We start from the raw sequence: 57,671 nt of genomic DNA, 5'->3' as shown, positions 1-57,671 counted from the left end.
AAAACCCATACTAGCACAAATAGCTTTAAGTAAAGAAGCTTTAGTCATAGCTGTTGTAAAGGCATTTAAAGCATCAACAGGTTTTAAAGAAATTAAACAAAGAACAAAACCAACGCCAATTAAAACAGTTTTTGTTTCTACCTTTTTAATAAGTAAAATAATAGCTACTATTGTCCCTAAGATTGAGGCAAAAAGATAAAATGTTTGCATTTTAATCCTTAAAAATTATATTCTTGATTGAGTTCTAAAATTGTGCTTTTCATAGGATAGCTTAATTTAAGCACAGGATTATAGCCTATAATTTTTATTTTATTCCCTTGCACTCTTAAAGCTGAACCTTCAGGAATAGCATAAATTTCATCTTTAGGATTTGCTATTAAAAATTCTTCTAATCTCTCTTCTCTACTCTCTCCATTATGACCTTGAATTTTACCACTTATAAAATGAGGATTTATTTGATATGGAAAAACATTTAAGGCATCAAAACTTTTTGGCATAATTATTGGCATGTCATTAGTTGTTTTAATGCTTTTTCCAGCTATATTAGATCCTGCACTCCATCCTATATAACAAGCGCCATCTTGGATACGTTTTTTTAAAATTTCAAGTAAATCATATTCATAAAGCTTAGATAAAAGCATAAAAGTATTTCCACCACCCACTAAAAAAACTTTAGCCTTTAAGATTGCTTCTTTTAAATTTGCAAAATGATGTATTGAGACAATATTGTTTTTATTTAAACTTTCTTTTACTTTTATTTCATATTCTTCATTACTTCTTCTCACTCCTGCATAAGGAATAAAAAGTATAGATTCATCCTTAATATCACATTCTTGTAAAAAATCTTCTATAAAAGATTTTGCATGTGTTAAATAGCCTGTATCCTTATAGCTAGAACTACTTAAAAGCAAAAGATTTAACATAAAAAAATCCTTTAAAAATTTATAAAAAGCAATTATAGCAAAATGGCTTATCAAAAAAGGATTAAATCTATAAATAATTTTTTAATAGATGAAATTTATTCTTTCCATCCATATTTTTTAAAAATTTCTTTTGCTTCTTTAGAACTTAAAAAAGCGATAAAATCTTTTACTTCTTGATTTGAATTTTCTCTTGCAACAACATTAAAAGTTCTATATATAACTAAATCTTTTTCTATTTGCACTGCAGTTCCTATGTCTGGATTGCTTTTTGACCAATCAATCCAAGTTATCCAAGCATCTGCTTTATTTTCTGCAAAAAGTTTTTTAGCGCTTCCACTATTTGGAACAAAAGCTACAATATTTTTTCTAAAATCTTGTATCATTTTGATATTTTTAGTTCTTCCTATCATATCTTCCCAAACACCTGTTCCTGAAGTATTACTTTTACCCGCTCCTTCTGGAACAACAATTCTTACTTCTTTTTTAGCTAAATCTTTTAAACCTTTGATGTGTAGAGGATTTCCTTTTTGAGTTAAGATAATAGCTTCTCTAAAATATAGAGGTTTAATATCCTTTATATTAAATTCTTTATCAAAATCACTTGCTATAGCTAAAGCAGATTGATCTGAGGCTCCAAATAAAATATCAGCATCATTTTTTGCTTTTTCAAGCCAAGTTGCTTGAGGACCGAAATTAACATTTACTTTAATACCTGTTTTTTCTGTATATTTAGCTCCAACATCTTTTAAAGCTGTATGAGGACCTCCTGGACCATAAAGATTAATATCCGCATTAGCAACACTTAAAGCCAAAGCAATGGCACCAAATAAACTAATAATTTTTTTCATTCATTTCCTTTATAATTTTTGTATAGATTTTAATTGTAATAATAAAGTAATAACAAAAAGTAATTTAATTACAAAAAAAGAGAGTTTTTATAAACTTAATGTTAAAATTAATCTTAAAAAATTTTTAAAGGTAAATTATTTTTATGAAAAGAATTTTAATTACCAATGATGATGGTTATGAAAGCAAAGGTTTAAAAAAACTTATAAAAATGCTTAAAAAAGAATTTAAAGCTAAAATTACTATAGTTGCTCCTTCTTGCGAAAAATCTGCTTGTGCTCATTCTATCACCCTTACAAAACCTCTTCGCTTTATTAAAATTAAAAAAAGATTTTACAAACTTGATGATGGCACTCCTGCTGATTGTATTTATTTAGCACTTCATACTTTATACAAAAAAAAATTACCTGATCTTGTAATTAGCGGGATAAATAAAGGAGCTAATGTAGGAGAAGATATTACTTATTCTGGAACTTGTGCAGGAGCTATGGAAGCAGTATTGCAAGGAATTCCGGCTATAGCACTTTCTCAATTTTATCAAAAAAACGAAGAACCTGACTATAAAAATGCCTTAAAAATAACCAAAAAACTTATAAAAAATATTTTTGATAAAGGTTTTCCATTAAGTAAAAAAGAATTTTTAAATATTAATTTTCCATCTTCAAAAATTTCATATAAAGGTTTAAAAATTTGTAAAGCAGGAAAAAGAGTTTATACCTATAAAGCTCATTCTAATACAAACCCTAGAGGAGTAAAATACTTTTGGCTTGCAAGCACAAATTTAAAACATGAAAAAGAAAAAAATAGTGATATAGTTCTTTTAAAACAAGGTTATGCAACCATTACTCCTATTATGCTTGATTTAACAGCATATAAAAAATTAAAAAACACCAAAAAATGGCTTAAAGGAAAAAAATGAATGATAGATTTACACGCATAAAATGGCTTTTAGGAGAAGAGAAATTCGAGCAATTTTCTAAAACAAAAATTTTAGTTTGTGGACTTGGTGGTGTAGGTGGTATATGTGTCGATACTCTTTTTCGAACAGGTTTTACAAATCTTACTTTAATTGATGCTGATCAATTTGAAATTACAAATCAAAACCGCCAACTTCATAGTGAATTTCTCAATGAACAAAAAGCAAAAGTATTTGAAAGAATTTACAATGCTAAAGGCATAATAACAAAAATTGATGATACGTTTTTAAAAAATTTTGATTTAAGTGAATTTGATCTTATTATTGATGCTATTGATGATATACCTGCTAAAGTCGCTTTAGCTAATGCTATAAATTTTAAAAATCAAATATTTGTTTCTTCTACAGGTGGAGCTAGAAAACTTGATCCAACGCGTATTAAAACAGCAAGTATCTTTAAAACATATGGTGATGCTTTAGCAAAAAAATTTCGTTATGAACTAAGAAAATCAGAATTTAAAGGAGATTTTGAAGTGGTTTTCTCAGATGAAAATCCTAATTGCAAAAATCTTGGATCTTTTATGGGAGTTACAGCTTCATTTGGTTTAGCTTTAGCTTCTTTAGCTTTAAGGAAAATTCTTGATAAGAAAAGCTAGTATTAAAGATTTAAATACCTGTATAATACTTTTTAAACAAAGTGTAAAAACACTTTGTTTAAAAGACTATACACAAAAACAAATTAAAATGTGGATTAAAATTGATAAAGAAAAATGGGAAGAAAAATTTAAAAACAATGATGTTTTTATTTATGAAAAAGAAGGTAAAATTGCAAGTTTTATAAGTATAATAAATTGTCAAAAAATGCTTGATTTACTTTTTACTCATCCTAATTTTACCAAACAAGGTTTAGCACAGAATTTACTTGATTTTACTTTAAAAAATTATTTATATAAAGAAATTTATACTTTTGCATCTTTGAGTGCTAAAGATTTTTTCTTAAAAAATAACTTTAAAATTGTAAGAGAAAATGAAGTTAAAAGAAATGATCAAATTTTAAAAAATTTTTTAATGAAAAAGGAAATTTAATGCAAAAAATTTGGCTTATGTTTTTATTTATTGTTTTTTTAAAAGCAGAAAATTTACCTGATTTTTTTAAAGAACAAAATACAAGCGGAGTTTTTATAATTTATGATGGCAAAAACTTTTTAAGCAATGATTTTAAAAGAGCCAATAAAGCTTTTTCTCCTGCTTCAACTTTTAAAATTTTTAATGCTTTAATTGCTTTAAATTTAAAAATAGTTAAAAACACAGAAGAAATTTTTTATCACTATAAAGGAGAAAAAGTTTTTTTAAAATCTTGGGCAAATGATGCAAATTTAAGCTCTGCTATGAAACGTTCTCAAGTAACAGCTTTTAAAGAACTTGCTAGAAAAATAGGCATTAAAAGAATGCAAGAAAATTTAAATTTATTAAATTATGGTAATAAAAAAATTTCTAAAATTGATAATTTTTGGCTAGACAATTCCTTAAAAATTAGTGCAAAAGAACAAGCTGTTTTACTTTTTAAACTAGCTAATTTAAAACTTGCTTATCCAAAAGCAATACAAGAAGAATTAATCAATATAATAAAATTAAAAGAAAATGACAATTTTATTCTTTATGGAAAAACAGGTTTTAATGATAAACAAAATATAGCTTGGATAGTAGGTTTTATAAAAACAAAAAAACAAATTTACTCTTTTGCCTTAAATGTTGATATAAAAGATTTTAACACACTTTTTAAAAGAGAGGTTTTCCTTAATCAGTATCTAGAATTTTTGGAAATAAAATAATTCTAACATTTAAAGACTTTTATTAAGGATTAAGCTGTTATAATGGCTAATTTTAAGAATCTAAAGTAAATTTATTGATGAAATAAAAATAATAAAAATTAATATTTATTTTTATTTTTAAACTCTTTTTTTAATCTAGATAAATCCATAAATAAAAATCTTATATATCCGCCTTTATACCAAGTTTTACTTGCTTTTATAAAAGCAGCTCCCAGCTTATAAGTAAAACATTCTTTTTCTTTTAAAATAATCTCATTATTAAGATCATTTTTTAATTCTTTTAAAAAATGATTTATTTTATTTTGCTCTTTATGCATTAAAACAACAATCATTAAAATAAAAGGCATTTTAATGTATCCTAGTAAGCTTTTTGAATTCTTAATCATAATGTAACCTAATTTATAAGAAAGATGATTATGAATTTTTATTTTAGCTAGATTATGATTTAAATTAGTAATTTGTTTTAAAAAAGGAGTTAATTTTTTATTATCCATTAAACAACAGTACTCATCTACAATTTCTTTATAAAATTTTATAGGAGGAATTAAATAACTAAAATCATAATCTTTTGATATTATTATATTTTCGTTTCCTAGAGCCTGAAAATCAATTGTTTCCGTATGATAATTTCCCTTAGGAGAAGCCAAGAAAAAAGCAATAATTCCGATTTCATCAATAATATTATTCCTATTGTCCCATACTGCTGCAGTATGGTGAAATTCTTTTCTTGGAATATTTTTATCACAATATCTTACACAAGTGTTTTTTGTAATTTTAAAATTTACATTTTGTATTTCTTGAACTGAATTCAAACAACCACAATCCTTAATAATATGTTCTATACCATTATCAATCATAATCCCAGATGTTCTAAAAAAACATTCATACCAGTCTTTGCCGGAAATATCATTATTCCAAAAATGTATGGCTATAATTTTAAAATCAAAATAATCTTTAAATTTAAGCATAGTTCCATGTTTTTTTAAAATAAATGTTTCTTCTTTAAATAAGGAGTTTTCAAAAGTTTTCTTAGTTATATTTTTAGATAAGATTATTTGCATTTGATTGGGAGTTATAATTTCAAAAGTAGGGTTGTCGTTTACAAAAGTATTAGTTTTTCCCAATTTAAAACTAGAAATATTTTCGATTATGCTTTCTCCTAATTTTTTCATATACGAAGATAAAGGATGCAAATGATCAGGCTCAAAATCTTTTAAATTATTTATTTCATAGTAATTTGCCATATCAATCACATTAAAATTGTATTTTTGACATAATAATCTATGTAAATTATTAATTCTATTATTAAAAGTTGGAAAAATAATAATTAAAACTTTTTTATTTAAAACATATAATTCTTTATAAAGCCATTGTACATTTCTATACAAAACATTAAGGGGTAAAGATTCTTTTTCTGATATAGCTGAAGCCACTATATCGTTGACACTTGATTCACATATAATTAAATTAGCATTTTTTATGATAGTTTTATTTCTTATTAACTCATATAAACGTTGAATACTTGAAGTTCCACCCAAAGCAAAATTATAAAACTCTAATTCCCCCCCCCCGTAGAAGCATTAAGTTTTTCTATACCTTCTTTCAAGCCTTTTGATAAACCATTTACCATAACAGAATTACTTCCACCTAGTAAGATAATATTTTTACTCATAAAATTTCCTTTTAATGCTATTTTAAAGGCTGATTTTATCAAAAAAAAAAAAAAATAAAATTATTAAATGCCTTAAATTTTTCCAACTATAATAGGATTAAAAGCTTTTATAGAAAGTATCAATGTATCACCTATTTTAATATCTTTATAATCTTTTAAAAATTCTTCCTCACTTAGAGTAATTTTTATAAGATCTTTATTAAGCAAAAGTGTTAAAATAACCAAAATATCACTTTTTTTAATATCAAGTAAGATAGCACTTAAACGCAATTTTGCACTAATATTTGAATGAGTAAAAAAATCTTTTGTGCTTATATCTTTTACTATCTTGCCTTCTTTTAATTCTAAAATTTGATCACTTAACTTATAAATTTCAGCCAAATTATGACTTACTAATAAAGTAGTAATTTTAAAATGATTTAAAATTTTACAAAGCTCATCTTGTAAAAAAGCTCTCATTTTAAAATCTAATGCACTCAAAGGCTCATCTAAAAGTAAAATTTTAGGATTCATTGCTAAAGCTCTTGCTAAAGCTACTCTTTGAGCTTGTCCTCCTGAAAGTTCTTTTGGATAAGATTTTTCAAACTCTTTTAAATTCATAAGTTCTAAAAGTTCATTTACTCTTGCTTTATCTTTAGTGGCAAAACAAAGATTTTCTTTAACATTCATATTGGGAAATAAAGCATAATCTTGAAACATAAAACCGATTTTTCTTTTTTGTATAGCTAAGTTAATATTTTTAGTACTATCAAAATAAATTTCATCATCTACTTTTAAATAACCAAAATCAGGCTTTATAAGCCCTGATATAATTTTTAATAAAGTTGTTTTTCCAGCTCCACTTTCTCCAAAAATAGCACTTATAGATCCTTTTTTAATATCAGCTTTAAATTCCAAATGAATATCTTTTTTGGAAGTTTTAATTGTATGCTTAATATTAATTTTTATCATAAATTAACCTGTGATATAAATTTTTTATTAATAAAATAAAGACTTAAAAGTATTAAAAAAGAAAAAATAAAAAGGGTAAAAGCGTATTGATGAGCCAAAGAATAATTTAATGCTTCAAGTTCATCATAAATAGCTATACTTGCAACTAAAGTTTCTCCTTTCTTATGCCCTCCTATCATCATTACAACACCAAATTCTCCTATAGTATGTGCAAAAGCCATAATAAAACCTGTAAAAATTCCCAATTTTGAATTAGGTAAAATCACCCTTAAAAAAGTAATAAATTTACTTTTTCCTAAAGTATAAGAAGCAAGGATTAAATTAGAATTTATAGAAGAAAAAGAACTTTGCAAAGGATTCACCATAAAAGGTAAAGAAAAAATCACAGAAGCCAAAACAAGACCTTCAAAGCTAAAAACTAAAGAGATATTAAAATATTCTTTTAAAAAATTTCCTAAAAAACTATTAGGTGAAAAAGTGATTAAAAGATAAAAGCCCAAAACACTAGGAGGTAAAATTAAAGGCATTGAAACCAAAACTTGAAAAATACTTTTAAATTTAAAATTTACAAAAGCAAAAAGATAAGCTAAAGCTATACCTATAAAAAATAAAATAAAACTTGTAATAAAAGCTAACTTAAAAGTAAGCCATAAAGTTTGTAAAAAATCATTATCAAACATTTAAGTTCTCAAAATTATATCGTTTGCTTTTACAAAACAAAGCTTTTCTTCATTTTCATTTAAATTCAACTCCTGTGCTTTTTTAGCACTAATAATAGAACTAATCAAAAAACCTTTAAAATCAAAAAATATATGCCAAAGAATTGCACCTTTTTTAATTCTTATAAGTTTTGCTTTAAAGACATTTTCTATACTGATTTTGGTATTTAACTCTCCAAAACTAAGCTCATGCTCTTTAAAAAGTAATTCTACACAAGAATTAGGTTTTAAATGATCTAAAGAATTAAAATCAAGCATTAAAACGTTAAAAATTTCATCTTTAACATCGAGTTTTATCATTGCAATATCATCTTTATAAAAGATATCAAGTACTTTTGCTTTTAAAATATTCATAAAGTATTAAAACCATATTTTTTAATAATTGTTTTTCCTTCATCACTTAAAACAAAATCACTAAATTTAAAAGCAAGATCCTTATCTTTTGCATATTTTGTAATTACAAATGATTGTTTTAAAGGAGTGTAAAGCTTACTATCTATAAAGGCAACTTTCCCTTTTGGATCTTTAGAAACCAAAGAGTAAGCAACCAAAGCAACATCTGCTACGCCACTATCAACGTGCATTACAGGTTGAGAAATATTATCACCTAATATAATTTTATCTTTAAGAGCTTCATAAAGATTAAGATTTTTAAGAATTTCAATTGAAGCTACACCATAAGGAGCTAATTTTGGATTAGCTATACTTAAGTGTTTGATTTCTTTTTTATCTAAATTTTTAATTCCATCTTTTAATAAATCTTCATTTAAAGAATAAAGCACAACAACACCTAATGCATAGATTTTTGGCGGTGTTAAAGCATTATTATCTTTTTGTATCTCTAATGCATATTTTTCATCGGCTGAAAAAAATAAATCAAATTCTCTACCCTGTTTTAAAAGTTGATAATACTTACCAGAAGCTCCAAAAACAAGATCTACTTCATTATTTGGATATTTTTTCAAAAACTCTTCTCTAATTTCACCCATTGCTTTAGAGGCACTTGATGCTACAAATACACTAATTTTTTCTGCATTTAAATTTAAAACACAAAAGAAAATAGCCAAAAAAATTATTCTTACCATTAATTCCCTTTTTTAAAAATTTAAAACATTATAACATAAAATTTTTATTTTATGTATTTTTTGCATAAAATAAAAATTGGGTGATAAGTTAAACAATTATGAAATTTTTGTTCAAATTCTTTTAAAAAATCTTTCCCTAAAAAATAATATCCCAAAGAATTTACTCCGCTAAGTTTTAAATGTTTAAAAACTTCTAAAGGAGTTTTAAATTCTAAAGTTTTAAACTCTTCTTTAATTTCAACATTTAAAAAATATTGTTTAAAAATTTGCTCTAATTCTAATACACTATAATACTTTAAAGAAAAACCCGTACTTTGAGTAATTTGCTCTAAATTTCTTTCTCCAAAAGTTGAAAGTAGTAAAATACCTTTTTCATCTAACATTTTACTAAGAATTGGCAAAATATGTTTTAAATCAAGCCATTGTAAAGTTGCATTGGAAATTATAAGATCAAATTTCTGCTCGCTTAAAGGATGAGAAGCAATTTCATTCATATCAAAAATTTCTACCTTAAAATCAACTCCATAATCTAAAATATCATTTTTAATATATTCATCAAAAGAAATAATTTTTTCAAGTTTTTGACTAAGTTCTGCCCTAGCACAGCCAAATTCAAATACTCTACGAAAATAATTTCTTTTTAAATTCAAAAGTTTTAAACAAAGCTTGTTAGCCATAAATTCTTGAACTTTAGCTTGTTCTTTATAAACAACTTTAGGTTTTAAAAAATTCAAAATTCATCCCAAGATTTAAAATGAAAAAAAGAAAAATGAGGTTCATCTAAAAAAATCAAGGCTTTAAAACTATTTTTTAAAGCATTTTGTGGAAAAATTTCATCTTTTTCGCTTGAATAAATTTTATCCCAAACAAAATTATCTTCTTTGTTTTTTAGAGCAAATTCTAAAAGTTCTTTAAGTTCATTTTTTAAAGAATTTTCTTCTTTAAAGATAAAATCTTTAGCTAAATTTATTTTTTCTTTAAATAAAGATTGTTTAAAATTTTCTAAATTAAATTTTTTAATATTTTTATTAAAGATAATAGGATGAATACCTTTTATCTCATCTATGCCTAAATTAGTGCCATTAATAGCAATTTTTTTATCAAACTTATAATTTTTTAAAAATTTTGAAGCTGCACAAACCCCCATAGAAAAAGCTATAAGAGTAATTTTATCAAAAACATTCAAATCAAATTTAAAACTTAAATCCTCATAATCAAAACACATTAAAACATTTTTACTTGATTTTAAATGCGAAAAATGACTAGGATGAGAAGCAAAACCTCCAAAAAATAAAATCAACTCATTTGAATGTGAATTTTGATGTAAAAATTCATATTTCATAAAATATTTATTATCCTTTCAATATCATCCAATCTTAAGCCCGCGTGTAAAGAAAAACGAATTCTAGCAGTATTTTTTGGCACAGTAGGCTCTTTAATAGCAGGAGCAAAAAAACCTTGATTTTCTAAAATTTGAGCAATATTTAAAGCCTTAAGATTATCACCTAAAACTAAAGAAATAATATACACATCCCCTAAAATTTCATATTTTTTTTGTGCAAATTTTTCTTTGAAAAGAAAAGCTAAATTATGTAAATTTTCTCTTTTTTCTTTAAATTCTTTCATTTTTTTAAAAATAAAAAGAGTAAAAGCCACATTAATAGGTGCTAAAGCTGTAGAATAAATAAAAGCTCTAGCTTTATTGATAAAAAAATCCTTAAATTCTTTATGTGTTATAATACAAGCCCCCATTGAAGCTACAGCTTTGCCAAAAGTAAAAACTAAGAAATCTATCTCTTTATCAAATCCTAAATGTTTAACTAATCCCAAACCATTATCATTAAAACAACCTACACTATGAGCTTCATCTATATAAAGTTTGATTTTTTTATAACGTTGTTTTAAAGCACATAGAGCTTTCAAATCGCTAAAATCTCCATCCATACTAAATAAAGCTTCACTTAAAATAATAATATTGTCATATTTATCATAATGAATTTGTATTAAATTTTCTAAAGCTTTTATATCTTTATGTTTAAATCTAAAAAAATGTGCTTTTCCAAGTAAAAGACCATCTACCATACTTGCGTGGATAAATTTATCTGCTAAAAAAAGTGTTTTAGGCACACTTGCAAGAGCAGCTATGCAAGATAAATTCAAATGATAGCCACTATTAAAATGCAAAACTTCAAATCCTTGAAATTGCATTTTTAGATATTCTTCAAATTCTTCATAAATTTCAAAATTTCCACTTAAACTTCTTGAGCTTGAACTAGAAAAATACTTATGTTTTTCTTTTAAATTATCTAAAAATTCTTCTATTAAATTTTTATCATAAGATAAAGCCAAATAATCATTTGACGCTAAATTTAAGAGTTTTTTTCCTTCTTTATAAACAAAACAATTATCGTGTTTTAAATAAGGTAAAACTCTAAAATTATGATTTTGTTTAAGAGTGGTAAAAATATCATCAAGCATTTTGTTCCCTAAAATCTAAAAATTAAATTATATCTTATTTAACTCTTAAAAAGAGTGAATATTATTAATTTCCCACAAAGGCAAAAATATACCCAAGGCTAATAAAAGCACTAAACAAGCTACAAATAAAGTCATAAAAGGCTCTATCAAACTTAATATTTTTTCCATTATGTTTTCTTGTTTAGTTTCATAAAATAAAGCAATTTGCTCACTTAAAATATCAAGTTTAGAACTTTTCATAGCAATATTTAACATAGAAATAACCAAAGGATCAAAAATTTTAACCCTTCTAAAAGCTTCGCTTAATTCTAAACCTTGATCGAGTAAAGATAAAATTTGAGTTAATTTATTTTTTAAAAATTCATTTTTTACTCCAAAAATAGCAAATTCTAAAGCTTTATTTAAAGAAATTCCACTTTTTAAAAGTAAAGAAAAAACACTAAAAAAATGATAATTTTGATAATATAAAATAAGTTTGGAAATAATTGGAATTTTAAGAAAAAAATAATCACTCATTAAAGTAAAAAAATAAAATTTTTTATAAAAAATCACAAATAAATACATAAATATAAAAACTAAAACTAAAATAAGAAAAAAATAAGAATGTAAAAAATCATAAGTTTGAAGTAAAATTTGCGTGATTAAAGGAAGTTTTATATTAAAATTATCAAATAAATCTTTAAATTGCGGAATAACAAATAAAATTAAAAAGATAAAAGAAATAAAAATAGATATTAACACTATTAAAGGATATCTAATTGACTTGGTAAAAGATTTTTTTGCTTTTGTGATTTTTTGTCTTATTAAAACAATTTGATTGAAAATATAAGAAAGTTTTCCAGTATTTTCAGCTAATTTTATAAGAGCTAATTCACTATGACTTAAGTTAAAATGAGAATTTTTAAAAGCCTCACTTAAGCTTTGTCCTAAATTTAAATTTTCATCTATAGTTTTTATTGTTTTTTTAAGTTCTTTTTTAAAAGAACTTTTTTCAAGCTCTGCTAAAGCCTCTAAAACACTCAAACCTGCTTCAAGTAAAAAAGAAAATTCTTTAAAAAATAAAATAAAATCTTGGTTTGAAATTTTAAAAAAACTAAAACTTTCTTTTTTGAGTTCTGTTAGCTCTAAGATATTTAAATTTTGTTTTAAGGCTAAAGATTGAGCTGTATTAAGATTTTTAGCTTTAATTATTTTTTTAGCTTTTACTCCATTTTTCAAAAAGCTAAGCTCATAAATTTTCATCCTAAAACTCTTATAATCTCATTTAAACTTATAAGACCTTCTTTAGCCTTTTCTAGAGCATTTTCAAACATATTTTTAAAGCCATTATTTCTTGCACATTCTAAAATTTGTTTTTCTCCTTTATTCATTCTAATAAGTTCTTTTATATCATCATTTATATCTAAAACCTCAACAACCATTTGTCTTCCAAAAAAACCACTATAATTACAATATTCACAACCCTTGCTTTCATAGAAAATACCATCAAATTCTTTATATTTTTTATCACTTTGTCTTTTGCAATAAGGACAAAGTTTTCTAAGTAGTCTTTGAGCAATAATTAAATTTAAACTAGAGGCTAAAAGATAAGGTTTTACATTCATATCTATTAAACGCGTAAGAGTTGAAATAGCATTATTTGTATGCAAAGTGCTTAAAATTAAATGTCCAGTTAAAGCTGATTTAATAGCTATGTCAAGACTTTGCTCATCTCTAATCTCACCTATCATAATAATATCAGGATCTTGTCTTAAAATAGACCTTAAAGCATTATGAAAATCAAGTCCTGCTTTAGGATTTAATAAAATTTGCTGGATTAGAGACATTTTGTATTCGATAGGATCTTCAATAGTAATGATCTTTTTTTCTATGGACTTAATTTCATTTAAACAAGCATATAAAGTAGTGCTTTTTCCACTCCCAGTAGGACCAGTTAATAAAATCATACCATGTGGAAAATTAATATTTTTATGAAGTAGTGCTAATTCTAATTTATTAAAACCCAAATTATTAAGATCTAATAAATTTAAATCGTGTTTTAAAACTCTTATAACAACACTTTCTCCATACATTAAAGGAAGAGTTGAAATTCTAAAATCATAATGCTCTTTATCAATTTCAAACTCAAAATTTCCATCTTGAGCTTTTCTAAATTCTGCTACATTTAAATTAGCTAAAAATTTGATATAAAAAACTAAAGCCTGATAAATCTCTTTATCTAAAATACAAAAATAATTAAGCATTCCATCAATACGAAATCTTATTAAAGCATCTTTTTCCCTTGCTTCTATATGTATATCACTGGCACAAAATTTAATAGATTCATAAATTAAAAAATCAAAAATCTGATTAATAGAACTTTTATCATCTTTTTTTAGATTATTGGCTAACTCTTCTTTTAATTTTAAGCTTAATTCTTGAAGGCGTGCTAAAACTTTAAGTTTTTGCAATTTAGCTTTTAATTCAATGTGATTAACTAAAATATTTTTTACAAATTTATCTTTAAAAAATCTCTGAATTTTTTCTAAAACTTCTAGAGAACAAGGTTTAAAAGAAGCTATATAAATAAATTTATCATCTATTTTAAAAGGTAAAATTTGATAATTTAATAAAATTTCATAAGAAAGCGGTACTTTAAGCTTATCATCAAATTCTTTCCATTCAAAAAAATCAAGATTATAAAAATTAGCCAAAGATTTTAAAAAATCATTATAATCTATATTCAAATTTAAACAAAGCTCATCAATGCTAATTTCATCTTTTACATAAGAATTAAATAAAAATTCTTTAAATTTAATATTTTCAAAATCCAAATTCTCTTCTTTAAAACCCAATAGTTTTAATTTTTCTAAAAATTCTTTTTCCAAATATAAGTCCTAAAATTTATCAACTTCTATTTCATAATAAAATTTATAAGTTTCTAAAGCTCTTTTTGCCTCATCATTTTCACCTAAAGCTTCCTTAGCCTTAATAAATAAAAACCAAGGTTCTTTATGATTTTTATCTATCTCATTTGCCTTTAAAGACCAAAAAATAGATTTTTTATAATCTTTATTTTGATAATACATTTTTGATAAAAGTAAAGCTTTGTCAAAACTAGGAGATTTGTAAAATTCATTTTTTAAAACTGATAAATTGTAAATCATAGATGAAATTTCAAATTGCAATTCTTGTTTCATTTCAAATTGATTTAAATTTGTTTCTCGAAGTTTTTCTTTAATAATTTTATTTTTTTCTTCTTGTATTTTAGCTTTTTGAAGTTTTGATACTAAATCTTGTTTTTCTTTTAATACTTGTTTTAATAAAACTTCTTTTTTTTGAATTTCATTAAAAATAAAATAAGAACAAAATATTAAAGATAAACAAAATATTAAAGATAAAAAATACTTCAAATATTTTTTAATTAAGAATTTTTTATATTCTAATTCAAGTTTTTTTACACGCTCTTGCATTTTAACCTAACAAATTATTTTCAAACAGGCTAAGCTTTAAAAGATAATTTTCTTTTTTACTATTTTTAAAGAAATTTTTAAATTCTTTAAAACTTTTAATTACTTTATCAATATTTCTTAAATTAGCACTATAATATTTTTTTATCAGTTTAAGATCGCTTTTGCACAAGCTAATATTAAATTTATCACTAATATAAGCTCTAAGTTCATCTAAGTTTAATTCTTTAAGATAAAACTCAAAATGAATACGGCTTTTAAAATGCTCTTTTTTAAAAATTAAAGGCTTTTTGTATGAGCTTAAAACAAAACTTATATTTAAATCACTATAAATTCTTATAAGCTCTAAAAAATCATTATCATATATACTTATTTCATCAAGAAAAACAACAATATTTTCTTTTTTATTGATATAAGGTTTTAAAAACCCTTCAAATTCTTCTTTATTTTTAAAAATTCCATTAAATTTTAAATTTTTAAAATTTTTAGCTAATTTTTGGAGTAAAACACTTTTTCCACTACCACTTTTACCAAGCAACAATATAAAACTTTTTTGTTTTAAAAGCTCTTCTTTTATACGATTTAAAATATAATCTTGATTTTTAATGTTAATAACATCATTCATAATGTTTAAATCCTAACTCTTTTAAACTTGGGGTATTTATAGAATTTTCTACTAAAATAGGTGTTATAATAAATACTATTTCATTTATACTAGAAAGCTCATCACTTGATTTAAAAAACTCTCCTATTAAAGGAATTTTTGAAAAGAAATTAACTTCATTTTCATCTTTATTTTGATTATGACTGATTAAACCTCCTAAAATAAGTGTTTGATTATTTTCAACTTGTACAACAGTTGAAAGCTTTTTTTGTATGGTATCAGGTGCTATAGTTCTTGGTTCTTTTTGTCTTTGATTATCTTCTAGATATTTAAAATCACTTAAACTTGGATTAATTCTAAGCATTATTTTGCCATCATCAGAAATTTCTGGTAGGATATTGAGTAAAATTCCTATAAAAATAGAATAATTACTAAAACTTTCACTTACTGTTGTTCCATTTTCAGTCCCTTTGGATGTATCTTTTACTTGATAATTGATTGTATCTCCGATAGAAATAATGGCTTGTTGATTATTTAATGCCATAAGTTTGGGATTTGATAAAACTTTCGTTTTTCCATTTTGAGAAAGAAAATTTAAAATAGAATCAAAATTTAAATCAGCTCTAAAACCTAAATTTTTAACAAAACCTTTGTTATTTTCAACTCCTATGAAAGAATTTTTTCCATCATTGGTTTTAGAACTAAAATCTATATTAAATTTTTGCCAATTAATTCCACTAGAATGGCTTTTGTTTAAAGATACAGCAATAATACTTACATCAATAATAACTTGCTTTTTAAGTCTTTGTTCAAGTTTTTGCAAATAATCTTTAACTTTTAATAATTGAGTCCTTGTTCCACTTACTATAATAATTCCAGCATTAGAATTAATAATAGGTTTTTTAACTTCTATTTCATCATAAGTATTATGCAAAAGCGCTGTAATTTCTTGTTCGATATTTTTCCAAAAATCAAATTTTTCCATACTTTTAATCATATTATCTTCTATATCTTCATTTTGGATATATTCAGCTTGTTTTGGCTTAGCATCTACTGAAGCTTTTGTAATACTTTGTCCTTCTCGTATAGAACTTATATAACTAATTTTAAACATTTTTGTTTCAATGGCTGATATTTTTAAAATTTTTCCATTAAAATTATAATTTAAATCATTATCTTCAAGAAAAAATTTAAAAATTTCTTCCAAGGTCATTTGATTTATATTGATTATTTGAGTTTGTAAAAGTTTTTCTTTAGCTAATTTATCTTTAACAATAATACTAAATGAACAATAATTTGAAAGTTCTTCTAAGCTTTCTTTTATAGTTAAATTCTCGCTAGATTTTATATTAAAAAGTCTTTTTTGGCAATCAATTGCATAAACAAAAGAAGTAAAGATTAAAAATTTAATCAATATAAATTTTATCATTTGTACGTAGCTTTGCTACTATATCAAACCCATCATACTCAAGTATAATTCTATCAGATTTTATTTTTTTAATTTTTGCTTCATTAATTTTATCTTCTTCTTTATACCATGTATTATTAATTTTAACTTTATTTAAAAAAATAGCTTGAATTTTTAAATTTTGAATCTCATTAAAATTTGGATTAAAAAAAGGATTTTGAAGACTAGAGAAATTAAATTTTGATTCTTTTTTGTTTAAAGAATCAAAATAAGCTTCAAAATCTGAACTTGCTGACACTGCAGTAAAAAATAGAAAAAAGTAAAAAAGATTTTTCAAAAATTTTTACTCTTTTTCGTTGCTAAAATCAGACATTGCAATACGTTTTAATTGTCTATATCTTCTTTGTGCATCTTTTTTATTGCGCTCAAATAATTCTTTAGCGTGATCAGGATTAGCTTTTTTAAGAGAATTATAACGCACTTCATTCATTAAAAATTGCTCATATAAATCCCAATCTGGCTCTTTGCTTGCTATATTTAAAGGATTTTTACCTTCTTCTTCTAAACGTGGATCAAAAGTATAAATAGGCCAATATCCACATTTTGTAGCAAGCTCACCTTGCTCTCCTGAATATCCAAGACCGCCTTTGATACCATGAGCTATACAAGGAGAATAACAAATAACTAAAGAAGGACCATCATAAGCTTCAGCAGCTATTAATGCTTTAATTAAATGATTGTAATTTGCATTTGAATTTACTTGTGCAACAAAAATATAACCATAAGTCATAGCAATTTGCCCTAGATCTTTTTTCTGTATAGGTTTTCCTGCTGCTGCAAATTGTGCTACCGCACCCGTTCTTGAAGCTTTAGAACTTTGACCTCCAGTATTTGAATATACTTCAGTATCTAAAACTAAAACATTAATATTTTCTCCACTTGCTAAAACATGATCAAGCCCACCATAACCTATATCATAGGCCCAACCATCTCCACCGAAAATCCATTGAGATTTTTTTCCTAAAAATTGCTTAAGCTCTAAAATTTCTTTTACAGCTTTAATGTCTTTATTTTGCTCTAAAATTGGAATTAATTTATTTCTAGCTTCAAAAGAAAGAATGCTATCATTTTTATTTGCTATCCATTCTTTAAAAAGAGCAGATAAAGAATTTGGAACATTTTGCATATTTTCATTCATAATATGCTCAATTCTATTGCGTGTATTTTCTGTTGCAATCTTCATTCCAAGACCAAATTCTGCATTATCTTCAAATAAAGAATTCGCCCAAGCTGGACCATGACCATTTTTAACACTTTTTCTATAAGGAGTAGAAGGAGCTGAACCTCCATAAATAGAACTACAACCTGTTGCATTAGCTATAACCATTCTTTCACCAAATAATCTTGTGATTAAAGTGATATATGGAGTTTCTCCACATCCTGGACAAGCTCCATGGAATTCAAATAATGGTTGAGAAAATTGAGCTCCTTTAGTGCTTTCTTTATTTAAGATATGATCTTTATAAACAATTTCTTTAAAAAGATAATCAGCATTTTCTTGCTCACCAAAATCTATTTCTTCTTGAAGTGGAACCATAACTAAAGATTTTTCTTTAGTAGGACATTCATGAACACAAAGCTCACAACCTGTACAATCAAGTGGTGAAACTTGAATTTTAAAGCTAAGTTTTTCACCTTTTGTTCCCTTAGCCTCTAAGGCATGTTCTTTTACCCCTCTTGGAGCCTTACTCATTTCATTATCATCAATTAAAAATGGACGAATTACTGCGTGAGGACAAACAGAAGCACATTGATTACATTGGATACAATTTGCTTCTATCCATCTAGGAACCATTACGCCAACACCTCTTTTTTCATACTCTGTAGTTCCATGCTCAAAACTTCCATCTTCATAACCTAAAAATGCTGAAACAGGCAAATCATCACCCTTGGCAGCATTCATAGGTTTAACGATCTTTTCTACGAATTCAGTTCCTTTATAAGCACTAACTCCTTCTTTCTCGCTAATATCAAGATTTTTCCAAGAAGGATCAATTTCTATTTTTACAAGACCATCAGCTCCAACATCAATAGCCTTATAATTCATTTCTACAATAGCATCACCTTTTTTATTATATGATTTATAAGCAAATTCTTTCATATATTTTTGTGCATCTTCAAAAGGGATAATATTTGCTAATTTGAAAAAAGCAGATTGCATAATAGTATTAGTTCTATTTCCAAGTCCTATATCTCTTGCAAGTTTAGTTGCATTAATAATATAAAAATTAATTTCTTTTTCTGCTAAAGTTTTTTTAACTTTATTAGGAAGTTGTCTTATAGTTTCTTCAGCATTCCAAATACTATTTAAAAGGAAAGTTCCTCCTTTTCTTATCCCTGCTAAAACATCATAAATTTCTAGATAAGCTGCTACCGAACAAGCTATAAAGTGAGGAGTAGAAACAAGATAAGTTGAACGAATAGGTTTTTTAGAGAATCTTAAATGGCTTCTAGTATAACCACCAGATTTTTTAGAATCATAAGCAAAATAAGCTTGAGCATAAAAATCTGTTTTATCTCCGATAATTTTAATAGAATTTTTATTTGCTCCAACGGTTCCATCAGCACCAAGACCATAAAATAAACATTCTATTGTGCTTTCATCACTTAAAGAAATTTTTTCTCCACAAGGAAGTGACGTATGTGTTACATCATCTACAATACCGATTGTAAAACCATCTTTTGGTTTATCTTGTTTTAAATTCTCAAACACTGTTATAATTTGTGCAGGATCTACATCTTTTGAAGAAAGTCCATAACGACCGCCTACTATGATAGGACTATTTTCTTTTCCATAGAAAGCAGATTTAACATCTAAATAAAGAGGCTCTCCTAAACTTCCTGGCTCTTTAGTTCTATCAAGCACTGCTATTTTTTTAACAGATTTTGGCATAACATTGAAGAAATATTTTAAACTAAATGGTCTATAAAGATAAACTTTTAAAAGACCTACTTTTTCTCCTTTTGAATTTAAATGATCAACAACTTCTTCGATAGTCTGAGTAGATGAACCCATAGCAACAATAATTCTATCTGGATTTTCATCACCATAATAAACAAAAGGTTTATACTCTCTACCTGTGATTTTGGTAATTTCTTGCATATATTCATTAACAACATCTGGCAGGGCGTCATAAAAGCGATTATTTAATTCTCTAGTTTGGAAATAAACATCATCATTTTGCGCTGTTCCACGTGTTTTAGGATTTTCAGGATTTAAAGCTGCATTTCTAAATTCTAAAAGAGCTTTTCTATCTAGTAAACGATCAAAATGTGCATAATCCATAACTTCTATTTTTTGAATTTCATGACTTGTTCTAAAACCATCAAAAAAATGTAAAAATGGAATACGACCTTTAATTGCAGCTAAATGAGCAACACCTGCTAAATCCATTGTTTCTTGAACAGAGTGTGAACAAAGCATAGCAAAACCTATTTGTCTTGCAGCATAGATATCTTGATGATCTCCAAAAATTGAAAGTGCTTGAGAAGCTAAAGCCCTTGCTGCAACGTGGATTACACCTGGTAAAAGCTGACCAGCTATTTTATACATATTTGGAATTTTAAGAAGTAAACCTTGAGAAGCTGTATAAGTCGTTGTTAAAACTCCCATTTGTAAAGATCCATGAACTGATCCAGCAGCACCAGCTTCACTTTGCATTTCAACAATTTTAACAGGAACACCAAATAAATTCTTTTTTCCTTGAGATGCCCATATATCAGTATAATCAGCCATAGGAGAACTTGGAGTAATAGGATAAATTCCTGCTACTTCAGTAAATGCATAAGCAGCATAAGCAGCTGCTTCATTTCCATCCATTGTTTTCATTACTTTACTCATTAAGACCTTCCTTAATTTTATATTTTGTAAAAAATTTACTATTAATTCTCTTAAAAGGCGTTTAACAAAAATTAAAAATAAATTAAAAAAGCTTTAATAGAGTATAAAATTGAAGTTTTAACTTTGTAGTTATTTAAAAAATATTAATAGTATATTAAAAATCAATTAGTATTAAATTTAATAATACTAATTGAATATAACTAATAATTTTAAATAATAATGTTTTAAAATTATTAACGTTTAGAAAATTGCGGACTTCTTCTTGCTTTTCTGCGTCCGTATTTTTTACGCTCAACGCTTCTACTATCTCTAGTAAGCAAGCCTTTTGGTTTAAGCAAGGCTCTAAAGTCTACATCCATAGCTGCCAAAGCTTTTGAAATTCCGTGTCTTAAAGCTTCAGCTTGAGCACTATATCCCCCACCTAAAGTTATAGCACGAATATCCATAGAAGTTTCTTGCTTAGTAACCAATAAAGGTTGAACTACTTTAAGTTTAATCGACTCGTGTCCGCCAAGCCAAGTGTTTAAATCGATACCATTTACACTAATTTTTCCGCTTCCTGATTTTAACCAAACTTTTGCAATAGCTGTTTTTCTTTTTCCTGTTGCATAAATTGTTGCCATATTATTTTCCTTCTTTAGCAAGCTGTGCTGTATGTGGATGCTCACTACCCGCATAAATTTTTAATTTTTTAAGCATTGCTCTTCCTAAATTTGTTTTAGGGAGCATACCTCTAACTGCTAATTTGTATAATTTTGCAGGATTTTTTGCTAATAAATCACCAAATTTTTCACTTTTTACACTTCCAAAATATCCTGAATGTCTGTGATAAAGTTTATCTTCTGCTTTATTAGCTCCTGTAAAAACTGCCTTAGAAGCATTGATGATTATAACATAATCTCCACAATCAACATTTGGAGTATAACAAGGTTTATTTTTACCTCTTAAAATAGTTGCCACCTCTGTTAAAAGACGACCAAAACGCTTTCCTTCAGCATCTAAAACGATCCATTCACGTTTTACTTCGTTTGGCTTTGTTATCTTTGTCATTATTTTACCTTTGCCAAAAATTTTAAATTGTGATTATATTGAAATAAACTTATAAATAGCTTAATTTAAGAATATATAAAGCTTTGTAAATAACTAAAATTAAATTTTTAAAATATCATTATTTAAGTAATTTATAGTTAAAATAAATTTTTATTTTATTTAAAAATCAAGGTTTTATTTTGTTATTTTCAAAATTTAAATTACAAGATTTAATAACTTGCAAATTTTGTCTTAAAAGTGTTCTAGAAAAAGATGCAAAATTTTGTATATTTTGTGGAGCTGAGTTAAATCATCCAGCTAAACAAAGATTTAATTATATTTATAGTAAAAATCCTGCCATTATGGTGGCATTTTTAGCAAAAATGTCAAAAGTAGATAATAGAATCATCACAAAAGAATTATCCAAATTTATATCTTCTTTGCTTGATAAAATAGATTTGTTTTACTCTAAAGAGTATAGTGGATTTAGAAGCACTTATGCAAAGATTTTTGAGCAAGAGAAAAATAAAGGTAGAAGTATCGATGAACTTTGCTCTAGTATGCGTATTTTAAATGCAAAAGAAGCAGATTTTTTGATTTGTTTGCTACTTGATCTTATATATTTTGATAAAAAAATAAATGCAAATGAAAATACCTTAATGGAAAATATCATCATAGGACTTAGATTAAATCTTATAAGCTTTAGAGAAATAAAACTAAGATATGAGCAAATTTATGATTTTAATCAAAAAAACAAACAAGAAAATTACCAAAAACAAGAAGATAAAGAATTTAAAATCACTTTAGAACAAGCTTATGAAATTTTACAATGTCAAATCAATGACGATTTTGAAACTATCAAAAAAAATTATAGAAAATTAGCCAAGGAGTATCATTATGATAGTCTTAATTCTAAAGAAATTCCTCTTGAACTCTTAAAAATAGCTCAAGAAATGATGAGAAAAATCAATCTAGCTTATGAAATCATCAAAAAAGCAAGAGGTATATAATGCTTATATGCAATAAATGTCATAAAGAAAATTTAGATATAGCTAAATTCTGTAAAGAATGCGGAAGTAATAATTTATACGATCCAAAAGCCAAAGAGAAATTAGAACAAGAAAGAAAAAGACAAGAAGAGTTAAAAAGATTAGAAGAAGAAAGAAAAAGAAAAATCGAAGAAGAAAGAAAAATAGCTCAAGAAAAAAGAGAAAAGAAACTAAAACAAAGAAAAGAATTCATCATAAAGCACAAAAGTAAATTCATAGCTAGTGTAGTGTTTTTATTTTTGATAGCTTCAGCAAGTATGTATCAGTATTTTTATGGTGGAAAATATAGCAGAATTTATATAAATAGCCTTGAAAAAAAATGTTATAACTATGACGAATCTAGTTGTAAAATACTTCAAAATATCTATCAAGAAAAATGCAATGAAGGAAACAACGAAGCTTGTTTTAATATATTTATATCTAAACATTCAATAATAATAAGATCAAATAACAAATGGGGTTTTATAGATAAAAATGGAAAAACCATAATAAAACCAGAATTTGATGATATTTGGGATTTTAAAGAAGGATTAGCAGGATTTAAATTAAATACAGGATTTAAATTAAATAACAAATGGGGTTTTATAGATAAAAATGGAAAAATTGCAATTGAACCTAAATTTGATGATATTTGGGATTTTAAAGAAGGATTAGCCAAAGTTAGGTTAAATAGGAAATGGGGTCTTATAGATAAAAGTGGAGAGTTCGTTATAGAGCCTAAGCTTGATGACCCTGAATTTGACTTTTATAATGGATTAGCTCGGGTTAAGTTAAATGGAAAACGGGGTCTTATAGATAAAAATGGGAAGTTTGTTATAGAGCCTAAATTTGATTATGTTTATAGTTTTAATGAAGGATTAGCTTGGGTTGAGCTAAATGGGAAATGGGGAGTTATAGATAAAAGTGGGAAGTTTGTTATAGAGCCTAAATTTGATGATATTGAGGAGTTTAGAGAAGGATTAGCTTGGGTTAAGCTAAATGGTAAATATGGATTTATAGATAAAAGTGGAAAATTTGTGATTAAGCCTAAATTTGATTATGTTTATGAGTTTAGAGAAGGATTAGCTCGGGTTAAGTTAAATGGTAAATGGGATCTTATAGATAAAAATGGAAAATTTGTGATTGAACCTAAATTTGATGATATTTGGGGTTTTAATGAAGGATTAGCTCGAGTTAAGTTAAATGGTAAATACGGATTTATAGATAAAAGTGGGAAAATTGTGATTGAACCTAAATTTGATAGTGTTACTAACTTTAAAGAAGGATTAGCCGAAGTTGAGCTAAATGGTAAATACGGATTTATAGATAAAAGTGGGAAAATTGTGATTGAACCTAAATTTGATAGTGTTACTAACTTTAAAGAAGGATTAGCCGAAGTTGAGCTAAATGGTAAATACGGATTTATAGATAAAAGTGGGAAAATTGTGATTGAACTTAAATACGATAATATTATTTTTGAGGAAGGATTAGCTCAAGTTAAATTAAATGGGAAATGGGGAGTTATAGATAAAAATGGAAAAATTATCATAGAACCTAAATACGATATATTATTATTAAAGAGATATTATCTCAACCTTCCATTCTTTTAAAACATATACCAAAAAAGCTTTAGTGGAAATTTTAGCTAAAATTTTCTCTATAGCTTCTTTATAAAGTAAAACTTGTTTTTTTATGTTTTAAATTTAAACTTGTAATTAACTAAAATGGAAAATATAGTTTTATAGATAAAAGGGGGAAATTATAATAGAATTTAAATTCGATAAATTGGTTTATAATTTTAATCTTTGCAATTTGAATAGTTTTTAAAAGTTAAAATAAAAATATTTTAACTTTTTTAAAATTACTCTATTTCTTGCAATGGATTTAAGCCAAATCTATTTGCATTATCATTACCTTTAAGACAAAAAAGTATGATAAGAACAATGTATGCATATGGAATCAACCCTATCAGTTGCCACCATCCACTAAGATTAATATCATGTAATCTTCTAGTATTTACAGCTAAATTTGGTAAAAATGTAAATATGAAATATAAACCAAATATTATCGCAAAAAAATTAGAGATATAATTTGCCAAAATAGCAAAAATAAACCAAATGATAATATTATATAATGTAAACATCCAATACTCTTTACGCGTTGCTCTACCATTAAAATTTGCATAATTTTTAATACATTTTAAATAATAATCCAAAACTCTACTCCTTGCTAATAATATAAATTATAATTATATATATTGTCAATAAATTTCTGTTTTGTTGATTAAAAATCATTATTTGGAGTATTAAAAAAACTTTTTATTGTGGTCTATTTATATATTTTTTCTATATTTTTATAATTTCCACTTTATCTTTTAAAACATATACCAAAAATGCTTTAGTGGAAATTTTAGCTAAAATTTTCTCTATAGCTTCTTTATAAAGCAAAACTTGTTTTTTATGTTCATTTAAATTTAAACCTGTTTTATAATCTATAATGATAGCTTCATCATCGTTAAGTGCTAACATATCTAGTTGTTTTTGCTCACCATTATAAGTGATGATTTGCTCTTTTAATAGTGTTTTTTGCGATAAAAGTTTATTAAAATTTTCATTTTCTAAAAGCATAGCAAGCCTTTTAAAAAGATCTTTAAAACTTTCATCATCTAAGAAAAAGCGATATTTTTTATATATCATTTGTTTGCAAAATTCAAAATTATTTTTTGTATTAAAATCAAAATATTGCAAAAATTCATGCAAAGCTAAACCAAAATGAATTTGCTTGCTAAAAAGTTGGCTTTTTATTTTAACCTCTTGTAAATTTACCTTTTGAAATTGTTCAAATTCTTCAATTTGTTCTAAATTTGTTAAACTTTTTTCTTGATGTTGAACTTTGTTTTCTAAAATGCCAATTTGTTTTTCTTCATAGTCTTTAAAATAACTTTTAAAAGTTTTAAAACTTTCATCATTTTTTATAATAAAAAGAGAATTTTTAGCTCTAGTTAATGCTACATATAAACAATTTACCTCATCTTCTGCTTGAAGTTTTTCTCTTTTCATCAAAAAAGAATTATAGTTTTCATCTTCTAGATATTTTCTTACACTATGTCTGTATTTTACTTCCCAACCTTGTTCTAAATCGTATTCAAACATCAAGGTTTGAGCCTCATTGCTACCCTTGCTAAGTCTATCAAGGACGATTAAATTTTCAAATTCAAGCCCTTTGGATTTATGCACAGTCATAATACTTACTCCATCATCTTGAGCTTGTAAAGATTTTAATTCGCAAGGATAAAATAAAAAATCTATAAAATTATCAAAAGTGCTAGCATACTCTAAATATGCGATTAAATTTATATCACTTAAATCAAGTTGTAAGATATGAACTAAATATTTTAAAATTTTACCCACGCTACGATTTAAATCAAGCTCAGTATAGGCAAGATCTTTTTCTAAAATACTATTTACAAAATATAAACTAAATTCATCTTTGAACACACAAGCTTTAGCATACTCAAAAAGCACCCTTACACTAATACAATCCATTAAATCAACACTACTTTGTGTATAAGCTTTAATGCCATTTTCTTCAAGAAATTCTTTCATTAAAGTAGCATCTTTATTGATCCATGCTAAAATACAAATTTCACTAAGTTTAATTCCTTTTTCTAAAAGTTTTTGAATAATCTTTAAAACTTCCTTACCACTTGCTTGATACAAAGTGCTTTTTGAAGCAATTTGATTTTGTAAAATTTCTACATATCCGCCTTCTTTAACACTCTTTTGCAAAGTAAAACTAGATCTATTAAAGCTATCAAAGAATTTATCTTTAAAGACTTCATTTACATAATCAACTATAAGTTTTTTACTGCGATAGTTTGTATCTAAATGTTCTAATTTAATTTGTGGAAAATCTTTTAAAAGTTTATCAAAAAGCTCCTTTTTACCTCCTCTAAAACTATATATACTTTGTTTTTTGTCCCCTACATAAAAAAAACTTCTATTCTTTTTCACACCCTCACCTGAAACAAGTTCAGCTATAATAGGCTTTAAAATTTGATATTGTAAAACATTGGTATCTTGAAATTCATCGATTAATAAATGTGAAATATAGCCATCAAGCCTAAAATAAATTAAGTCTTTATTTGCCTCATCGCTAATTAACTCATAGCATTTTAAGGCTATATCTGAGAAAGTTAAAGCATTTTGCTTAATATTATCTTCATTTCTTGCTTCTTTAAAATGTGCTAAAAGCTTGGCAAGTATATTGATGCGATAATTTTCCATTTGGATAAAATACTCTTTTACCTTTTGTAAAAACTCAGCTCTTTTTTGCAAAAACTCACTATCAATGATTTTTTCAAAGTATTTTTTTTCTAAATCACAAATAATAGGCTTGGTAAAAAAATCTTCTATATTTTCAAAATTAAAATTTTTTTGATAATTTTTATCAGTGCTTAAAGTTTTTGCATAAGTTATAAATTTATTAAGACTTTCTTCTAAAGAAGTTTTGCTTGGAAAATGAACGTTTTTAATAGTTTTAATCTCACAAGATTTTTCATATAAACTCTCAAGATTTTTCAAAAAATCACTTTTACTTTTAGTTTGGATTATGTAATATGCTAAAGTATTTAATTCTTCTTTATTTAACTTACTGATAAAATTTTTATAACTATCTTGACTTTGTATGATTTCAAAATCACTCATAAAGCCTAAATTCAAAGCAAAAGATCGAATAATTTGAGAGAAAAAACTATCAAAAGTGTAGATATTAAGTTTTGATCTTAAAAAATCTTCTTTATATTTTTCTCTTAAAGCTATAAGTTCATCTTTGCTTTTATCTAGCATTTTCATGAGTTCTTTACATTCCGCTTTATCTTCACCATTTTCAAGCATATCAAATTCTAAAAAAGTTTTAAAAACTCTTTCTTTCATCTCACTTGTAGCTTTGTTGGTAAAAGTAAGTGCTAAAATTTCATTGATTTTAGCACCCATTAAAACTAATGCGACAAAACGCACACTTAAAGCAAAGGTTTTTCCACTTCCTGCACTAGCTTCTAGGGCTAAAAAAGGTTCAAACTTAGAACTCAAAACTTAAACTCCTTTTTATAAAGCATAGTATAAGGACTATAAATATTGTCATTTTTTTGATTGTAAAATTCTTTTTCTAAAGGCTCTTTGGCAAGCTTGCTAAATAAATCTTTAAGCTCTTGCACACTTTTACTTTGAGCATTCTCATTTATAATCTTAATATTTTTTAAATCATAAAAACAAGCTTTTATATTTTCTAATGGATATTTACCCTCTAATAAAAACTTATAAAAAGCAAGTTGATAGGATTTATCATCTGCTTTTCCGCTTTTATAATCTATAATCATTTTTTCTTCATCATTACAATCTATCCTATCTAAGCGTCCAAAGGTATTAATTTTTACTCCATTATCTGTGATAAATTCCCTTAGTAAAGGGAATTCGCGTTCTTTTACAATATAACCTTGTTCAAAATGTTCATTTTCAAGTATTTGAAATTCTTTAAATATAGCCTCAATGAGAGCAAGATTTAATGCATCTATGTTGTTTTGCTTTATATTTTTAACCACTTGCATAAAAGCTTCATAATCAAAATGATTGTTTGAAATTTGAGTGTAATAAATTTCTAAAGCTTTATGGATAAAACTTCCAAATTCGTTTGCTTTGAGTGTATCATTTAAATTTTTTGGCTCTTTTAAGCATAAAACATATTTATAATAATAATCTAAGCCATAATTAATCAAAAGATGAAGCCTTGAATAAGATAGATTTTCTTTAAAATAATTATGTTTAGCTTTTATGTGTGTAATAGGCCCAAGATTGAAAGAGCATTGATAGGTATGAAAATATTTTAAATAAGCATTATTGCTATAAATTTTATCTTCATATAAAGTAAATTCGAGTTCATTTAAGAATCTTGATTTGATTTTTTCTTCATTTTCTATAAAAGAAATACCTACTAATTTTGCTTTAGCTATTAATGTATAATAATAATGTCTTTGTAGATTTTCTCTTTGATTGTGTGTAATCAGTCCTGCTTTTTTACGGATTTCGTTATTTAAAAATAATTCACTTGAAACTCTTTTTGGGATAAAATCATCATTAAAATCAACTATAATTACCCCATCAAAGCTAAGCCCCCTACTTTCTAAAAGACCCATAACGGTAACTTCTCCACCACCTACGCTGCTTAATTTTATATTATCAATTTGCATAAAAAATAATTCTAAAATTTGTGCAAAATTTAGCTTATGAGTTTTAATAAGCTCTTTGATAAAAATAAGCTCTTTGATAACATAATCTTTTAATTCATTTTCACTATTTTCTAATAATTGAGATATAAAATTTTCAAAAAATTCAAAAGAAATATTTTCATTAAAAAGTTTTTTAAATTCTTGAAAATCTACACTGGAAAAAAAATGCAAATTGCACAAATGTTTATTTAAGTTTTGCTCATTATAAAAATCATCATTTATTTTATATTCAAACTCATCATCTTTAGCACTTTCATAAAGAGTTCTTAATTTGTGATAAAAATATGTATTTTTAATACTCTCTCCGCTTGCGAAATTTAAAACATTATTTTTATCATACAATCTTAAAATATCTACAAATTTTTCATCAGGTGTAATCACTACAATATCTTTTGCACTAATACCTGCTTTTAAAAAAGTATTAATTTTTTCAAAAACAAAAGCTGCTTGTAAAGTTCTTAAATTAAAACTTTTATAGCTAATTTTATTTTCCTTTAAAAAAGAGTATTCTTTTAAAATTTGATTTTGATTTAAATCAAATAAATAAGAATAATTTTCTTTAAAATTAAACCCTTGTAAAAAGCTAAGAGAGCTTAAAAAATCTTTATTAAACTTAGTGCAATTAAATTGCACTTTAATAGGAATTAGTTTTTTAGCTTCTAATAAAAGCTCAACCTCAAAAGCATTTAAAAATCCTTGAAAATCAAAAATGATTTCATTGTAATTTTTTAAAAAATCAACATTAATTTTATAATTTAAAGGCAAAGAAATTTCATCATATAAATTATGTTCTTTTAATAAGGTTAAATAGCTTTTAAAAAGTTCTTCTAAAATTTGCAAATGTTCATCATATTGTGCATAAGCATCGTGAAATTTTAATTCGCTAATATCTTTTTTTTCTAAACTTAACTCTTTAAAAAAACTAAATAAATAAGCATTATTTTTTAAAAATGCAAAAAAATTACTTGGTATTTTTAAACTCTGTTCTAAATTTTTAGTTTGCTCACAGGCTTTTTGCATCAAAAGCAAACACTCATAACGTGTAGCTTCAAAATGCTCAGAAAAAACTAATTTTTGCATAAACTCAGCTATACTCATAGCTGGATCTACTAAAGTGTTTTCTTTTAACTTTTCCTCATAATATTTTCTTAAAGCTCTTAAAGAGCTAAATACAAAAAGTCTCATTATTTAGTTTGCAAAAAGAATTTAAAAAAACCTATACTATTTTCATTTTGAGTAATTTTTAAAAGTAATTGCCAATTGCCTTTTTCTTTAATATCAAAATCAAAAACTAATTCATTAGCATCTAATTTTACTTGCAATTTTTCATCGCTTTTGTTTGTATGCGGACGTGAGAGCAAGGCTTTGATTTGAAGTTTATTTAAATCATAATTTTTTAAATTTTTAATAAAAATTCTAAATTCATTTTGCCCTTCATTGATATAATAAATTGATTTATTTTTATATATAAAACTTTCTTTATCCTTAATATATAATTTAAAATTTTCATCAAATTGTTTTTGATTATTTTGAATTTTATTAAAATTTGATTCTACATTTTGATAGGTATCAAAATAAAAATTATCCTCATATACAGGATAATCACTTGCTATAATGATTGTTGCAATACAAGCTATAATAATAGCTAATATAGAAAGTAAAATTCCATAAGGCCAAAAAGTTTTTTTAACCATTTTTCTTCCTCTTCATTTTTCTTTGCACAAAATAAAGCAATGAAAAACAAATAAACCCATAAATTAAAATTCTTAAAATATTTATAGTATCACGATTTGCATTGCCTATAGAATTTTCAAGCTCTAGATTGAAATATTTTGCGATTTTATCACAAATATCAGCATATCCATTTAAAACAGCAGCGTTATAAATATCTTTTCCTTTATTAGAAACAAGAATGGGCAATATAGTTCCTGTGCTAGGATAAGGACTTAAAACCTTATTTTTATCAAAAAAAAGCAAAGAATCTTTAGTTCCTATAATATCAACTTTATGTGAAATTTTTGAAAGCATTAATAAAACATTGGGTTTAACAAGCTGTTCTTGAAGTTTAAATAAGTCTTCAAAAGGGGTTTGATCTGCTATAGCAACACCTACGAAAATACCTGTTTTATCATAAAGCTCTTTTCCTATAAGATTTATTTCTTTAATCACTTTATCATTTAAAACATTTTCATTTAAAATAATTGCATCAAAAGCAAAAATTTTATAAGGAAAAAAGAATAAAAAGGCAAAAAAAATGCCTTTTAAAAGTACTCTCATCCTATATTAAGATGATTGATACTTAAAACAGACCAAGCTGTAATAGCCGCTGTAACAAAAAGACCAATAACCACTAAATATTCTAAAACCTTATTCATTATTTTCCTTTATTGCTTTAAAATCTTCAACCTTAGAACCTAGCATTTTAATTTCTTGTGTATTTTTCAAAGTATATGGTTTTTGCATAACTTCTTGTTGCGCTTTAATCCCCCATATCGTAAGAACAACTAAAATGATAATTAAAAGTAAAGTTGCAATCAATAAACCACTTACTCCAGATAATGAAAATACTGATCTTTTTATATTTTCCATTATTCACCCCTTGAAAGAGAAATTACATATTCACCAACGGCTTGTTTTTGAATATCATTTAAAGATGGAAATGATGGCATAGAACCAATAAAACCTTTTTTACCGCTATTTAACACATCTACAACAAAAGAAGCTGAACCATATTTTGTTAGATCAGGAAAAGCTCCATCTTGTCCTTTTCCATCTTCTCCGTGACATGCTGCACAACTTGCATAAGCTTCTTTGCCTTTTGCTACTAAATCTTCATTACTTGTTTTTTTAATAGCAGAAAGCTCTTTAGCAACATAAGCAGCAATTGCTTTTATATCCTCATCTTCTATGCCTAAATCAGAAGCAGCTGGCATTTCTCCACCTGAAAAATTCATTCCTTTAGATCCAGTTTTTATTGTTTCAACTATACCTTCTTCTGAACCCCAGATATTTAAATTTTGAGCTTTTCCATTCATTCCATCTGCTGTAATTCCGTGACATGCTGCACATTGGACTAAAAATATATTCTCACCCATAGTGATTCTATCTTGTTCGCTTAAATTTTTAAATTTTTCTTCAAATTTAGCATTATGTAAAGCTACTTCTTCGTTATATTCACCTATTCTTGAATACAAATTTAAAGGATACCCCCATAAAAAATACCATATACCCCAAACAATAGTTAAAACATAAACAACTAACCATCCTATAGGAATATTATTTTTATATTCTTTTATATCATCCCAACTATGCTCACTTAATTCCAAATCTTCTTTCTTTTTCTCTTTAATTTGCTTAAAAATTCTATTTACAACTATTAAAGTAATTAAAATAATTAAGATTGCACCTATTAAAGATAAAAGATTAATATTATCTTCTAAATTTAACCATTGCATTAAGCACTCCTTTTACTTTCTAAAACACTATCATTAATATCATCATTCAAAGCAAGTTTTGCATATTGTTCATAATTTCTTTCGCCTATCTTTTCTTTTTTATAAAGATGAAAATAATATGCATACAAAACAATAGCTAAAAAAACAACAAATACAAAAAATCCATAACCTTGAAAAATCTGCCATTCAGACTTAGAAATGGCAGATAAGTTAAAAGTAATAAGATTTTTAAAAACATCAAATATTATTATTAAATCTTTCATAATTTTTACTTTAAACTATTTAAGTAAGCAATTAAAGCTACAATTTCTTTTATTTCCCCTCTAGCAAAAGCATCTTTTACTTCTTGATCTTTCATTTCATCTACTATACTCTTAGCTTCAAGTTTAACTTCTTCTTGCGCTTCTTCCCAAGTTCCAAGTTTAGTTTGTCCTTCTTTATCATAAGGAACATTAAAAACTTTTTTAACAGTTAAAGCTTCAGCATAAGCTGTTTCTATATCTGCATCATTAGTAAACATATGTTTATAAGAAGGCATAATAGATCCAGGAACCACGGAAGTTGGATCTAACATATGATTTTCATGCCAATCTGTAGTTCTATAATTCCCTACACGTGCAAGATCTGGTCCTGTTCTTTTTGATCCCCAAAGAAAAGGTCTATCATAAGCGAATTCACCGCTTAAAGAATACATCCCGTAACGATCTGTTTCAGACTTGAAAGGACGAATAAGCTGAGAATGACATGCATTACAACTTTCTTTAATATAAATCGCTCTTCCTGCAAGTTGTAAAACAGAATAAGGTTTTTTACCCTCAATTGGTCTTGCACTTTCTGCAAAATTTGGTAAAACTTCTATGATTCCAGCATAAGCAATTACAATGAAAACCGCTACAGCAAAAAAGAATGGATTTTTTTCTAACCAACTAAACATTTTTTCTCCTTATATTGCCATAGGTGAAGCATTTTTAGGCTCTTTATTAAGCACTTTGCCACAAGTAATTGATTTATAAATATTATAAACAAACATAAAAAATCCTACCAAATACAATAATCCTCCAATAGCTCTAATCCAATAATAAGGAATAATAGCTTCAACAGTATCTATGAAAGCATAAAGAAGATTTCCATATTCATCGGTAGCTCTCCACATCATTCCTTGTGTAATACCTGCTATCCACATCGAACTAAAATAAAGCACAATTCCTATTGTTTGTATCCAAAATTGAGCCTCCATTAAAGATTTGCTATAAAGCTCTCTTTTAAAAATTCTAGGAGTCATATGATAAAGTGCTGCCATAGTCATAAAACCAACCCAACCTAATGTTCCATCATGAACATGGCCAGGAATCCAATCAGTAAAATGAGCTAAAGCATTTACAGATTTTATAGAAAGAATAGGACCTTCAAGCGTTGAAAACATATAAAAGGTTGAAGCAAGAATCATAAATTTAATCAATGGACTTTCTCTTAATTGCTCCCATTCACCTTTCATAGTAAGTAAAATATTAATCGCTGATCCCCAAGAAGGTAATATAAGTATAACAGAAAAAATAGAACCCATAGTTTGCATCCAATCAGGAACAGTAGAATAAAGCAAATGGTGTCCTCCAGCCCAAAGATAAACAAACATTAAGCCCCAAAATGCAAATAAAGAAAGCTTATACGAAAAAATAGGTTGTCCACTTTCTTTTGGTAAAAAATAATAAATTTGAGCAATAATTCCTACAGTAAAGACAAAAGCAACTGCATTATGCCCATACCACCATTGAACTAAAGCATCGTTTGTTCCAGCATACATAGAAACACTATGCCACCATTTTCCCATACCAGAAACAAAATATGTAGGAACAGCCATATTGTTAAAGAGATAAAGCATTGCTATACCTAAGAAGGTTGCAATATAATACCAAAGAGATATATAAAGGGTTTTTTCTCTACGAATTCCAATAAGACCAAAAATACTAACACCCCACAAGACCCAAACTAAAACAACCATAATATCAAGTGGCCATTCAAGTTCAGCATATTCTTTAGAAGTTGTAACTCCCGCAAATAAAGAAATAATGGCAATAAGCATAGTTAAAACATAGAGGTAAAAATGTATTTTACCTATAGCCATTAAAAAACGAGATTCTGCCATACTAACTTTAAGAACACGTTGTCCTATATAATACCAAGTTGCCCAAATACCAGAAAGCATAAAACCAAAGATAACCCCTGAAGTATGCAAAGGTCTTAATCTTGAAAATGTAGCATATTCTCCTGCTAAATAATTTAAATTAGGATATGCCATTTGAAAAGCTATTAGAGTTCCTATAGCCATTCCAACTATCCCAAAAATTATAGTAGTAAACATAAAATATTTAGCAACCGTATAATCGTAATTTAACATATTACCTGGATGCATCAATTCTCCTTAGAATTTTTAATAATTAATTATTATAAAATAATAACAATAGATTTTTTCTTAAAAAATTAAAATAGTTAATGATTTGTTACAAAATTAAAAATTTTTAAAACCCATAAAAGATAAATATAATCCATAAAAAATAATGGCAATATAAGCAATATAATTAAAAATATTTCTAAAAAAATCACTTAAAAATTTAGCTATTAAAGAAAAAAGAAATAAAGCTGGTAAAGTAGAAAGTCCAAAAATAAACATGATCAAAGCACTTTCTAGAATATTTTGTCTACTCATAGCTGAAGCTATAAAAAAATAAACTAGACCACAAGGTATAAAGCCGTTAAAAAAACCTAGAAATATAGCTGATTTTATGCCTTTGTAAGTTTTAGCTCGTTGAAATATCTTTATTATAAATTTTTCATATAAAATATGATTCTCAATTAAAAATAAAATTTTACCTCTAAATATCAAAGCAAAACCTAAAAAAATCATTAATAAACCTATAATAAAAAAAAATAAGCTTTGAATTGTTGTATTAATAATAAAAAAATTTCCAATCAAACTAAATATAACGCCTAAAAAAATATAAGTTAAAATTCTAAAAGAATGAAAAATAATTTGAAGAATAAATAAATTTTTTGCTTTTTTGTTTAAATTTAAAAAAAGCAAAATAAAGCCTCCGCACATTGAATAACAATGCCCAAAGCTTGATAAAAAAGCAATACCTATAAAGATTAAAAGATCTAAATTCACATTAAATTCAAAAATTCTTTAAAAATATATTTACTCTCGTGAGGTCCTGATGAACTTTCTGGATGGTGTTGAACTGAAATAATAGGATAATCTTTATATCTAACACCCTCTACATTATCTCCAAATAAATTTCTATGCGTAATGATTGCCACTTCACAAAGTTCTTCTGGAACATTATAATTATGATTTTGAGCAGTAATTTCGATCTTTTTGCTTTCTAAATTTAATACAGGATGATTAGCTCCATGTTGACCAAATTTCATTTTATAAGTTTCATAACCAAAAGCATTGCTTAAAAGCTGATGTCCTAAACAAATTCCAAGTATTGGTATTTTAGCTTCTATGAGTTTTTTAATTTCTAATATTTCATTTTTTAAAATTTTTGGCTCACCTGGACCATTAGAAAGAAATATTCCGTGAATTTTTTTTTGCTCGTATAAAGCAATTAAATCTTTAGCTTTAGTATTATAAGGAAAAACATCAACTTCAAAACCTACTTCAACAAGCTCATTAAGAATATTTTTTTTCACTCCATAATCAATAACAGCAAGTTTTTTAGAATTTTTTTGAGGAGAATTAAATTTTTGAGCATTATGATTCCAAGCACCTTTTTTATGGGAATATACTTTTTTAGTACTTACATTTTCAACAAAATTAGTCTGTTCAAACTTAGCACTTGAATTTAACTTTTCTTTTAATTCTTCTTTATTTGAAATTTCTGTTGAGATAATAGCTCTTAAGTTCCCATTATCTCTTATCATTTTTACTAAAAATCTTGTATCTATATCATAAATACCTATTTTATTATGCTTTTTAAGATAAGCTTGTAAGCTTTCTTTGGCTCTAAAATTGGAAAAATAATTATTTAATTCTCTAATAATTATACCGCTAGCAAAAATTTCATCACTTTCATTATCATCATCATTTACCCCTACTATACCAATTTCTGGCATAGAAAAAACAATAAATTGTCCAGCATATGAAGGATCTGAAATAATTTCTTGATATCCTGTTAAAGAAGTATTAAAAACAAGCTCTCCTAAAAAAGTCCCACTTGCTCCAAAAGCTTTAGCATTTAAAAAAATACCATTTTCTAAATACACATAAGCCTTCATTTAAAACATTCCTTTTTTTCTAAGTTCTTCTTGATAAAGTTTTTCAAAAATAAGTTCGTATTCTTCACTTCCTGGAATAGGTTTGGTTTTATAATTACTTATTTTTTCATAAACCTCATCTTCAATTTCTTCGTAAATTTTTAAATATTCTTCTATGCTTGAAAAAATTAAATTTTTAACCCTATTTTCAGAAACAAGAAAATTTATATAATCGTTATCAATTAATTCACTTAAAATCTCGTGTGCTAGATTATTATGCCTATCTTCCAAATTTAAAATAACCCCAAATTCATTTGCTAATCTTTTTTTTATAAGCCAAAACATATTTTTACGATCTATTTGCATAAATTCTATTTCTTCTTCTTGCTCTTCTAGGATTTTTTTTACTTTTTCATCCAATTTTCTTTCGTTTAATACATCATTTTCTAAAACATTTTTTATACATAAATTAATTTTTTCCAATTGATCTTTAATTTCAATAAAAGAACAATGGACAATGTCTAATGTGATTTTATTAGCGATATAAGGAATATGTGGTAATTTTATACGCATTCTTTAAACCTTTTAAAAATAATTTTAAAATGATAACTTATTTTAGGTAAAAGAATATTAAAACAAGTTTTAATTTGAACTTGTATTATTATCCATATTTTTAAGGAGTAAAGTAAGCTCAGATGCTTTTTGAGGATCCATTTTTGAAAGTATCCCTGAAATTTTTCTCGAATCTAAAGAAAGCATAATTTTACTCGCATCTTCAGCATCCATTTGACTTAACACATTAGCAACAGCTGCATCTTTCATTTGAGAGTAAATTTCTTTTACTCTTCCTTCTGTTTTTTCATTAATAGTATCTAATATTTTTTGTTTCTCTTCTAAGAGTCTAGCATTTTCTTTTTTTAAATTATCAATTTGTGCTAAAGTTGCATTAACTTCTGCTTCTTTTGTAGCTAATTCTTGCATTTTTTCTTTTTGTAATGCCTCAAAAGAAGCTTTAAAAGCTTCTAAAGATTGTCTTGCTTCATCAAATTCTTTTGTTTGAAGTTCAAGTTGAGCTTTTTTTGATTCAAAATATTGTTCGCAGTTTTGAGGAACTGCTTGTAAAGATAAAACCAATAAAAAACTTAAAAATATAATTTTATTCATCTTTTTCCTTTTTAACAAATCTACTTATAGCTAATTCATCAAGAAATTTCTCTTCTGCTTTTTGTATTTCTTTAAGCTTCTTTTTTACTTCTTGTGCATTTAAAATTTTTATTTTTTCATAATCCAAATGAGCCTTTTTATATAAAAACTCATAATGAATTATTTCTTTTTTTGATAATTCTACTTTTTCTTTTGCCCTTTTTAAAGCTTCTTTTGCAATATTAGCCATTTGAAGTTTTGATCTTAATTCTTGGGTATTTCCTGATTTGGGCAAGATATTTAAATCATAAAATTCTTGCCTAGAAAGTTCAAATTTTCTTTCATTTTCTAATTTTCTTTGTTTAGCTTGACTTAAATTCAACTCAGCTTTATCAAGTTGTTGTTTTCTTACATCAACGATTGAGCTATATTTACTCTTCATAGAATAATAGTATCATCTCTTTCAGGACTTGTAGAGATAAATTTCACTTTAACTCCTACAAGCTCTTCTAATCTTGCTATATATTCTTTAGCCTCTTTAGGTAACAAATCATAATCTTTTATTCCAAAAACTTTATCCCAACCTTTTAATTCTTCATAAATAGGCTTGGCATTTTCTAAATCATTTGGCATATAATCTATAATTTCACCATTATATTCATAAGCTTTACAAATTTTAATTTTCTCAAAACCATCTAAAACGTCTAATTTTGTTAAAGCTAAAAAATCAAGTCCATTTAATCTTGCTGCATATTTAACAGCTATAGCATCAAACCATCCACAACGTCTTTTACGTCCAGTGCTTACACCAATTTCTTTACCAATTTGAGCAATTTTTTCACCATCTTGAGTTTTATCTTCTGTTGGAAAAGCCCCATTTCCAACTCTTGTAGCATAAGCTTTAATAATACCTATAATTGATCCTACTTCTTTAGGATTTAAACCAAGTCCTGTAAGTGCTCCTGCTGAAATGGTATTTGAACTTGTAACGTAAGGATAGGTTCCATGATCTATGTCAAGCATAGAACCTTGAGCTCCTTCTAAAAGAACTTTTTTATCTTCATCTAAAGCTCTCCAAAGCATTCTTGTAGTATCTGTAATATAAGGAGATAAAATCTCACTAAAACGCTTTAAATCATCAAACAAATCTTTTTCTGTTGGAATTTCTACATTTAAAAATTCTAAGAAAATTTTGTTTTCATTAAAATATTTTATTAAATCATCACACAATCTTCTTGGATTTAAAAGCTCTCCCATTCTATGACCATTACGATTAATCTTATCTGCATAAGATGGACCTATACCTTTACCTGTTGTTCCAATAGCATCTTTACCTTTTAATTTCTCTTTAGCAATGTCAATTAAAGAATGATGTTTTAAATTTAAATGTGCTTTATCGCTAATATATAATCTTCCTTTTAAATTATCAAATTGTGCCATTTCTGTGATAAGAACCTCAGGGGAAACAACAACACCATTTCCGATAATATTAATACTCCTTGGATGCAAAATTCCAGAGGGTATAAGATGAAGTGCATAACGAATTCCATTTACCCATATTGTATGACCTGCGTTATGCCCTCCTGCACTTCTACAAACAAAATCATAATTTTCACATAATTTATCAACAATTTTACCTTTTCCCTCATCGCCCCACTGCACACCAACAACAATATCTGCTTTACTCATTTTTTTATCCTTATTTGTATGGCGAGAAGATGAGAGAATCGAACTCCCCAAAGAATAGCCAGCTACCCTTTCATCTGATTTGAAGTCAGTGGCGATCACCAGATACGCTTATCTTCCATTGTTATTATAACTAAATAAAAAACAAAATATTATTAAAATATGTAGTTAAATTATAAAAACAAAATTAAATTAATGCTATAAAAAGTTTAATTATATTTTTGACAATTTTACTAATTTAAATTATAATTTTTCTCTTAAGTATCAAGGTTTTGATAATTACAATTAGGAATCTTCTTATGAATTCTTTTAAAGAAAAATATTTAATTTCTTTTTGGGATAATACACGCGTTTTTATTTTGCTTGGAATTTTAAGTGCTGTATATTTTGGAATTTTTGGTAATGTATGGGCTGTTACTGGAGAATTTACACGATTGGGTGGAGAATTTTTAGAATTTTTAGGTTTAAATTTAGATGGATATTCATATTATCAAAAACAAAATCTAGAAGGCAATATCTTAACAAGAACTGATGGAGTTATGATTCTTGGTATGTTTATAGGCTGTTTTATAGCAGCACTTTTATCTAATAAAATCAAAATTCGCTTTCCGGCTAGTAAAATACGTGTTTTTCAAGCTATTATAGGCGGAATTCTCTCAGGTTATGGTGCTAGACTAGCCTTTGGATGTAATCTTGCTAACTTTTTTACTGGACTTCCTTATTTTTCACTTCATACTTGGGTTTTTACTTTTTTTATGATTTTAGGTATTTATATAGGTGTAAAAATTTGCAATATTTCTTTTTTTAAACCAAAAGCTAGATTAATACGCGTTGACAAAGAAGACAAAGCTTTAAAAAACAACATCTTACTTGCAAAATTTTATTTTTTATTAGGAATAATATTATTTATAATATTTTTATTTTTAATAATTTATCTTTTTTTTATAAATGGAGATATTAGTCTTCAAAATAGAAAAAGTCTTTTAACTTTAGCTTTAATTTTTGGTTTTATTTTTGGTTTTTTAGTTGCCAAAGGTCAAATTTGTTTTACTTCTTGCTTTAGAGATTTATTTTTATTCAAAAGAGATAATGCAATAAAAGCAGCATTAATTGCAATGATGCTTGCTAATATTATAGCTTTTGCTTTTATCTTGCAAGGACATACAAGTAAAATAATAGAAATTTCACCTGCTCTTATGTTAGGGGCTTTTTTGTTTGGTTTTGGCATAGTCTTTGCAGGAGGTTGTGAATGTGGTTGGACCTATAGAGCTTTTGAAGGGCAAATTCATTTTGTAATAGTAGGCATTGCCAATATTGCAGGAACTATGATTTTAGCATTAAGTTATGATTTATTGCCTCATTATTTTATAAAAGGTGTAAAAATCAATCTATTAAATACTTTTGGGAATTTAGAAGGTTTGATTATAAGCCTTGTATTATTTTTATCACTTTTTATTTGGACTATAACATATAAACAATACTTTTTTAATAAGGATAATTAATGCAAAGAGAGATAGAAAAACTTGTATATGGAAAAGAAACTATAGACGGTGCCGGAGTAAAACTTATAAGAGTTTTAGGACCACAAACTATAAAAGAATTTGATCCAATTTTAATGCTTGATTGTTTTGATAGCACAGATTTTAATGACTATAAAGCAAGCTTTCCTATGCATCCACATAGAGGTATTGAAACTATAAGTTATGTTTATGAAGGATCAATGACTCACAAGGATAGTTTAGGAAATACAGATACTATACAAAATGGACAAGTTCAATGGATGAGTGCTGGAAGTGGAATTTTACACGAAGAAATTTTACATCCATCAAAAAGAATGCTAGGCGTACAACTATGGCTTAACTTACCTCAAAAAAATAAAATGAGTGATCCTTTTTATAAAAGCATCAAAGAAGACGAGATTAAAGAACTTGATTTAGAAAATGCTAAAATGAGAATTTTAGCAGGAGAATATCAAGGTGAAAATGGATATAAAAGCCAATTTTTACCTTTTGATTATTATGACATTCACTTAAATCCTAATACAACACAAATCATTCATACAAAAAAAGACTATTTTGTTATGCTTTTTTTACTACAAGGAGACGCTTATATTAATGATCAATTAGTGAAAGAAAAAACAGCAGTAAAACTTAGTTTAGGAGAGTATTTTGAACTAAAAAGCACGGATAAAAAAGCTCAAATTCTTTTTATAAGCTCTATAGCTTTAAATGAGCCTTGTGAATGGGGTGGGCCTATAGTTATGAATACCAAAGAAGAGTTAAATTTGGCTTTTAAAGAGCTAAGAAATGGAACTTTTTTAAAAACAAATACTAATTATTAAAAATGAAAATGATTTATAAGCCTATTTAAATCATTTTAAAAAATATTTTTATTAAAAGGATAAAAATGATTATAAATTACACATTAAATTTAGAAGGCGAGGCTTGTCCTTATCCAGCTATTGCCACTTTAGAAGTTTTACCACAACTTAAAAGTGGTGAGATATTAGAAGTTTTATGTGATTGCCCACAAAGCATTAATTCTATACCTAAAGATGCCCAAAATCGTGGTTTTAATGTGCTTAAAATCGAACAAAATGGACCTACTTTAAGGTTTTTAATCCAAAAACCTTAAAATTTCTCAAGCTTTTATATTATTTAAATTTATCATCAAATCTAAATACCATTTAATTATAGTTTTCTTTTTTTAATATATTTTTTATTATATTAAGATATCAAAACAAACTTCTAATAAAATTTTATACTTTATTCTTGATAAAAATATCATTTAGTTAAAAACTTAATTAAAAATAAAACTATCTTTTTGCTTTGATAAAACTCTTGCTATGATACTAGCTTCAATACCTTCATCTTTTAAATTTTTTAAAAGTTTTAAAGCTTCACTTTCATTGATAGCAATCAAAAGCCCACCAGAAGTTTGAGGATCGCATAATATAAGATATTCTTCTTTTATGTAAGGGTATAAATTTTTAATAAATTCAAAATTTTTATAAGCTCCTCCTGAAATTAATCCCATATCAAAATACTCTTTTACTCCATTTAAATAAGGAATTTGACCTTTAAAAATTTCAAAACTGATTTGATCATTTATCATCTCTTTTAAATGTCCTAAAAGTCCAAATCCTGTAACATCGCTCATAGCATTTATTTTAAATTTTAAAGCAACCTGAGCAGCTTTTAAATTTAAACTCATCATACTTTCAAGCATATCATTTAAATATTCTGCTTTTAAAAGCTTAGCTTTTAAAGCTGTACTTAAAATACCTGTTCCTAATGGCTTAGTTAGGATAATTATATCTCCTATTTTAGAAGTATTATTAGCTATAAATTTATTAGGATACACCTTACCAGTAACACTAAGACCAAAAAAAAGCTCATTACTTTCTATAGTATGACCACCAGTAATCAACCCTCCGCATTCTTTAACTTTATCATTTGCTCCTTCTAAAATTTCTTTCAAAATGTCTAAAGAGTGATTTTTACTATCAAAACCTACGATATTTAAAGCATTAATTACTTCTGCACCCATAGCAAAAACATCACTTAAAGCATTTGCAGCCGCTATAGCACCAAAGTGATATGCACTATCTACTATAGGAGTGATAAAATCTAAAGTTTGCACTAAAGCTAAATCATCGTTTAGCTTATATACACTTGCATCTTCGTTATTATTAACACCACTTAATAAAAAAGGAGAGCTTTGCATAAAATTTAAAATTGTTTTAAGACCACCCGGGTTTAATTTAGCTGCTCAACCTGCTGCTTTAACAAAATGAGTTAAATTCTGATTTTTATACTCTTTCAAAATATATCCTATCATAAAGTAATAATTTTTGCTTTACCAAAAAGTTCATTTAAAATTTCATAAGCATTGCCAATATTGCCTATTTTAAGCTCTCTTGCCTTATTGAAAAATTCTAAACAAGCTCCACAACTTATAATTTCAACACCTAAATTTTCTAATTCTTTCATAGCTTTGTGAGCTTTATGATTTTCATTTGTATTGATTAGAACACTTTCATTCACGCAAATAATTTTATTTGGAATATGATTTATATTTTTTAAATTAGCCAAAAAACCAACAAGTAAGTTTTCACCTAATTCCCCAGTTCCTATTTTATCTGCTTTTAAAAATAAAACACTATATTCATCATTGTTTATATGATTTAAATTGATATTTCTTTTATAAACTTTAATACAAATTTCATTTTCACACTCTTCAAAACTTGCATTTAAATGTAAAGAAGTTAAGAATTTTAATACATTATTTTTTGAAATAGGAGAATTTACAAGAATTTCTAAAATTTCACCTTCATTAAGATTTTCTAAAGCATTTTTGGTTTTAACTACTGGTTCAGGACAAACAAGATTACGACAATCGATTTTCATAATTTTCCCTAAAGTTTATATAAAAAACTAAAGAAATATTTTAATTTAAAATAATCAAAATATCCGCTATTTAAAGCGGATAAAAATTAGAATTTTTTCTTATTAACGTCATTTAAAATAGCATTTGAAATTTCATCAACTTGATTAGCGATATCATTTGTTGCATTTGTTACTCCAACATTTTCTTTAGTAATGCTTTCAAGTTTAGCTATAGCCTCATTAATTTGAGAAATTCCTTCTGTTTGCTCTTTAACAGATTCTGAAACCTCATTAACGCTTTGCACAAGGATATTGATATTTGCCTCAATCTCAGAAAGACTTTTTCCTGTTCTTTCTGCTAATTGTCTTACCTCATCAGCCACAACAGCAAAACCTCTTCCGTGTTCTCCTGCACGTGCAGCTTCAATAGCAGCATTTAAAGCTAAAAGATTAGTTTGATCTGCTATATCTTTAATCACACTGACAATATTTTTAATATCTTCTGCTTGACTTGCCACATCAACTGTTTTTGAACTAACACTATGCATTGATGAGCTAATTTGCTCAACTGCAGCGGCAGATTGTTCTAAAGAATTTGCTTGTAAATTAGAACCTTCGGTTAATTTATGCATTGAAGTTTTTAATTCTTGAGATTGACTTGCTAATTCTTTAGCAAAATCTGAAGAAGCAATAAGCATTTTTTTGATTTCTTCTCCCAAAATATTAGTTGTAATTTCAACTTCACCTTTGGCATCTTTTACTTCGGTAGTGAAATTGAGCGCCTTATAGCTATCAAAAACACGGTTAATTTCGTTCATATTTGAACCAATTTTATTTTGTAAAACATCAAGCATCTTATTTAATACATTTTTAAGCTCAACAAGCTGAGGATTAGCTGGATTTTTAGTAATTCTAGCTGTTAAATTACCAAGTTCTATTTCTTTTGCTGTTTGAGCTGATTCTTTAATAGCATCTTCATCTTGCATTAAAGAACTTTTTGTTTTTTCGATATTTGCATTGATAATTTCACTCATTTTACCCAGTTCATCATTGGCTCTTACTTTAATTGTTTGAAGTTGAACTTTTTCATGATTTAAAAAGCGGAAAAACAATTCTAAAGAATTTAAAATAATAGGAAGCCTTGAACCAACTATTTTTTGCACACAATAATATACAACTGCTAAAACAAAAATAACAAAAAATAAAGAAGCTCCAATAATCATTAATTGTATTTTCTTTAAAGGCTCAAATACAGAATATTGAGGTGATACAACCATCACACTCCATAACTTATCTCCAATTTTAAAAGGGCTAATACTTACATATGATTCAAGTCCGGTTGTAGAAATATAATTATTATAAATTCGATTTTCACCTTGTTTAATGGCTTGATAAATTTGATCATTTCCTTTTACGTTATTAACTTCTTGAAGTTTTTTAAGGATTAAATTTTTATTTGGATGAACGGCTATTTCTCCATCAGAATTTAAAACTAATCTTAATTCTCCATCATATAATTGTGATTCTGGGTCTAAAAGATATGATGCTACTTGATCAAAATCTAAAGTCATTCCTATAATTCCCACAACTTTATCTTTTTTATCAAAAATTGGAGAAGCTATATTTACTCCAAAAAACTCAGTATCTCCAAATTTTATTTTAAGAGGGGCATTACTATATATTTTATCCTCTCCATATCGAGCATTTTGTAGTATATCTTTTGTTGTTGGAAAATTTATAATTTCATCTGTAGCTTGAAGTATTTTAATACCACCTTTTTTAACATCTTCATCTTCATACAGCATAACAAATTTACCACTTTGAGTTTTAAAAAATTTACTTTCTTCTTTAAAATATTCAGGTGGATCTAAAAGATATAAATAAGCAATATCAGCATTTGCACCATTATCAAGGATATTAGTAATAATATTTGTAATATTATCAATATCTAAATCATCTTTGCCTGTTGATCTAAACATGTCTGTTAAAGTACTTGCTGCACTCTTATTTAAAGAGGTAATTTCATCAATTATACCTTGAGTATGAGTAGCATATCCTTTGGAATTTGATTCGATAATGTTTTCAGTATCTTTAATGATATTACTACTTACTTGTTTAGTAATAAGCATAATCAAAATAACTAAACCCAATATTACAATAGCAGCTACTGACAAAACAAGCTTTAAACCTATATTTAAAGACTTAAACATATTTCCTCCAGTAAAACTAATATTTACAATTTTAAATTATATATTAACAAAAAACAAAAAAAGCTTAAAATATTATTTTTTCTTAGTGAAAAATAATTCTTTAAAACGTTTATTAGCGTATTCTTCTATATCTTTTTGCAAAATACTAAAATTTTCCATAAGCTCTATAGCTTTAGAAGTTAATTTTGTTCCGGATTGTTTAGAGCGTCCTTGTTTTGAGCTTACTAAAATTTCTTGAGAATTTTTTTGTAAAATCTGTAAATGCATCCAAGCTTTTTTATAATTTATTCCCATAAGTTTTGAAGCACTCAAAAGACTTCCTGTTTGTTCTATAAGCTCAAGAAGTTCTGTTTTACCTTTACCAAAAAGCAAATCTCCATCAGCATTTTCAATCCACGTTTTAGTTCTAACTATAAATTGCTTTCCTTTTTTTTCTTTAAAACAACCAAGTTTGCAATATTTCACATCAACTTTATAAGTCCTTAAAGCTGAACGCATTGCTTTTAATCCACAACCTTTTTTAGAAATTTCTCTCGCATCTTGACAAAAAATGCGACGCTTTTCATCAAGATAAGGTTCAATTGATTTTAAAACTTCGATTTTAGCCTTTTCAAAATCTAAATGTCCAAATTGTCCTAATTCACAATTATCGATTTTAATACTATTTTCATCAGCAATTTGTCCTATCTCTTCAATTGTTTTTGAAAATTTCTTAGCAATTTTAAAAGCTGTACCGCAATCTAATCTTTCGTTGCTATTTAACATTTCTTTCATATAAGTAATAATTTTTTTTTCTTGTTTATTATCCATAAATTCTAGATTCTCCACTATAAATATTGATTTTATTTTCTCTTGCAAAACCGCAAAGTGTTAAGTTAAATTTTCTTGCTATCATCACACCTAAACAAGTAGGTGCTGTTCTTGAAACAAGAATCGGGACCTTGTGCATTATAGCCTTTGCAACCATTTCAGAACTAAGTCTTCCGCTTACCATTAAAAAACATTGACTCAAATCTATCCCCTCAAGTCTTGCTTTACCTAAAGCCTTATCTATGGTATTGTGCTGAGCTATATCTTCTCCTATAAAAAAAACATTCTCATTTACAAAAAGTTTAGCTGTATGCACACAACCTGTTTTTTCATAAAGCTCACATTGAGTATAAAACTCGCTCATCTGTTTTAAAATTTCATTTTTACTAAATTTAATAGAACTTACGATCTTACTTGCTTCTATGCTTTTTGGATCTATATTTGCTGTATGAGCTCTACCGCATCCACTTATAACAACACCTTGGGCATTGAGTTTAGCTAAATTTTTTTTATCAATTTTTGCTTTTATATGGATACTCATACCATCATCTTTAAGCTCTATACTTTTTATATCTTGCGTTTTGGCAATGATATTTTCACTCATTAAATACCCTATGGCTAAAGCTTTTTCATCTACAGGTGTTGCCATCAAAGCTCCCACCTTTTCATCATTGACAAAAATTTCAAGCTTAATTTCTCTAACTAAAGTATCATCACAAGTAAAAACTTCATCGCCTTTATATTTTAAAATCTGCGTTGTAAATAAAGGCTCCATTAAAACTTCTTTAATTTAATTTTAAAATATTATAGCAAAAAAGTATAAATAAATAAGGGTTAATATTCTCTCTTGATAAAAACAATAGTCTTACTTTCAGGCTAATATCAAAAATTTAATCAAATGATAAAAATCTTTAAATCAAAAAATAAATTTAATACCGCCAATCAAAGAAATCTCATATTAGCGGTATATTTTTAATCAATATTAATTATTCTTTAACCCATATCATAACTTAATAGATTACTTATATTTTGGATTTAACTTTTATGTTTTTTTCTTTGAGACTTTTATTTACAATATGTTAAAATATATTTTTCATTATAAAATCATTTTAGGGTTAAAAATGCAGCTATCAGAACAAGATACAAGATCTAAACTTATAGATGAAAAATTAAAATTAGCTTCGTGGAAAGAAGAAAATATCATAAGAGATTACTATTTTACTGATGGACGCAAACTTATAGGCAATAAAAGAGCTAAGAGAAAATTTGCAGATTATTTGCTTAAATTTCAAAATAACAATCTTGCCATTATAGAAGCTAAAAAACAAAGTAAAGATGCGTTAGATGGTTTAACTCAAGGTATAGAATATGCCAGAATTTTAAATGTGCCTTTTGCTTATAGTACTAATGGAGACAAAATCTATGAGTATGATTTAAGAGTTTCAAGAGGTGAGTATATAGAAAAATTTCCAAGCCCAAGCGAACTTTTTGATAGAATTTATGGAAACTTAAAAGAATGGCAATACAAACTTTTAACCCAAAGAGAATTATATCTACCACAAAAAACATTAAGATACTATCAAAAAATAGCCGTAGATAAAGTCATAGAAGCTTTAATCAATGGCAAAGATAGGATTTTACTCACTCTTGCTACTGGCACAGGTAAGACGACCATAGCTTTTAATCTATGTTATCGCTTACTTGAAGCAAGGTGGAATAAAGAAAATAAAGATCAAAAACCTAAGATATTGTTTTTATGTGATAGAGTAAGCTTAAGAGATCAAGCCTTGGGAGAATTTAATCCTATAGAAAGTGATTGTAAAGCAATCAGTGCTGAAGAGATAAAGAAAAATGATGGAAAAATCATCACCAATGCAAATGTATTCTTTGGAATTTACCAAAGTCTAGCTGCAAATTCCAAAGAACAAGAAAACACAGAAGAAGAACTAGAAAGTAAATTTTATCTTCAATATCCAAAAGACTTTTTTGATCTTATTATCATTGATGAGTGTCATAGGGGTGGAGCAAATGAAGAAGGAAGCTGGAGAGCTGTACTTGAATATTTTTCTTATGCAACTCAGCTTGGTTTAACCGCTACTCCAAAAAAAGAAGAAAACATAGACACTTATAAGTATTTTGGTGATAGTGTTTATGATTATAGTCTTAAAAGTGGCATTGAAGATGGATTTTTAACGCCTTATAAAGTTAAACTCATAAAAACAACTTTAAGCGATGGCTACACTTATAACCCTGATGATTTGATACAAGGTGAGCTTGAAAAAGGCTTTTATAAACAAAGTGAATTTGAAAGAAATATCTTTTTACCAAACTATAATGACTTTATCGCTAAAAAAATTTTAGAGCTTATAAACCCTATGGATAAAACTATCATCTTTTGTGTCAATCAAGCTCACGCAAGCGAAGTAAAAAGAGCTATTGATAAATTTAAGAGTGAAAAAAGAGATGATTATTGCGTAAGAGTTACAAGCGATGAAGGCAAGATAGGGCTTGATTATCTGAAATTATTTCAAGATAATGATAAAAGCTATCCTGTAATCCTTACAAGCTCTAAAATGCTCACAACTGGAGTAGATGCAAAAAATGTGCGCAATATAGTATTGCTAGCAAATATAGGCTCTATAGTAGAATTTAAGCAAATCATTGGGCGTGGCACTAGGGTTTATGAAGATAAAGACTTTTTTACTATTTTTGATTTTGTCGGAGTTAGCAAGCTATTTTATGATCCAAAATGGGATGGTGAAAAAATAGAAGAGTTAAAAGAAAAAGATAAAAAAGAAAAAATCATTAAAGAGCATACAAGACAAACAAAAGAAGAAAGCAAAGAAAAAAAGAGTGTAACCATACACTTAAAAGGCACAAAACTCAAAGTTTTAGATATCACAACAAGTTATGTAGGAGCACAAGGTAAGCCACTTGGCACTAAGGAATTTTTAGAATTTTTAATAGGTAAGCTTGGTGAGTATTATGATGATGAAGCAAAATTGCGTGAAATTTGGAGTGATCAAAAAAATAGAGAAAAATTTTTAAAATCCCTTGAAAATGATGGAGTAGATGAGAATGTCTTGAAAGATTTGAGTGAAATTTTTGATAAGAAAGATTGTGATATATACGATGTTTTAGCACACTTGAGTTTTAATAGCGAGATTAAAACAAGACAAGAGCGCATTTTGCAAGTAGAAAATAGCGAGTTTTTAAAACGCTTTCAAAAAGAAAAAGCAATAAAATTTATAGAATTTTTACTAGATAGATATCAACAATATGGCATAAAAGATTTCGATGAAGGCCTAGCTCCTTTAATCGAGCTTAGTTCTTTGGGCAATGTAAGAGAACTAGCTAATGAATTTGGTGGCTTAGAAATTCTAAAACAAAGTTTTGATGATTTGCAAAGGGAGATTTATGCTAGATAAAGAGATAGAAAATAAAACAACAAACACTTATGTGAAAAACAGGAATAATGTTACTTTTGAAATTTTCCTTGATTCTGTAATCAATAACTCGTGTAATAGGTTTTTACTATCTTTAGTTAATGATTATGAAGAAGGTCAGTGGAGATTTAATAAATTTAATAGATACATAATGGATACATTGGCTGAAACTGCGTTATCAAAGAAAGAAAGAGAATCCCTAAGAGAAGAACACCCCTATTCTTTAATGGAGAAATCTGTCGAAAGATTAAATAAAAAAGAAGGAGAAGTGGGAGAAATTTTTCTTTATGGTATTATGAGAAAATATTATAACGCCTTACCTATTGTGCCTAAAATTTTTTACAAGCAAAATTCTAATGATTACGCAAAAGGTGCCGATAGTGTTCATCTAACTATAGAAAATCAAGAATGCCATTTATGGCTGGGTGAATCTAAATTTTATAAAGATATAAGCGAGGCAATTAGTAAAGCTATAAAATCTATCAAAGAACTTCTAGAAAAAAATAGATTAAATAAAGAAAAATCTATTATTATAGTCAGTGATTTTGAATCATTTATAGAGGATAAAAAAGATGAAATCTCTGAAGAAAATATAGAAAAAATTAAAAAGATTCTAAGGCAAGAGACTTCTATAGATGAATTAAAAAATATTTTACATATCCCAATATCAATCATTTATCAATGTAGTATCACTGAAGGTAATAGAGATAATAGATTATCAGAGGAATATAAGCGAAAAATAGTAAATTTTCATCAAAAACAAGCAGAAAAAGCTATTGAAAAAATCACTGAAGAATTAGGCGATATACACAATATACATGAAATAAAATTTCATATTATCCTATTCCCCGTGCCAGAAAAAGAAAGAATAAAAGATAACTTTATTAAAAAAATAGGGAGCTTTATCTTAAATGACTAGTGAACAAATTTTTGATAAATGTGTAGAAATATATGAAATTCTAAATGATAACAACAAAGAAACAGAGGCTAAGAGAGAGCTTTTTTATTTGCTTGATGAAATTCCAGATAAAGCTTTATATCCACCTATACTAAATCATCTAATCAGGAAATTTGGTTTGTATCCTTATATGAATCAAGATACTTCAATTTTAGAAGACAGATTTTTAATAGAATGCTTCAAAACAGACATCGGAGAAAATGAACCAAGGGTTTTACATAGAGAGCAATCAAGAGTTTTAAAAAGACTTTTAAGCAATGATAGCCTTATTCTATCTGCTCCAACAAGTTTTGGTAAAAGTTTTATTATTGATGCTTTAATAGCCATAAAAAAACCAAAAAATGTATTAATCATTGTTCCTACTATTTCTTTATTAGATGAAGCTAGAAGAAGACTTATAAGAAAATTTTATAACTATAAAATAATCACAGTCACTCAACAAACCGATCTAGAAAATAATAATATCTTTATTTTCCCTCCAGAAAGAGCAGTTGAGTATTTTCCATTTATTAACAAAGGAAATATAAAGCTTGATTTTTTTATTGTTGATGAGTTTTATAAAATATCAAAGGAATATGAAAATGAAAGATTTGCTCCGCTGCAAAACGCTATTTTGAAATATACAGGTATTTCTAATCAAAGATATTATATTTGCCCCAATATAGACAAAATAACAAACGAAAATAGCATTCTTTGTGAGGGAATGAAATTTGAATGCCTTAATTTCAATACTGTTTTTATTAATATCAATAAATGCTATAGGGATAAAAATTTTAAAAAAGAACAAAAAATTCTAGAAATAATAAAAAGAGATGAAAAAAATCTAGTTTATACTAAAAGTCAAAATAGTATAAAGAATGTTTGCAAAATATTGATAGAAAATACCTTTATAGAAAATTCAAATGCTTTATTAGAAAATTTTGCAAAATGGCTATTGAAACATTATGGGGAACATTACCTTAATGATGCATTAAAAATTGGTGTAGGAATACATCATGGAAAGCTACATCGATGCTTATCACAATTGCAAGTAAAGTTATTTGATGAAAAAAATTTGCTAAAAACCATTGTTTCCACCTCTTCTTTAATAGAAGGGGTTAATATTCCAGCAAAAAATCTTATTTTATGGGATAATAAAAATGGGTTAAAAAATATAAATCATTTTACCTATAAGAATATTATGGGTAGAAGCGGAAGAATGTTTAAATATTTTATAGGTGAAGTATATTTATTTGAATCTCCAAATGAAGACAATAACCAAGAAAAGATATTAGATGTAGAAATCAAATCAGAATCTTTATCTATTAACGATGAGATAAATAATGAAATTCCCAATAATATACAAGCGGAAGTTAAGAATAATCAACTAAAAATAATAGATTTAATAGGAAAAGATAAATTCAATTTACTCAAAAAAGAAACCTCATTAAAAAATGATTTAGAAGTTATTCTAAAAATAATTCAAATATTGCAAAGTGAAGACTTTAATAGTGAAATTTTTACATATCTATTTAATAATGAACCTGATAAATGGTATATATTATCTAAAATTGCATCTATAAGAGAATTTCATTGCAATAATATTAATGATACTGGTAATATAAATAATGTTGAGTTGGTAAAAAAATTATCACAAAATTGGATTAAACCACTACCAAAACTTATTAAAGATATGGGAATTAATTTAGATGTTTTTTTTAAATTTGAGAACCATGTAACTTTTAAAGTCGCATCGATATTTTCTGATATCAACACTTTGCAAAAAATACTTTACCCTGAAAAAGGGATAGATATTTCAAGTTTTGTTACAAAACTTTCAAATGCCTTTTTACCGTCTGTGGTTTATACCCTTGAAGAGTTTGGACTACCTAGAGTAATTTCTAAAAAACTTCATCAATGTGAATTTATCAATTTTGAAAATAAAGATTTAACAATAGAACAAGCATTAGATAAGTTTAAAGAATGCACAGTTGAAGATATAGTTAATATCTTGAAAAAAAATAGTCTATACGATGATTTTGAAGATTATATATTAAATTATTTTTATGATGGCTTAGGAAAATAAAATGACAAATTTATCGCAGGGTTGGGAATGGAAAAGCTTATATGAGATATTGTCAAACGATAAGTATTCCATAAAAAGAGGACCATTTGGAAGTGCTTTAAAAAAAAGTTTTTTTGTTGAAAATGGTGTTAGAGTATTTGAGCAATATAATGCTATAAATAATGACCCTCATTGGAAAAGATATTTTATCTCTTATGACAAATTTAAAGAATTAGAGACATTTAAGGCAATTGAGGGTGATTTGTTAATTAGCTGTTCTGGAACTTTAGGAAAAATAGTTGAATTGCCTGAAAATACGGAAATAGGAATTATAAATCAAGCTCTTTTAAAAATAAGACTAGATAATAAAAAAATTTTAAATAGTTATTTTATTTATTATTTTAATTCTCCGACAATGCAGGGAAAAATTTTAGAATCTACTTTGGGGTCAGCAATTAAAAATATAGCTAGTGTGAAAATTTTAAAGCAAATTGAAATCCCCATACCTCCATTGAAAGAACAAGAAAGGATAGTGGGGATTTTAGATGAGAGTTTTGCAAATATAGATGAGAATATAAAAATTTTAGAGCAGGATTTGCTAAATTTAGATGAGTTAATGCAAGGTGCATTACAAAAAGCTTTTAACCCTTTAAAAGATGAAGCTAAAGAAAACTACAAACTCCCGAGAGACTGGGAATGGAAAAGCTTGGAGAGTATTTGTAAAAGTATTTCTGCCGGTGGAGATAAACCAAAAAATTATACAGAAAAGAAAAGTATTGATAATCAAATACCTATTTATGCAAATGGTATAAACAATAATGGCTTAATTGGATATACAGATAAAGCCGTTATTACAAAGCCTTCCTTAACTATATCAGCAAGAGGGACTATAGGGTTTGTTTGTATCAGAAAAGAGCCTTATTATCCTATTGTAAGACTTATTTGCACAATTCCTAATGAAAAAATATTATATTTGGAATATTTATATTTCTGTTTAAATTTTTTTATAGCAAAAAGTGATGGTTCTAGTATTCCACAACTTACCATACCTAAGTTTAAAGTTCTACAAATCCCCCTGCCTCCATTGAAAGAACAAAAGCAAATTGCTTCGCATTTAGATGAACTTTCTTTAAATATAAAAAATTTAAAGCAAAACTATCAAACACAAATAAAAGATCTACAAGAACTTAAACAATCCTTGCTTGATAAGGCTTTTAAGGGAGAATTATAAATGTTAAAAATTTGCCAAGTTTTAACACAAAGACCTGATATGTTAAAAATTTTTGATTTTTTTAACATATCTTTTTATAATGTTAAAAATTTTAAAAAATTTTAACATATGGAAAAATTATGAAAGAATTTATACCACCAAAATTGCCCTTGAAAATAGAGCTAAATGCTGATATTTATCAACTCATTATCCAAGCTTCAAGAAAATTAGCAGAACTAAATGGACTTAGCAAAAGCATTCCAAACCCAAATATTTTAATCAATGCTTTAATTTTACAAGAAGCAAAAGATTCAAGTGAAATAGAAAATATCATCACAACACACGATGAGCTTTTTTTATCTCAAATTGATGAGAACAAACTCACAAGAGCAGCAAAAGAAGTAAAAGACTATGAAAGCGCTTTAAAAAAAGGATATGAGCTTTTAAAAAAAGAAAAATTATTACGCAATACACATATTTTAGAAATTCAAAAAAGATTAGAAAGAAACAATGCAGGCTTTAGAAAACAAAGTGGAACTATGCTTAAAAATCCTACCACAGGAGAAGTTAAGCATATACCACCCCAAAATCCTAATGATATAAAAAATCTTATGGGAAACTTAGAGCTATATATCAATGATGATACTTTAGATGAGCTTGATTTTTTAGTAAAAATGGCAATCATTCATTATCAGTTTGAAAGCATACATCCTTTTTATGACGGCAATGGTAGAACAGGTAGGATTATAAATATACTTTATTTAGTGTATAAAGGACTTTTGGATTTTCCTATTTTATATCTTAGTGCTTATATTGTAAAAAATAAAGATGAGTATTATAAGCTTTTACAAAAAGTGCGAGATGAAGGGGAGATTTTAGAGTGGATAGAATATATACTTAAAGGCATAGAGCAAACCGCTGTAAAAACTATTGAAACTATTATTAAGATAGAAAAAATGATGTCTAATATAGGTGAAATTTTACAAAATAAAACAAATTTTTATAGTAAAGATTTTATAGAGCTTTTGTTTTCTCATCCTTATGCAAAGATAGATTTTTTAATAAAAAAATTAGACATTTCAAGACAAAGTGCCTCAAAATATCTTAAAATTTGTGGAAATTTAGGGATATTAGAATGTATTAAAATGGGTAGAAGTAATTATTATATAAATATAGAACTTTTAAAACTTTTTAGAAAAGGAATTTTTTAATGCAAAATAAAATCGACAAAATCACAGATATACTAAGACGTGATGATGGCATAAGCGGTGCAATGCATTATAGTGAGCAAATTAGCTGGATATTATTTTTAAAATTTTTAGATGATTATGAAGAAGAATTAAAACTAGAAGCTATGTTAGATGCGAAAAATTATAAAAGTATTTTAGAAGAAAAATTCAGCTGGAAAGTATGGGCTGCACCCAAAACAAATGAAGGTAAGCTTGATGTAAAAAATGCTTTAAGCGGGAGCGATTTGCTTGGTTTTGTCAATAATGAACTTTTTCCTTATCTAAAAAGCTTTAAAGATAATGAAAATTTCAAAAGTATAGAGTATAAAATAGGCGGGATTTTTGAATTTATAGACAATCGCATAGCCAACGGACACACTCTAAGAGAAGTTATAAATTTAGTCGATGAACTTAGTTTTAGCAAAGAAAGTGATGTATTTGCTTTAGGCGAAGTTTATGAAAAACTTTTAAAAGATATGGGGAGTGATGGAGGAAATAGTGGGGAATTTTATACTCCGCGTCCTTTGATAAGGGCTATGGTTGAAGTGATAAATCCTAAGGCAAAAGAAAGGATTTATGATCCTGCGTGTGGAAGTTGTGGATTTTTAGTGGAAAGTTTTTTACATATTTTGTATGAAGATAGGACTAAAAATAAAAAAGCAAATTTAAGTGTGGAAGAGCTTGAATTTTTGCAAAATGAAGCATTATTTGGCAAGGAAAAAACTCCACTAAGCTATGCAATGGGCGTGATGAATATGATCTTACACGAAGTAAAATCTCCTAATATTATCAAAACTAACACTCTAAATAAAAAAATCACAGATATAACACAAAATGAAAAATATGAAGTGATTTTAGCAAATCCCCCTTTTGGTGGAAAAGAAAAAGAACAAATTCAAAACAATTTTCCTATAAAATCAAATGCTACTGAGCTTTTATTTTTACAACATATCTTAAAATCTTTAAACAACAACGGAAGATGTGCTATCATCGTGCCTGAAGGCGTGCTTTTTCAAAACTCCAATGCCTTTATAAGTGTAAAAAAAGACTTGCTAGAAAATTTTAATCTCGAGTGTGTTTTAAGCTTGCCAAGCGGGGTATTTTTGCCTTATAGTGCAGTAAAAACCAATGTACTTTTCTTCTCAAAAGGAAAAAGTTGTATTTGTAGAGATGATGATAAAGTGTATTATTATGAACTTATACCACCTTTTAAACTTACTAAAAATAAACCTTTAGAATACGCACATTTTAAAGAATTTTTAAAATGCTATAAAGAAAGAAAAATTACTCCTCATTCTTATTTAGTCAGCATAAAAGAGCTTGAAGAGAGAAATTATGATCTAAGTGCTAAAAATCCAAATTTAAAAGAAGAAAAAGCTTTACGCGAAGTGGAAGAAATTTTAAGCACTCTGAAAGAAAATCAAAACAAAGCCAATCAGCTTTTACAAAAAATACAAAACACTCTAAAAGTCTAAAATAATTTTACTTTTACTCCTTTTAGAGTATTTTAATGATTTAAGCACTTTAAGCTTAAATCATTTTATTTTCATATGAGTGCTTATTTTTATAAATTTAATCAATATTAATTATTCTTTACTCATATCAATCACATAACGAAATTTTGCTTTACCTGAAGTAAGATTTTCATAAGCTTTATCAATTTCGTTTGGCTTTATAAGTTCAATCTCTGGATAAATTTGATGCTTTAGTG

57 protein-coding genes, 1 tRNA gene and 3 pseudogenes (1 of these 61 running past the window's edge) are annotated in these 57,671 nt (G+C 26.4%); 17 read left to right on the top strand and 44 right to left on the bottom strand.

The genetic code is table 11. From position 1 onward, the window contains the following. The 3 genes from dcuC to GQV94_RS04715 all read right to left on the bottom strand — a co-directional run. Positions 1–210: the 5' end (the start) of a C4-dicarboxylate transporter DcuC gene (gene dcuC / locus GQV94_RS04725; RefSeq protein WP_200169894.1), read on the bottom strand. It extends 1,095 nt beyond the left edge of the window; the window shows 210 of its 1,305 coding nt (coding positions 1–210); it begins with the start codon at positions 208–210; the stop codon falls past the left edge of the window. An 8-nt stretch (positions 211–218) separates the two neighbouring features. Beyond that, positions 219–923, bottom strand: a complete 705-nt coding sequence (gene pepE / locus GQV94_RS04720; RefSeq protein WP_200169893.1) for a dipeptidase PepE — start codon at positions 921–923, stop codon at positions 219–221. A gap of 95 nt (positions 924–1,018) precedes the next feature. After that, entirely contained in the window at positions 1,019–1,771 is a 753-nt protein-coding gene (locus tag GQV94_RS04715; RefSeq protein WP_200169892.1) for an extracellular solute-binding protein, read from the bottom strand. Positions 1,772–1,914: 143 nt separating this feature from the next. Here GQV94_RS04715 and surE point away from each other — a divergent pair, with 143 nt between their 5' ends. From surE to blaOXA, 4 genes are read left to right on the top strand one after another with little or no spacing between them, the layout of a single operon-like run. Then, positions 1,915–2,688, top strand: coding sequence for a 5'/3'-nucleotidase SurE (gene surE / locus GQV94_RS04710; RefSeq protein WP_200169891.1), 774 nt, complete (start codon positions 1,915–1,917; stop codon positions 2,686–2,688). After that, the gene (locus tag GQV94_RS04705; protein ID WP_200169890.1) at positions 2,685–3,341 is read left to right on the top strand and encodes a ThiF family adenylyltransferase; all 657 of its coding nucleotides are present in this window, start codon (positions 2,685–2,687) and stop codon (positions 3,339–3,341) included. Before surE ends, GQV94_RS04705 begins: the two co-directional genes overlap by 4 nt. Further along, on the top strand, positions 3,325–3,771 hold the full coding sequence (locus GQV94_RS04700) for a GNAT family N-acetyltransferase (RefSeq protein ID WP_200169889.1): 447 nt from the start codon (positions 3,325–3,327) through the stop codon (positions 3,769–3,771). The genes GQV94_RS04705 and GQV94_RS04700 overlap by 17 nt, the downstream gene beginning before the upstream one ends. Further along, entirely contained in the window at positions 3,771–4,517 is a 747-nt protein-coding gene (gene blaOXA / locus GQV94_RS04695) for a class D beta-lactamase (protein ID WP_200169888.1), read from the top strand. The genes GQV94_RS04700 and blaOXA overlap by 1 nt, the downstream gene beginning before the upstream one ends. A gap of 98 nt (positions 4,518–4,615) precedes the next feature. On the opposite strand, the gene GQV94_RS07805 is transcribed toward blaOXA, so the two are convergent. The 17 genes from GQV94_RS07805 to rplM all read right to left on the bottom strand — a co-directional run bounded on the left by GQV94_RS07805 (position 4,616) and on the right by rplM (position 21,834). Next, positions 4,616–6,055 (bottom strand): hypothetical protein, encoded by a 1,440-nt coding sequence (locus GQV94_RS07805; protein ID WP_234126386.1) that lies wholly within the window; start codon positions 6,053–6,055, stop codon positions 4,616–4,618. 206 nt (positions 6,056–6,261) lie between these two features. Beyond that, entirely contained in the window at positions 6,262–7,140 is an 879-nt protein-coding gene (locus GQV94_RS04685; RefSeq protein WP_200169887.1) for a sulfate/molybdate ABC transporter ATP-binding protein, read from the bottom strand. Continuing rightward, on the bottom strand, positions 7,137–7,820 hold the full coding sequence (gene modB, locus GQV94_RS04680) for a molybdate ABC transporter permease subunit (protein WP_200169886.1): 684 nt from the start codon (positions 7,818–7,820) through the stop codon (positions 7,137–7,139). The genes GQV94_RS04685 and modB overlap by 4 nt, the downstream gene beginning before the upstream one ends. Then, a complete protein-coding gene (locus GQV94_RS04675; RefSeq protein ID WP_200169885.1) occupies positions 7,821–8,213 on the bottom strand; it encodes a TOBE domain-containing protein in 393 nt (130 codons plus the stop codon). Beyond that, positions 8,210–8,944 (bottom strand): molybdate ABC transporter substrate-binding protein, encoded by a 735-nt coding sequence (modA, locus tag GQV94_RS04670; RefSeq protein WP_200169884.1) that lies wholly within the window; start codon positions 8,942–8,944, stop codon positions 8,210–8,212. Before modA ends, GQV94_RS04675 begins: the two co-directional genes overlap by 4 nt. Before the next feature lie 44 nt (positions 8,945–8,988). Then, positions 8,989–9,678, bottom strand: coding sequence for a methyltransferase domain-containing protein (locus GQV94_RS04665; protein WP_200169883.1), 690 nt, complete (start codon positions 9,676–9,678; stop codon positions 8,989–8,991). Then, positions 9,675–10,286, bottom strand: coding sequence for a pimeloyl-ACP methyl esterase BioG family protein (locus GQV94_RS04660; protein ID WP_200169882.1), 612 nt, complete (start codon positions 10,284–10,286; stop codon positions 9,675–9,677). Before GQV94_RS04660 ends, GQV94_RS04665 begins: the two co-directional genes overlap by 4 nt. Then, positions 10,283–11,422 carry an aminotransferase class I/II-fold pyridoxal phosphate-dependent enzyme gene (locus tag GQV94_RS04655; RefSeq protein ID WP_200169881.1) on the bottom strand — a complete coding sequence of 380 codons (1,140 nt, stop codon included), beginning with the start codon at positions 11,420–11,422 and terminating at the stop codon, positions 10,283–10,285. The genes GQV94_RS04660 and GQV94_RS04655 overlap by 4 nt, the downstream gene beginning before the upstream one ends. Positions 11,423–11,467: 45 nt before the next feature. Beyond that, positions 11,468–12,664: a type II secretion system F family protein gene (locus GQV94_RS04650; protein WP_200169880.1), complete on the bottom strand. Its 1,197-nt coding sequence runs from the start codon at positions 12,662–12,664 to the stop codon at positions 11,468–11,470. Continuing rightward, positions 12,661–14,220 (bottom strand): GspE/PulE family protein, encoded by a 1,560-nt coding sequence (locus tag GQV94_RS04645; RefSeq protein WP_200169904.1) that lies wholly within the window; start codon positions 14,218–14,220, stop codon positions 12,661–12,663. The genes GQV94_RS04650 and GQV94_RS04645 overlap by 4 nt, the downstream gene beginning before the upstream one ends. Before the next feature lie 78 nt (positions 14,221–14,298). Next, positions 14,299–14,874, bottom strand: a complete 576-nt coding sequence (locus GQV94_RS04640; protein ID WP_200169879.1) for a CDC27 family protein — start codon at positions 14,872–14,874, stop codon at positions 14,299–14,301. A gap of 1 nt (position 14,875) precedes the next feature. After that, the gene (locus GQV94_RS04635; RefSeq protein ID WP_200169878.1) at positions 14,876–15,496 is read right to left on the bottom strand and encodes an ATP-binding protein; all 621 of its coding nucleotides are present in this window, start codon (positions 15,494–15,496) and stop codon (positions 14,876–14,878) included. Beyond that, positions 15,489–16,904 carry a pilus (MSHA type) biogenesis protein MshL gene (gene mshL / locus GQV94_RS04630; protein ID WP_200169877.1) on the bottom strand — a complete coding sequence of 472 codons (1,416 nt, stop codon included), beginning with the start codon at positions 16,902–16,904 and terminating at the stop codon, positions 15,489–15,491. Before mshL ends, GQV94_RS04635 begins: the two co-directional genes overlap by 8 nt. Then, a complete protein-coding gene (locus tag GQV94_RS04625; RefSeq protein WP_200169876.1) occupies positions 16,882–17,181 on the bottom strand; it encodes a transformation system protein in 300 nt (99 codons plus the stop codon). Before GQV94_RS04625 ends, mshL begins: the two co-directional genes overlap by 23 nt. A 45-nt stretch (positions 17,182–17,226) precedes the next feature. After that, positions 17,227–20,784, bottom strand: coding sequence for a pyruvate:ferredoxin (flavodoxin) oxidoreductase (gene nifJ / locus GQV94_RS04620; protein WP_200169875.1), 3,558 nt, complete (start codon positions 20,782–20,784; stop codon positions 17,227–17,229). Positions 20,785–21,017: 233 nt separating this feature from the next. Beyond that, positions 21,018–21,407, bottom strand: coding sequence for a 30S ribosomal protein S9 (gene rpsI / locus GQV94_RS04615; RefSeq protein WP_200169874.1), 390 nt, complete (start codon positions 21,405–21,407; stop codon positions 21,018–21,020). A gap of 1 nt (position 21,408) precedes the next feature. Continuing rightward, a complete protein-coding gene (gene rplM, locus GQV94_RS04610; RefSeq protein ID WP_131163121.1) occupies positions 21,409–21,834 on the bottom strand; it encodes a 50S ribosomal protein L13 in 426 nt (141 codons plus the stop codon). Positions 21,835–22,013: 179 nt separating this feature from the next. Here rplM and GQV94_RS04605 point away from each other — a divergent pair, with 179 nt between their 5' ends. The 4 genes and pseudogenes from GQV94_RS04605 (at position 22,014) to GQV94_RS07940 (ending at position 24,451) form a co-directional block, all read left to right on the top strand. Beyond that, positions 22,014–22,823 (top strand): DnaJ domain-containing protein, encoded by an 810-nt coding sequence (locus tag GQV94_RS04605; RefSeq protein WP_200169873.1) that lies wholly within the window; start codon positions 22,014–22,016, stop codon positions 22,821–22,823. Beyond that, a pseudogene (locus tag GQV94_RS04600) lies at positions 22,823–23,839 on the top strand (WG repeat-containing protein); the annotation flags it as partial. The gene GQV94_RS04605 and the pseudogene GQV94_RS04600, both read left to right, overlap by 1 nt. Positions 23,840–23,857: 18 nt before the next feature. Beyond that, positions 23,858–24,145, top strand: a pseudogene (locus GQV94_RS07945) (WG repeat-containing protein); the annotation flags it as partial. An 18-nt stretch (positions 24,146–24,163) separates the two neighbouring features. Continuing rightward, positions 24,164–24,451 carry a WG repeat-containing protein gene (locus GQV94_RS07940; RefSeq protein WP_442778707.1) on the top strand — a complete coding sequence of 96 codons (288 nt, stop codon included), beginning with the start codon at positions 24,164–24,166 and terminating at the stop codon, positions 24,449–24,451. Between the two features lie 251 nt (positions 24,452–24,702). On the opposite strand, the gene GQV94_RS04595 is transcribed toward GQV94_RS07940, so the two are convergent. The 18 genes from GQV94_RS04595 to GQV94_RS04515 all read right to left on the bottom strand — a co-directional run bounded on the left by GQV94_RS04595 (position 24,703) and on the right by GQV94_RS04515 (position 39,785). Next, positions 24,703–25,056, bottom strand: coding sequence for a DUF805 domain-containing protein (locus GQV94_RS04595; RefSeq protein WP_200169871.1), 354 nt, complete (start codon positions 25,054–25,056; stop codon positions 24,703–24,705). A 130-nt stretch (positions 25,057–25,186) separates the two neighbouring features. Further along, positions 25,187–27,931, bottom strand: a complete 2,745-nt coding sequence (locus GQV94_RS04590; RefSeq protein ID WP_200169870.1) for a RecB-like helicase — start codon at positions 27,929–27,931, stop codon at positions 25,187–25,189. Beyond that, positions 27,928–30,309 carry a PD-(D/E)XK nuclease family protein gene (locus GQV94_RS04585; RefSeq protein ID WP_200169869.1) on the bottom strand — a complete coding sequence of 794 codons (2,382 nt, stop codon included), beginning with the start codon at positions 30,307–30,309 and terminating at the stop codon, positions 27,928–27,930. Before GQV94_RS04585 ends, GQV94_RS04590 begins: the two co-directional genes overlap by 4 nt. After that, positions 30,309–30,818 (bottom strand): FixH family protein, encoded by a 510-nt coding sequence (locus tag GQV94_RS04580; protein WP_200169868.1) that lies wholly within the window; start codon positions 30,816–30,818, stop codon positions 30,309–30,311. The genes GQV94_RS04585 and GQV94_RS04580 overlap by 1 nt, the downstream gene beginning before the upstream one ends. Next, positions 30,811–31,401, bottom strand: a complete 591-nt coding sequence (locus GQV94_RS04575) for a hypothetical protein (protein ID WP_200169867.1) — start codon at positions 31,399–31,401, stop codon at positions 30,811–30,813. The genes GQV94_RS04580 and GQV94_RS04575 overlap by 8 nt, the downstream gene beginning before the upstream one ends. Further along, entirely contained in the window at positions 31,398–31,499 is a 102-nt protein-coding gene (locus GQV94_RS07800; RefSeq protein WP_234126382.1) for a hypothetical protein, read from the bottom strand. Before GQV94_RS07800 ends, GQV94_RS04575 begins: the two co-directional genes overlap by 4 nt. Next, the gene (locus GQV94_RS04570) at positions 31,492–31,713 is read right to left on the bottom strand and encodes a DUF4006 family protein (RefSeq protein WP_200169866.1); all 222 of its coding nucleotides are present in this window, start codon (positions 31,711–31,713) and stop codon (positions 31,492–31,494) included. The genes GQV94_RS07800 and GQV94_RS04570 overlap by 8 nt, the downstream gene beginning before the upstream one ends. Beyond that, complete coding sequence (locus GQV94_RS04565; protein ID WP_200169865.1) at positions 31,713–32,579, bottom strand: c-type cytochrome; 867 nt, start codon at positions 32,577–32,579, stop codon at positions 31,713–31,715. Before GQV94_RS04565 ends, GQV94_RS04570 begins: the two co-directional genes overlap by 1 nt. Beyond that, positions 32,579–32,842 carry a cytochrome c oxidase, cbb3-type, CcoQ subunit gene (locus GQV94_RS04560; RefSeq protein ID WP_200169864.1) on the bottom strand — a complete coding sequence of 88 codons (264 nt, stop codon included), beginning with the start codon at positions 32,840–32,842 and terminating at the stop codon, positions 32,579–32,581. Before GQV94_RS04560 ends, GQV94_RS04565 begins: the two co-directional genes overlap by 1 nt. A gap of 5 nt (positions 32,843–32,847) precedes the next feature. Beyond that, a complete protein-coding gene (gene ccoO / locus GQV94_RS04555) occupies positions 32,848–33,513 on the bottom strand; it encodes a cytochrome-c oxidase, cbb3-type subunit II (RefSeq protein ID WP_200169863.1) in 666 nt (221 codons plus the stop codon). Between the two features lie 9 nt (positions 33,514–33,522). Next, positions 33,523–34,989 (bottom strand): cytochrome-c oxidase, cbb3-type subunit I, encoded by a 1,467-nt coding sequence (gene ccoN / locus GQV94_RS04550; protein WP_200169862.1) that lies wholly within the window; start codon positions 34,987–34,989, stop codon positions 33,523–33,525. 96 nt (positions 34,990–35,085) lie between these two features. Further along, positions 35,086–35,742, bottom strand: coding sequence for a sulfite exporter TauE/SafE family protein (locus GQV94_RS04545; RefSeq protein WP_200169861.1), 657 nt, complete (start codon positions 35,740–35,742; stop codon positions 35,086–35,088). Next, complete coding sequence (carA, locus tag GQV94_RS04540; protein ID WP_200169860.1) at positions 35,739–36,857, bottom strand: glutamine-hydrolyzing carbamoyl-phosphate synthase small subunit; 1,119 nt, start codon at positions 36,855–36,857, stop codon at positions 35,739–35,741. Before carA ends, GQV94_RS04545 begins: the two co-directional genes overlap by 4 nt. Then, entirely contained in the window at positions 36,858–37,409 is a 552-nt protein-coding gene (locus tag GQV94_RS04535; protein ID WP_200169859.1) for a DUF507 family protein, read from the bottom strand. A 69-nt stretch (positions 37,410–37,478) separates the two neighbouring features. Further along, entirely contained in the window at positions 37,479–38,000 is a 522-nt protein-coding gene (locus GQV94_RS04530) for a MotE family protein (protein WP_200169858.1), read from the bottom strand. Further along, entirely contained in the window at positions 37,993–38,421 is a 429-nt protein-coding gene (locus GQV94_RS04525) for a flagellar export protein FliJ (RefSeq protein WP_200169857.1), read from the bottom strand. The genes GQV94_RS04530 and GQV94_RS04525 overlap by 8 nt, the downstream gene beginning before the upstream one ends. Next, complete coding sequence (locus tag GQV94_RS04520; RefSeq protein WP_200169856.1) at positions 38,418–39,668, bottom strand: adenylosuccinate synthase; 1,251 nt, start codon at positions 39,666–39,668, stop codon at positions 38,418–38,420. The genes GQV94_RS04525 and GQV94_RS04520 overlap by 4 nt, the downstream gene beginning before the upstream one ends. A 19-nt stretch (positions 39,669–39,687) precedes the next feature. Beyond that, positions 39,688–39,785: transfer RNA gene (locus GQV94_RS04515), tRNA-Sec, on the bottom strand. Positions 39,786–39,964: 179 nt separating this feature from the next. Between GQV94_RS04515 and yedE the strand changes: the two genes are divergently transcribed. The 3 genes from yedE (at position 39,965) to yedF (GQV94_RS04500) (ending at position 42,299) form a co-directional block, all read left to right on the top strand. After that, entirely contained in the window at positions 39,965–41,167 is a 1,203-nt protein-coding gene (gene yedE, locus GQV94_RS04510; protein WP_200169855.1) for a selenium metabolism membrane protein YedE/FdhT, read from the top strand. Then, positions 41,167–42,006, top strand: coding sequence for a pirin family protein (locus GQV94_RS04505; protein ID WP_200169854.1), 840 nt, complete (start codon positions 41,167–41,169; stop codon positions 42,004–42,006). The genes yedE and GQV94_RS04505 overlap by 1 nt, the downstream gene beginning before the upstream one ends. Before the next feature lie 65 nt (positions 42,007–42,071). After that, entirely contained in the window at positions 42,072–42,299 is a 228-nt protein-coding gene (gene yedF / locus GQV94_RS04500; RefSeq protein WP_200169853.1) for a sulfurtransferase-like selenium metabolism protein YedF, read from the top strand. 165 nt (positions 42,300–42,464) lie between these two features. Here yedF (GQV94_RS04500) and selD read toward each other — a convergent pair whose 3' ends face one another. The 5 genes from selD to fdhD all read right to left on the bottom strand — a co-directional run bounded on the left by selD (position 42,465) and on the right by fdhD (position 47,848). Continuing rightward, positions 42,465–43,505, bottom strand: a complete 1,041-nt coding sequence (gene selD / locus GQV94_RS04495; protein ID WP_200169852.1) for a selenide, water dikinase SelD — start codon at positions 43,503–43,505, stop codon at positions 42,465–42,467. Beyond that, positions 43,502–44,074, bottom strand: coding sequence for a sulfurtransferase-like selenium metabolism protein YedF (gene yedF / locus GQV94_RS04490; RefSeq protein WP_200169851.1), 573 nt, complete (start codon positions 44,072–44,074; stop codon positions 43,502–43,504). Before yedF (GQV94_RS04490) ends, selD begins: the two co-directional genes overlap by 4 nt. Before the next feature lie 86 nt (positions 44,075–44,160). Then, positions 44,161–46,263: an aspartate chemotaxis receptor CcaA gene (gene ccaA, locus GQV94_RS04485; protein ID WP_200169850.1), complete on the bottom strand. Its 2,103-nt coding sequence runs from the start codon at positions 46,261–46,263 to the stop codon at positions 44,161–44,163. Positions 46,264–46,335: 72 nt separating this feature from the next. Continuing rightward, positions 46,336–47,073: a winged helix-turn-helix domain-containing protein gene (locus GQV94_RS04480; protein WP_200169849.1), complete on the bottom strand. Its 738-nt coding sequence runs from the start codon at positions 47,071–47,073 to the stop codon at positions 46,336–46,338. Next, the gene (gene fdhD, locus GQV94_RS04475; protein WP_200169848.1) at positions 47,066–47,848 is read right to left on the bottom strand and encodes a formate dehydrogenase accessory sulfurtransferase FdhD; all 783 of its coding nucleotides are present in this window, start codon (positions 47,846–47,848) and stop codon (positions 47,066–47,068) included. Before fdhD ends, GQV94_RS04480 begins: the two co-directional genes overlap by 8 nt. Positions 47,849–48,194: 346 nt before the next feature. Here fdhD and hsdR point away from each other — a divergent pair, with 346 nt between their 5' ends. The 6 genes from hsdR to GQV94_RS04445 all read left to right on the top strand — a co-directional run bounded on the left by hsdR (position 48,195) and on the right by GQV94_RS04445 (position 57,435). Next, positions 48,195–50,501, top strand: coding sequence for an EcoAI/FtnUII family type I restriction enzme subunit R (gene hsdR / locus GQV94_RS04470; RefSeq protein WP_234126380.1), 2,307 nt, complete (start codon positions 48,195–48,197; stop codon positions 50,499–50,501). After that, positions 50,491–51,438, top strand: a complete 948-nt coding sequence (locus tag GQV94_RS04465) for a HamA C-terminal domain-containing protein (RefSeq protein ID WP_200169846.1) — start codon at positions 50,491–50,493, stop codon at positions 51,436–51,438. Before hsdR ends, GQV94_RS04465 begins: the two co-directional genes overlap by 11 nt. Next, complete coding sequence (locus GQV94_RS04460; protein WP_200169845.1) at positions 51,431–53,542, top strand: DEAD/DEAH box helicase; 2,112 nt, start codon at positions 51,431–51,433, stop codon at positions 53,540–53,542. The genes GQV94_RS04465 and GQV94_RS04460 overlap by 8 nt, the downstream gene beginning before the upstream one ends. A 1-nt stretch (position 53,543) precedes the next feature. Continuing rightward, positions 53,544–54,752, top strand: a complete 1,209-nt coding sequence (locus tag GQV94_RS04455; RefSeq protein WP_200169844.1) for a restriction endonuclease subunit S — start codon at positions 53,544–53,546, stop codon at positions 54,750–54,752. Positions 54,753–54,871: 119 nt separating this feature from the next. Next, the gene (locus tag GQV94_RS04450; RefSeq protein WP_200169843.1) at positions 54,872–55,942 is read left to right on the top strand and encodes a Fic family protein; all 1,071 of its coding nucleotides are present in this window, start codon (positions 54,872–54,874) and stop codon (positions 55,940–55,942) included. Beyond that, positions 55,942–57,435, top strand: a complete 1,494-nt coding sequence (locus tag GQV94_RS04445) for a type I restriction-modification system subunit M (protein WP_200169842.1) — start codon at positions 55,942–55,944, stop codon at positions 57,433–57,435. The genes GQV94_RS04450 and GQV94_RS04445 overlap by 1 nt, the downstream gene beginning before the upstream one ends. Before the next feature lie 111 nt (positions 57,436–57,546). Here GQV94_RS04445 and GQV94_RS04440 read toward each other — a convergent pair. Then, positions 57,547–57,671, bottom strand: a pseudogene (locus GQV94_RS04440) (NAD(P)-dependent alcohol dehydrogenase); the annotation flags it as partial.

Source organism: Campylobacter sp. TTU_617 (genome assembly GCF_016599045.1).
Lineage (GTDB): Bacteria > Campylobacterota > Campylobacteria > Campylobacterales > Campylobacteraceae > Campylobacter_D.
This window is presented reverse-complemented; position numbering and strand designations above follow the sequence as displayed.

What these genes read in the sequence shown, in the direction of transcription:
- pepE (WP_200169893.1), bottom strand. Translation starts at nt 923, where the DNA reads ATGTTAAATCTTTTGCTTTTAAGTAGTTCTAGCTATAAGGATACAGGC.
- GQV94_RS04715 (WP_200169892.1), bottom strand. Translation starts at nt 1,771, where the DNA reads ATGAAAAAAATTATTAGTTTATTTGGTGCCATTGCTTTGGCTTTAAGT.
- surE (WP_200169891.1), top strand. Translation starts at nt 1,915, where the DNA reads ATGAAAAGAATTTTAATTACCAATGATGATGGTTATGAAAGCAAAGGT.
- GQV94_RS04705 (WP_200169890.1), top strand. Translation starts at nt 2,685, where the DNA reads ATGAATGATAGATTTACACGCATAAAATGGCTTTTAGGAGAAGAGAAA.
- blaOXA (WP_200169888.1), top strand. Translation starts at nt 3,771, where the DNA reads ATGCAAAAAATTTGGCTTATGTTTTTATTTATTGTTTTTTTAAAAGCA.
- GQV94_RS04685 (WP_200169887.1), bottom strand. Translation starts at nt 7,140, where the DNA reads ATGATAAAAATTAATATTAAGCATACAATTAAAACTTCCAAAAAAGAT.
- modB (WP_200169886.1), bottom strand. Translation starts at nt 7,820, where the DNA reads ATGTTTGATAATGATTTTTTACAAACTTTATGGCTTACTTTTAAGTTA.
- GQV94_RS04675 (WP_200169885.1), bottom strand. Translation starts at nt 8,213, where the DNA reads ATGAATATTTTAAAAGCAAAAGTACTTGATATCTTTTATAAAGATGAT.
- modA (WP_200169884.1), bottom strand. Translation starts at nt 8,944, where the DNA reads ATGGTAAGAATAATTTTTTTGGCTATTTTCTTTTGTGTTTTAAATTTA.
- GQV94_RS04660 (WP_200169882.1), bottom strand. Translation starts at nt 10,286, where the DNA reads ATGAAATATGAATTTTTACATCAAAATTCACATTCAAATGAGTTGATT.
- GQV94_RS04655 (WP_200169881.1), bottom strand. Translation starts at nt 11,422, where the DNA reads ATGCTTGATGATATTTTTACCACTCTTAAACAAAATCATAATTTTAGA.
- GQV94_RS04650 (WP_200169880.1), bottom strand. Translation starts at nt 12,664, where the DNA reads ATGAAAATTTATGAGCTTAGCTTTTTGAAAAATGGAGTAAAAGCTAAA.
- GQV94_RS04640 (WP_200169879.1), bottom strand. Translation starts at nt 14,874, where the DNA reads ATGCAAGAGCGTGTAAAAAAACTTGAATTAGAATATAAAAAATTCTTA.
- GQV94_RS04635 (WP_200169878.1), bottom strand. Translation starts at nt 15,496, where the DNA reads ATGAATGATGTTATTAACATTAAAAATCAAGATTATATTTTAAATCGT.
- mshL (WP_200169877.1), bottom strand. Translation starts at nt 16,904, where the DNA reads ATGATAAAATTTATATTGATTAAATTTTTAATCTTTACTTCTTTTGTT.
- nifJ (WP_200169875.1), bottom strand. Translation starts at nt 20,784, where the DNA reads ATGAGTAAAGTAATGAAAACAATGGATGGAAATGAAGCAGCTGCTTAT.
- rpsI (WP_200169874.1), bottom strand. Translation starts at nt 21,407, where the DNA reads ATGGCAACAATTTATGCAACAGGAAAAAGAAAAACAGCTATTGCAAAA.
- rplM (WP_131163121.1), bottom strand. Translation starts at nt 21,834, where the DNA reads ATGACAAAGATAACAAAGCCAAACGAAGTAAAACGTGAATGGATCGTT.
- GQV94_RS04585 (WP_200169869.1), bottom strand. Translation starts at nt 30,309, where the DNA reads ATGAGACTTTTTGTATTTAGCTCTTTAAGAGCTTTAAGAAAATATTAT.
- GQV94_RS04580 (WP_200169868.1), bottom strand. Translation starts at nt 30,818, where the DNA reads ATGGTTAAAAAAACTTTTTGGCCTTATGGAATTTTACTTTCTATATTA.
- GQV94_RS04575 (WP_200169867.1), bottom strand. Translation starts at nt 31,401, where the DNA reads ATGAGAGTACTTTTAAAAGGCATTTTTTTTGCCTTTTTATTCTTTTTT.
- GQV94_RS07800 (WP_234126382.1), bottom strand. Translation starts at nt 31,499, where the DNA reads ATGAATAAGGTTTTAGAATATTTAGTGGTTATTGGTCTTTTTGTTACA.
- GQV94_RS04570 (WP_200169866.1), bottom strand. Translation starts at nt 31,713, where the DNA reads ATGGAAAATATAAAAAGATCAGTATTTTCATTATCTGGAGTAAGTGGT.
- GQV94_RS04565 (WP_200169865.1), bottom strand. Translation starts at nt 32,579, where the DNA reads ATGCAATGGTTAAATTTAGAAGATAATATTAATCTTTTATCTTTAATA.
- GQV94_RS04560 (WP_200169864.1), bottom strand. Translation starts at nt 32,842, where the DNA reads ATGAAAGATTTAATAATAATATTTGATGTTTTTAAAAATCTTATTACT.
- ccoO (WP_200169863.1), bottom strand. Translation starts at nt 33,513, where the DNA reads ATGTTTAGTTGGTTAGAAAAAAATCCATTCTTTTTTGCTGTAGCGGTT.
- ccoN (WP_200169862.1), bottom strand. Translation starts at nt 34,989, where the DNA reads ATGCATCCAGGTAATATGTTAAATTACGATTATACGGTTGCTAAATAT.
- carA (WP_200169860.1), bottom strand. Translation starts at nt 36,857, where the DNA reads ATGAAGGCTTATGTGTATTTAGAAAATGGTATTTTTTTAAATGCTAAA.
- GQV94_RS04535 (WP_200169859.1), bottom strand. Translation starts at nt 37,409, where the DNA reads ATGCGTATAAAATTACCACATATTCCTTATATCGCTAATAAAATCACA.
- GQV94_RS04530 (WP_200169858.1), bottom strand. Translation starts at nt 38,000, where the DNA reads ATGAATAAAATTATATTTTTAAGTTTTTTATTGGTTTTATCTTTACAA.
- GQV94_RS04525 (WP_200169857.1), bottom strand. Translation starts at nt 38,421, where the DNA reads ATGAAGAGTAAATATAGCTCAATCGTTGATGTAAGAAAACAACAACTT.
- GQV94_RS04520 (WP_200169856.1), bottom strand. Translation starts at nt 39,668, where the DNA reads ATGAGTAAAGCAGATATTGTTGTTGGTGTGCAGTGGGGCGATGAGGGA.
- yedE (WP_200169855.1), top strand. Translation starts at nt 39,965, where the DNA reads ATGAATTCTTTTAAAGAAAAATATTTAATTTCTTTTTGGGATAATACA.
- GQV94_RS04505 (WP_200169854.1), top strand. Translation starts at nt 41,167, where the DNA reads ATGCAAAGAGAGATAGAAAAACTTGTATATGGAAAAGAAACTATAGAC.
- yedF (WP_200169853.1), top strand. Translation starts at nt 42,072, where the DNA reads ATGATTATAAATTACACATTAAATTTAGAAGGCGAGGCTTGTCCTTAT.
- yedF (WP_200169851.1), bottom strand. Translation starts at nt 44,074, where the DNA reads ATGAAAATCGATTGTCGTAATCTTGTTTGTCCTGAACCAGTAGTTAAA.
- ccaA (WP_200169850.1), bottom strand. Translation starts at nt 46,263, where the DNA reads ATGTTTAAGTCTTTAAATATAGGTTTAAAGCTTGTTTTGTCAGTAGCT.
- GQV94_RS04480 (WP_200169849.1), bottom strand. Translation starts at nt 47,073, where the DNA reads ATGGATAATAAACAAGAAAAAAAAATTATTACTTATATGAAAGAAATG.
- fdhD (WP_200169848.1), bottom strand. Translation starts at nt 47,848, where the DNA reads ATGGAGCCTTTATTTACAACGCAGATTTTAAAATATAAAGGCGATGAA.
- hsdR (WP_234126380.1), top strand. Translation starts at nt 48,195, where the DNA reads ATGCAGCTATCAGAACAAGATACAAGATCTAAACTTATAGATGAAAAA.
- GQV94_RS04465 (WP_200169846.1), top strand. Translation starts at nt 50,491, where the DNA reads ATGCTAGATAAAGAGATAGAAAATAAAACAACAAACACTTATGTGAAA.
- GQV94_RS04460 (WP_200169845.1), top strand. Translation starts at nt 51,431, where the DNA reads ATGACTAGTGAACAAATTTTTGATAAATGTGTAGAAATATATGAAATT.
- GQV94_RS04455 (WP_200169844.1), top strand. Translation starts at nt 53,544, where the DNA reads ATGACAAATTTATCGCAGGGTTGGGAATGGAAAAGCTTATATGAGATA.
- GQV94_RS04450 (WP_200169843.1), top strand. Translation starts at nt 54,872, where the DNA reads ATGAAAGAATTTATACCACCAAAATTGCCCTTGAAAATAGAGCTAAAT.
- GQV94_RS04445 (WP_200169842.1), top strand. Translation starts at nt 55,942, where the DNA reads ATGCAAAATAAAATCGACAAAATCACAGATATACTAAGACGTGATGAT.